This window comes from Terriglobales bacterium, assembly GCA_035651655.1.
GTDB lineage: Bacteria > Acidobacteriota > Terriglobia > Terriglobales > Acidobacteriaceae > DASRFG01.
Window position 1 is genome coordinate 173,014 of record DASRFG010000002.1, and the last position, 57,671, is coordinate 230,684.

Annotated in this window: 49 protein-coding genes (1 of these 49 running past the window's edge); 17 read left to right on the forward strand and 32 right to left on the reverse strand. The window is 56.5% G+C overall.

The features are described 5' to 3' along the window. From VFA76_01725 to VFA76_01735, 3 genes are all read left to right on the forward strand, one after another. Window positions 1–100 carry the 3' portion of an ABC transporter permease gene (locus VFA76_01725; protein ID HZR30558.1) on the forward strand. It extends 749 nt beyond the left edge of the window, so the window shows 100 of its 849 coding nt (coding positions 750–849); its start codon lies off the left edge, out of view; the stop codon is at window positions 98–100. Next, the gene (locus tag VFA76_01730; GenBank protein HZR30559.1) at window positions 97–915 is read left to right on the forward strand and encodes an ABC transporter permease; all 819 of its coding nucleotides are present in this window, start codon (window positions 97–99) and stop codon (window positions 913–915) included. The genes VFA76_01725 and VFA76_01730 overlap by 4 nt, the downstream gene beginning before the upstream one ends. Before the next feature lie 331 nt (window positions 916–1,246). Further along, a complete protein-coding gene (locus VFA76_01735) occupies window positions 1,247–1,585 on the forward strand; it encodes a hypothetical protein (protein HZR30560.1) in 339 nt (112 codons plus the stop codon). Window positions 1,586–1,646: 61 nt separating this feature from the next. On the opposite strand, the gene VFA76_01740 is transcribed toward VFA76_01735, so the two are convergent. The 4 genes from VFA76_01740 to VFA76_01755 form a co-directional block, all read right to left on the reverse strand. Further along, on the reverse strand, window positions 1,647–1,979 hold the full coding sequence (locus tag VFA76_01740; GenBank protein HZR30561.1) for a PilZ domain-containing protein: 333 nt from the start codon (window positions 1,977–1,979) through the stop codon (window positions 1,647–1,649). A 162-nt stretch (window positions 1,980–2,141) separates the two neighbouring features. Beyond that, on the reverse strand, window positions 2,142–3,680 hold the full coding sequence (locus VFA76_01745; protein HZR30562.1) for a tetratricopeptide repeat protein: 1,539 nt from the start codon (window positions 3,678–3,680) through the stop codon (window positions 2,142–2,144). A 631-nt stretch (window positions 3,681–4,311) separates the two neighbouring features. After that, complete coding sequence (locus tag VFA76_01750; GenBank protein ID HZR30563.1) at window positions 4,312–5,991, reverse strand: carboxypeptidase-like regulatory domain-containing protein; 1,680 nt, start codon at window positions 5,989–5,991, stop codon at window positions 4,312–4,314. A gap of 35 nt (window positions 5,992–6,026) precedes the next feature. Further along, window positions 6,027–7,772: a GWxTD domain-containing protein gene (locus tag VFA76_01755; GenBank protein HZR30564.1), complete on the reverse strand. Its 1,746-nt coding sequence runs from the start codon at window positions 7,770–7,772 to the stop codon at window positions 6,027–6,029. A 330-nt stretch (window positions 7,773–8,102) separates the two neighbouring features. Between VFA76_01755 and VFA76_01760 the strand changes: the two genes are divergently transcribed. Then, window positions 8,103–9,485, forward strand: a complete 1,383-nt coding sequence (locus tag VFA76_01760) for an efflux RND transporter periplasmic adaptor subunit (protein HZR30565.1) — start codon at window positions 8,103–8,105, stop codon at window positions 9,483–9,485. Between the two features lie 69 nt (window positions 9,486–9,554). Next, a complete protein-coding gene (locus VFA76_01765) occupies window positions 9,555–10,295 on the forward strand; it encodes an ABC transporter ATP-binding protein (GenBank protein HZR30566.1) in 741 nt (246 codons plus the stop codon). Window positions 10,296–10,350: 55 nt separating this feature from the next. Here the strand turns inward: VFA76_01765 and VFA76_01770 are convergent, their stop codons facing one another. The 16 genes from VFA76_01770 to VFA76_01845 form a co-directional block, all read right to left on the reverse strand. After that, the gene (locus tag VFA76_01770) at window positions 10,351–11,589 is read right to left on the reverse strand and encodes a penicillin-binding transpeptidase domain-containing protein (protein ID HZR30567.1); all 1,239 of its coding nucleotides are present in this window, start codon (window positions 11,587–11,589) and stop codon (window positions 10,351–10,353) included. A gap of 328 nt (window positions 11,590–11,917) precedes the next feature. Then, entirely contained in the window at window positions 11,918–13,180 is a 1,263-nt protein-coding gene (gene ftsZ, locus VFA76_01775) for a cell division protein FtsZ (GenBank protein ID HZR30568.1), read from the reverse strand. Window positions 13,181–13,241: 61 nt separating this feature from the next. Continuing rightward, window positions 13,242–14,459, reverse strand: a complete 1,218-nt coding sequence (ftsA, locus tag VFA76_01780) for a cell division protein FtsA (GenBank protein ID HZR30569.1) — start codon at window positions 14,457–14,459, stop codon at window positions 13,242–13,244. 24 nt (window positions 14,460–14,483) lie between these two features. Next, window positions 14,484–15,626, reverse strand: a complete 1,143-nt coding sequence (locus VFA76_01785; GenBank protein HZR30570.1) for an FtsQ-type POTRA domain-containing protein — start codon at window positions 15,624–15,626, stop codon at window positions 14,484–14,486. Between the two features lie 225 nt (window positions 15,627–15,851). After that, window positions 15,852–17,264, reverse strand: coding sequence for a UDP-N-acetylmuramate--L-alanine ligase (murC, locus tag VFA76_01790; GenBank protein ID HZR30571.1), 1,413 nt, complete (start codon window positions 17,262–17,264; stop codon window positions 15,852–15,854). A 1-nt stretch (window position 17,265) separates the two neighbouring features. Beyond that, on the reverse strand, window positions 17,266–18,345 hold the full coding sequence (gene murG, locus VFA76_01795; GenBank protein HZR30572.1) for an undecaprenyldiphospho-muramoylpentapeptide beta-N-acetylglucosaminyltransferase: 1,080 nt from the start codon (window positions 18,343–18,345) through the stop codon (window positions 17,266–17,268). A gap of 3 nt (window positions 18,346–18,348) precedes the next feature. Beyond that, a complete protein-coding gene (gene ftsW / locus VFA76_01800; protein ID HZR30573.1) occupies window positions 18,349–19,443 on the reverse strand; it encodes a putative lipid II flippase FtsW in 1,095 nt (364 codons plus the stop codon). A gap of 12 nt (window positions 19,444–19,455) precedes the next feature. Beyond that, window positions 19,456–20,832 carry a UDP-N-acetylmuramoyl-L-alanine--D-glutamate ligase gene (gene murD, locus VFA76_01805; protein HZR30574.1) on the reverse strand — a complete coding sequence of 459 codons (1,377 nt, stop codon included), beginning with the start codon at window positions 20,830–20,832 and terminating at the stop codon, window positions 19,456–19,458. 21 nt (window positions 20,833–20,853) lie between these two features. Then, window positions 20,854–21,987, reverse strand: coding sequence for a phospho-N-acetylmuramoyl-pentapeptide-transferase (gene mraY / locus VFA76_01810; GenBank protein HZR30575.1), 1,134 nt, complete (start codon window positions 21,985–21,987; stop codon window positions 20,854–20,856). Window positions 21,988–22,012: 25 nt separating this feature from the next. Beyond that, the gene (murF, locus tag VFA76_01815; protein ID HZR30576.1) at window positions 22,013–23,422 is read right to left on the reverse strand and encodes a UDP-N-acetylmuramoyl-tripeptide--D-alanyl-D-alanine ligase; all 1,410 of its coding nucleotides are present in this window, start codon (window positions 23,420–23,422) and stop codon (window positions 22,013–22,015) included. Then, window positions 23,419–24,945: a UDP-N-acetylmuramoyl-L-alanyl-D-glutamate--2,6-diaminopimelate ligase gene (locus VFA76_01820; GenBank protein ID HZR30577.1), complete on the reverse strand. Its 1,527-nt coding sequence runs from the start codon at window positions 24,943–24,945 to the stop codon at window positions 23,419–23,421. The genes murF and VFA76_01820 overlap by 4 nt, the downstream gene beginning before the upstream one ends. A gap of 33 nt (window positions 24,946–24,978) precedes the next feature. Then, window positions 24,979–27,204 carry a penicillin-binding protein gene (locus VFA76_01825; protein HZR30578.1) on the reverse strand — a complete coding sequence of 742 codons (2,226 nt, stop codon included), beginning with the start codon at window positions 27,202–27,204 and terminating at the stop codon, window positions 24,979–24,981. Between the two features lie 84 nt (window positions 27,205–27,288). Continuing rightward, on the reverse strand, window positions 27,289–27,753 hold the full coding sequence (locus tag VFA76_01830; GenBank protein HZR30579.1) for a cell division protein FtsL: 465 nt from the start codon (window positions 27,751–27,753) through the stop codon (window positions 27,289–27,291). After that, window positions 27,753–27,914, reverse strand: a complete 162-nt coding sequence (locus tag VFA76_01835) for a hypothetical protein (GenBank protein HZR30580.1) — start codon at window positions 27,912–27,914, stop codon at window positions 27,753–27,755. Before VFA76_01835 ends, VFA76_01830 begins: the two co-directional genes overlap by 1 nt. Before the next feature lie 54 nt (window positions 27,915–27,968). Further along, window positions 27,969–28,925: a 16S rRNA (cytosine(1402)-N(4))-methyltransferase RsmH gene (rsmH, locus tag VFA76_01840; GenBank protein HZR30581.1), complete on the reverse strand. Its 957-nt coding sequence runs from the start codon at window positions 28,923–28,925 to the stop codon at window positions 27,969–27,971. Then, window positions 28,925–29,365 (reverse strand): division/cell wall cluster transcriptional repressor MraZ, encoded by a 441-nt coding sequence (locus VFA76_01845; GenBank protein HZR30582.1) that lies wholly within the window; start codon window positions 29,363–29,365, stop codon window positions 28,925–28,927. The genes rsmH and VFA76_01845 overlap by 1 nt, the downstream gene beginning before the upstream one ends. Window positions 29,366–30,000: 635 nt before the next feature. On the opposite strand from VFA76_01845, the gene VFA76_01850 reads away from it, so the two are divergent. Next, the gene (locus VFA76_01850) at window positions 30,001–30,453 is read left to right on the forward strand and encodes a hypothetical protein (GenBank protein ID HZR30583.1); all 453 of its coding nucleotides are present in this window, start codon (window positions 30,001–30,003) and stop codon (window positions 30,451–30,453) included. A gap of 16 nt (window positions 30,454–30,469) precedes the next feature. Here VFA76_01850 and VFA76_01855 read toward each other — a convergent pair whose 3' ends face one another. Both VFA76_01855 and VFA76_01860 read right to left on the reverse strand, forming a co-directional pair. Further along, window positions 30,470–30,886 carry a YbjQ family protein gene (locus VFA76_01855; GenBank protein ID HZR30584.1) on the reverse strand — a complete coding sequence of 139 codons (417 nt, stop codon included), beginning with the start codon at window positions 30,884–30,886 and terminating at the stop codon, window positions 30,470–30,472. A 3-nt stretch (window positions 30,887–30,889) separates the two neighbouring features. Beyond that, window positions 30,890–31,069 (reverse strand): CPXCG motif-containing cysteine-rich protein, encoded by a 180-nt coding sequence (locus VFA76_01860; protein ID HZR30585.1) that lies wholly within the window; start codon window positions 31,067–31,069, stop codon window positions 30,890–30,892. Between the two features lie 41 nt (window positions 31,070–31,110). On the opposite strand from VFA76_01860, the gene VFA76_01865 reads away from it, so the two are divergent. From VFA76_01865 to VFA76_01885, 5 genes are all read left to right on the forward strand, one after another. After that, the gene (locus VFA76_01865) at window positions 31,111–32,403 is read left to right on the forward strand and encodes a Xaa-Pro peptidase family protein (GenBank protein HZR30586.1); all 1,293 of its coding nucleotides are present in this window, start codon (window positions 31,111–31,113) and stop codon (window positions 32,401–32,403) included. Window positions 32,404–33,336: 933 nt separating this feature from the next. After that, entirely contained in the window at window positions 33,337–34,731 is a 1,395-nt protein-coding gene (locus VFA76_01870; GenBank protein HZR30587.1) for a sigma 54-interacting transcriptional regulator, read from the forward strand. Window positions 34,732–35,020: 289 nt separating this feature from the next. Further along, the gene (locus VFA76_01875) at window positions 35,021–37,123 is read left to right on the forward strand and encodes a sigma 54-interacting transcriptional regulator (GenBank protein ID HZR30588.1); all 2,103 of its coding nucleotides are present in this window, start codon (window positions 35,021–35,023) and stop codon (window positions 37,121–37,123) included. 365 nt (window positions 37,124–37,488) lie between these two features. Then, window positions 37,489–38,388, forward strand: a complete 900-nt coding sequence (locus tag VFA76_01880) for a Crp/Fnr family transcriptional regulator (GenBank protein HZR30589.1) — start codon at window positions 37,489–37,491, stop codon at window positions 38,386–38,388. 139 nt (window positions 38,389–38,527) lie between these two features. Continuing rightward, window positions 38,528–38,806 (forward strand): hypothetical protein, encoded by a 279-nt coding sequence (locus tag VFA76_01885; protein HZR30590.1) that lies wholly within the window; start codon window positions 38,528–38,530, stop codon window positions 38,804–38,806. 22 nt (window positions 38,807–38,828) lie between these two features. On the opposite strand, the gene VFA76_01890 is transcribed toward VFA76_01885, so the two are convergent. The 4 genes from VFA76_01890 to tkt are packed head-to-tail and all read right to left on the reverse strand — an operon-like array spanning window position 38,829 to window position 46,453. Further along, entirely contained in the window at window positions 38,829–39,950 is a 1,122-nt protein-coding gene (locus tag VFA76_01890) for a glucose-6-phosphate dehydrogenase assembly protein OpcA (protein ID HZR30591.1), read from the reverse strand. 26 nt (window positions 39,951–39,976) lie between these two features. Further along, complete coding sequence (gene zwf, locus VFA76_01895; protein ID HZR30592.1) at window positions 39,977–41,509, reverse strand: glucose-6-phosphate dehydrogenase; 1,533 nt, start codon at window positions 41,507–41,509, stop codon at window positions 39,977–39,979. 37 nt (window positions 41,510–41,546) lie between these two features. Continuing rightward, window positions 41,547–44,342, reverse strand: coding sequence for a bifunctional transaldolase/phosoglucose isomerase (locus VFA76_01900; protein ID HZR30593.1), 2,796 nt, complete (start codon window positions 44,340–44,342; stop codon window positions 41,547–41,549). A gap of 38 nt (window positions 44,343–44,380) precedes the next feature. Next, window positions 44,381–46,453, reverse strand: coding sequence for a transketolase (gene tkt / locus VFA76_01905; GenBank protein ID HZR30594.1), 2,073 nt, complete (start codon window positions 46,451–46,453; stop codon window positions 44,381–44,383). A gap of 190 nt (window positions 46,454–46,643) precedes the next feature. Between tkt and VFA76_01910 the strand changes: the two genes are divergently transcribed. Together VFA76_01910 and VFA76_01915 are read left to right on the forward strand one after the other, a co-directional pair. After that, window positions 46,644–47,336 (forward strand): response regulator transcription factor, encoded by a 693-nt coding sequence (locus VFA76_01910; protein ID HZR30595.1) that lies wholly within the window; start codon window positions 46,644–46,646, stop codon window positions 47,334–47,336. A 19-nt stretch (window positions 47,337–47,355) separates the two neighbouring features. Continuing rightward, window positions 47,356–49,098 carry an ATP-binding protein gene (locus VFA76_01915; GenBank protein HZR30596.1) on the forward strand — a complete coding sequence of 581 codons (1,743 nt, stop codon included), beginning with the start codon at window positions 47,356–47,358 and terminating at the stop codon, window positions 49,096–49,098. Window positions 49,099–49,119: 21 nt separating this feature from the next. Here VFA76_01915 and VFA76_01920 read toward each other — a convergent pair whose 3' ends face one another. Then, the gene (locus VFA76_01920) at window positions 49,120–49,749 is read right to left on the reverse strand and encodes an NAD(P)H-binding protein (GenBank protein HZR30597.1); all 630 of its coding nucleotides are present in this window, start codon (window positions 49,747–49,749) and stop codon (window positions 49,120–49,122) included. Between the two features lie 330 nt (window positions 49,750–50,079). Next, entirely contained in the window at window positions 50,080–51,459 is a 1,380-nt protein-coding gene (locus VFA76_01925; protein HZR30598.1) for a DUF2339 domain-containing protein, read from the reverse strand. A 648-nt stretch (window positions 51,460–52,107) separates the two neighbouring features. Here VFA76_01925 and VFA76_01930 point away from each other — a divergent pair. Beyond that, entirely contained in the window at window positions 52,108–52,401 is a 294-nt protein-coding gene (locus VFA76_01930; protein HZR30599.1) for a hypothetical protein, read from the forward strand. Window positions 52,402–52,462: 61 nt separating this feature from the next. On the opposite strand, the gene VFA76_01935 is transcribed toward VFA76_01930, so the two are convergent. Both VFA76_01935 and VFA76_01940 read right to left on the reverse strand, forming a co-directional pair. After that, complete coding sequence (locus VFA76_01935; protein HZR30600.1) at window positions 52,463–52,885, reverse strand: hypothetical protein; 423 nt, start codon at window positions 52,883–52,885, stop codon at window positions 52,463–52,465. A 268-nt stretch (window positions 52,886–53,153) separates the two neighbouring features. Further along, the gene (locus VFA76_01940) at window positions 53,154–53,387 is read right to left on the reverse strand and encodes a hypothetical protein (protein HZR30601.1); all 234 of its coding nucleotides are present in this window, start codon (window positions 53,385–53,387) and stop codon (window positions 53,154–53,156) included. A 203-nt stretch (window positions 53,388–53,590) separates the two neighbouring features. On the opposite strand from VFA76_01940, the gene VFA76_01945 reads away from it, so the two are divergent. Further along, window positions 53,591–53,833 (forward strand): hypothetical protein, encoded by a 243-nt coding sequence (locus VFA76_01945; GenBank protein ID HZR30602.1) that lies wholly within the window; start codon window positions 53,591–53,593, stop codon window positions 53,831–53,833. A gap of 980 nt (window positions 53,834–54,813) precedes the next feature. Here VFA76_01945 and VFA76_01950 read toward each other — a convergent pair. Further along, window positions 54,814–55,074 carry a hypothetical protein gene (locus tag VFA76_01950; protein HZR30603.1) on the reverse strand — a complete coding sequence of 87 codons (261 nt, stop codon included), beginning with the start codon at window positions 55,072–55,074 and terminating at the stop codon, window positions 54,814–54,816. A gap of 59 nt (window positions 55,075–55,133) precedes the next feature. Here VFA76_01950 and VFA76_01955 point away from each other — a divergent pair, with 59 nt between their 5' ends. Next, complete coding sequence (locus VFA76_01955) at window positions 55,134–55,532, forward strand: hypothetical protein (GenBank protein HZR30604.1); 399 nt, start codon at window positions 55,134–55,136, stop codon at window positions 55,530–55,532. On the opposite strand, the gene VFA76_01960 is transcribed toward VFA76_01955, so the two are convergent. Continuing rightward, a complete protein-coding gene (locus VFA76_01960) occupies window positions 55,513–56,328 on the reverse strand; it encodes a hypothetical protein (GenBank protein HZR30605.1) in 816 nt (271 codons plus the stop codon). The two genes, VFA76_01955 and VFA76_01960, sit on opposite strands and share 20 nt — an antisense overlap. Window positions 56,329–56,773: 445 nt before the next feature. Here VFA76_01960 and VFA76_01965 point away from each other — a divergent pair, with 445 nt between their 5' ends. After that, on the forward strand, window positions 56,774–57,451 hold the full coding sequence (locus VFA76_01965; GenBank protein HZR30606.1) for a site-specific integrase: 678 nt from the start codon (window positions 56,774–56,776) through the stop codon (window positions 57,449–57,451). The last annotated feature ends 220 nt before the right edge of the window (window positions 57,452–57,671 follow it).

Here is a 57,671-nt window from a genome sequence, read left to right on the forward strand (position 1 = left end):
CTGGCCCCTGGGCGCAGCGATTTCCTTATGCATGTTGGCGCTGGTTGTTGGCTTGCTATTTATTTCTGAACACCTGGAGAAGCGCTGGGCGTACCGATGAGAAACACTGTCCCAAGATCGCGCTGGCTCTCAATCCATTCGTGGGTGGTGTTCGCTTTTCTTTACCTGCCAATTCTGGCGCTCATCGTTTACTCATTTAACGGCGCGGGCGTCGCTGGTTTTCCACCACACGACCTGACTTTCAGTTGGTACAAGATACTGCTTAAAGACGGCGCCATTTGGGAGTCGGTACTCAACAGCCTGAGGGTGGCGTTGGTTGCAATGGGGATCTCATTGCTAATTGGTATGCCCGCAGCATTGGCGCTCGATCGCGCATCGTTTCCCGGAAAAGCCGTCTTCCGCCGTCTGGTGCTGCTGCCCCTTATTCTTCCTGGCATTATCACCGGACTTTCTTTGCTGATGCTGTTCGTCATGCTGCACATGAAGCTCAGTCTGCTTACCATCACTCTCGGTCATGGCACGGCACTAATCTCGGTAGCTACTACTGAGATTTTTGCGGGACTGCAGAAATTAGATCGCGCGCAGGAGGAGGCCTCACTGGATCTGGGCGCCAATTATCTGCAAACCTTTTGGCGAGTGACACTCCCGAATCTGCGCTTGTCCATCATCGGGGCTGCGCTGCTCATCTTTACTCTTTCAATGGACGAGATCGCGGTAAGCTTCTTTTTGATCGGCAGAGACAATACCCTACCGCTGGAAATCTGGTCGCGTCTGCGGCGCGGCATCACCCCTGAGATCAATGCCATCTCCACCATCATTTTCTTTTTCTCACTTGCCACAATTGTGCTGTGGTATCGGCTGAGAACTCGCGCCCACGGGCAACCCGATATCGCCTCCGAGCTGGGCAATTTTTAACCAGTGGCGGGCAAAAATAATCCATCAGATCGGGAACGTTCACTGCTCTCCCCCACCAATGCTTTTTGTCCAAGAATTCTGAGTTCGGCAATTGCCAACTCTGCCAAAGTAACTAGGCCTCGCCAAAAAAACCTGTAATCGTCACATTTTCAGTAGTTTAGAAGGCCTACCAATTGGCCGAACCAAGGTCCGCTTCGGATGAAGCGCACCTGCCAGGTCTCAAAAAAATGTTTCAAAAACTCTGGACGGAATGCATCTTTTCTGGTGCAATACTTGCTCGTTTAACGAAGCTCAGCTCTGGCCGGGTTGTGCGCCACAGAAAGGTTCGCACGTGTGGATCACTAAACTCCGTTGGGGCGTGTTGCGATTGTTAACTCCAGTGGGGCCCCGTTATCTTCTCCCCTCATTTCTCGAGCGGCTATATCTCATCTGGGTATTTCGGCACTTCGAAGTGCTACCGCAGCAGGTATTGAGCCGCCACACCCAATCGCTGATAGACAATTTGTGTGCGCGTAATCATCGCGGCTCGAATCACTTCTTGTATGCCATCACAGATCAGCCCTTGATTGGCACGGTTGAGAGGTTGGCTACTCCGGGTGTCCGGCACGAGACCACCAGCATGGCGCGTGGCGTGGAACCGATAACGGTTTCCTTCCGGCACACGGAATAAAGAACTACAGGCGATCATTCGACCAATTGAAATGAATTTTGGGAGGGTCGCTAAGGGCCTTCTAGATTTCGGGCAGGACATCGAAGCGCTTAATTACTGCCGCGACGCCAAAATTTCCGTCTTTGGCGTTTTCTTCCACCCGCACCACTGAAGCTTGGCAACATACCCATCTCTTCTGCGCAAAGGTGATTTCCGGTGGAAGGACCAAAACCAATTCCATTTCGCTGCCCGCCTGCATTCGGGAGTTGGTGTAAACGAACACTCCCGCAGTGCTCAAGTCGCGCGTCTGGGTGGATTCCTCGATGGTCCCGTCTTCGGTTTTTACCGACACCGGGAGCTTCACCGGAAAGCGCTGTTTCGCGCGCCGCTCAGATTTAGTTTCTTTGGTCGCCATAGCTAGCTCGCGCGTTGATTGAAGGGAATTCGCGGAATTGTACCCTAAAGCTCCTGTGTGGAAATGGGTAGAAACAAATTTTCCGATGCGTGGCCCCCGGGGACAATTATGCAGCGAAAACAGGGCTCCTTCTCGCCCTTCAAGTCAGCTTGGCGGTCGCGCTTAGTGAGAGTCCGCTGCCGCCGGCGGATTTGCCGCGAGTCTCTCGCGCGCTGCCGGAACCACCACTGCCTGATCAATGGTGGGTAAGTTCATGGTGGTCAGCTTCTTGTATTGTTCGTTGGCCTCGGCCATCGCGCCGGTGCGAGCATAGGCTTCAGCCAGTAGCTTCATGCTGAAAGCGTTCTCGTGGTCCTCTTCGAGGTGCGGGATAGCGGCAAAATAGCTCTCCTGCATCATGAGCACCGCGCCCACGGCTGCGTGATAGGCATGAGATATCTGGCGACTCCCGCTGGAGCTCTCCAAGGCTTGCAACTCTTCGAGGGCCTTGTTCGCGGTCTCGTTATCTCCAGCACGGGAAGCGCGGATTGCGCGCCAGCGCAGCACGCGGGCGCGTTCTTCATCGAGATCGGACTTGAGGAGGTTGGGGTTGGAAACCAGGATTTCCTCTGCCGTCTTAAGGTGGTTTAAAGCTACCGCATCGTCCGGTTGGTAGATAGCCATCATCCGGTGAATCTGGGCCTCGTGCAAGCCTAATTGTGCTCCGTGAGCTTCAGCCGCAACGGCCAAGAAGGCTGAATCCGCTTTCCCATACTTCTTTTCCCTCACCCACGTCATCGCGGACTGCATACCTAATTCAACGCGGTCCGATGCGCTGGTTGCCTGGTCAATGCCCTTGGCGTATTCGGCCCGTGCTCGCTCGCCGTCTCCCATCAGGGCGTACGTATCCGCCACCCCGAGCTGAGCGAACAGCGGGTCAATCTTAAGCGCAGCATTGTAGTGCTGAAGAGCGCCCGCAAAATCCCCCGACATCCGAAGGATTTCGCCGTATGAATCATTGGGATTAGGCTCATGGGGCAACACAGCCACATACGTTTCCATAACATCGAAGGCCTTCTTGTATTCGCGCGTCGAGGCGTAGGCGTATCCAAGATTGTTCAATGCGGGAGGAAAGCCAGGATCTACGGCCAGGGCACGTTCCATCATCTTGCGGCATTGATCGTAGCTTTCCTGCAGGATGAGCCAATTTCCCACGATATAGATAAGGTGCTTGTCCCGCGGGTACTTCGCTACGACGTCATTCATGGCCTGGATGCCGGCCACGTAGTTGTTCTCCCGCACGCCTGCGACCCATCGGATGAACAACCGCTCGCCCGCCGTGACCTGGCGTGTCAAAGCCTTGGCCTGCTTGAGCTCCCTATTCTGCTCCGCAGGGTCCTTGCTGACCAGCGCGATTTCAATGTGCGCTAGCGCAAATTTTGGATCAAGTTTCGTGGCCTTTCGCCAGTTCTCGAGCGCTTTATCTGTTTTCAGGTTCTCGAAGTCGGCGCGCCCCGCCTCAAAAAGCTTGCGGGCTTTCATTGAACTGGTGGTGATGGGCAATGTAGTGGAGCGCTTGCGCCTCTTTTCCTGAAGTTCTCGAACCTTATCAATGGGCTTCTTCCAGTCGACTTTTTTAAGCGGCTTCTTCCAGTCGACCGCTTGGGCGGAAGCACTGACAGTAAGAGACAGGATCAGCAAAATTCTGACGGAACGGCGCATGTTCTTTTGTTCTCTGGAAATAGAGTGTTACTTCCGGGAGCGTAACATTCTGGATGGCGGTCGCCAACGTTACTTAACGGGTACGTTAGTACAAGTACTATGGGAACGGCGCGAGGCTGTTCTTGTGCAGGTAGATAGCTCCCGCCTCAACTGCCTGGTTCGGGGTGGCCGAGCGACGCATCAAATCAGCCGCTGCCCGCATCTCAATAGGCAGGTCAGCCCGGACAAGGGGTAAGCCAAAAGGGGCAAGCCAAGCGGAGATTGAGCAATGGTTCAATGTTACGCATTTGATGATCGAACCGAAGCACTCTTATCGCAACATGGAACCACTCCCGTCAAACGGGCTTCAGCCTCGTCAACCGAGGCAATACTGGAGGCTGTTCTACAGAGCGAGGCGGGAAATGCAATCGTGCTGCTTCCTTCCGGCAAACCAGGAAGGGTGATGTTAGCGAGATTTGACTCCAGGCTGCCAGGCACGGCGACACTGAACCCGGCATCTTTCACTCCCGAAAGATCAAACCCATCCACCGCTAGCGGTTTTCTTGGCCTGAGCGACGAGTTCTACGAACCCGAACCCCCAAAAAAGTGGTGGCAGAAAATTCTCGATTGATAACCTGCAGAAAACAGCTATTTAGAAGGTAAAGGCAACTCCGCCGCGCAGCGAGCGAGGAGCCTGGACGAGGTATAAGGTGTGACCGTCCTGTCCAAACACGGGCACATATCCTTCTGCGAGCAAGTTGCGGATTTCCAGCAATGCCTCCATGTGCCCTGAGTTAAAGATCGTCCCGGGAATGGGCTGACGTATGAAGATGCTCCAGTAAGGATCAGCCTGGCCCGCCGACGTATTAAACAGATCTACCGGCGTAAGCGCCTCACCGCTGGTCCATTTGTATGAAGTTATCCAGCGCGTCTTGCTAAGGGGAGCGGTGCCGCTCACCTTGGTAGTAACGGCATGGCGTCCCTCGGTATGCAGGGCGGTGGGCAGCGAATGCCACTGGCTCCCAGGAGCCGCAGACAAGACGCTGCCGTACGCGTAATCCAATGTACCGGTTATCCCCGAGGCGAGCTGCCGTTGCGCCACCAGACGCACTCCAGTGCTCCTCAGTTCTCTGCCCTTATAAGTGAAGGTCTGGGCATATACATCGGGCAGTACGTCTTCCAACTCAGCATTAGGATTGCCAATCCCGGTCAAGGCGGTGTTCAAGATACGGTCGGCAAAAACGGCTGCTTGCAAATTGGTCTCGCGGGAGCGATGAGAGATAGAAAGCTCATGGTGGTGGGCCCGCTCCAACGCAGGACTTCCGCCCGTGACTGAAACTCGCGGGCCAGATTCACTTAAGTCCGCTGGCGCAGAATCGAACCCCTTTTCCATGCGGGTATTGGGCTCGGTGGTGGCGTAGCGATATTCCAAAACCGTATTGGGTGAAAGATGCAGGTCGGCGGAGCCGAAGGGATGGGCAGCGCTTACACGTCCCATGAACTGGATGGTCTGCAGCTCGCTCCCGAAGTCCAGATCCAATACGTCTCCCAGCGTAAAGCCATCGGAAACCGATAAAGTCAAAGCCTGGAGCGCCGTATCGTGCAGCCCCGCGTCAGGCGCCGCGAGGCGGCGCATGGTGAACGACACCTGAGGCCGGGAACCAGTCGCCATTTGGTGCGAATAACTGGCCCTCCATACCGTTGTCGGTGAACCGACCCCATAGCCCACGTTGCCATTGAAGGAAAGTTTGCCGTCGCTAAAAAGCGAGTGTTCCAGTGAAAAGACGGTTCGACCCGCATTGAAGCCGTCCGCACCGGACCCCGCAACAAACGCCACACGGGCCTTCAGGTCGGCGTCGTTAACTTTTTCCGAAACCACCGTTAAGGGGCCGTTATCCAAAACCCGCAAGATGGGCCGGTTTGCCGCTGAACGCAGCGTCCATTTCCAGTCGTCTTCCTGAGTCGGCCCTGGGCGCAGCGGCAATGTCTGCATCGCTTCGAAAATCGTGTTGAGGGTCACATTGACAACGCGGTTGGCCCCTGCCCGAAGACTTATATTTTCCCGTAACGAAGGCAGGAACGAGGGGGCTTTCACCTTGACGTGGTAAACACCAGGATTCAGTTGACCTGCGGAGTAAAATCCATTGTCGTCGGTAAAAACTGTGAGGACGTTCGCAGCAGTCGCACCCAATACCTGAACGATCGCGCCCAACTGGGCGGTTCCCTGAGAGTCGCGCACGTAACCGGAAATCGTAGCAGTCCTGGCCGTAGCGCCTGCTGGCACAGCCACCGCCAGCACGATTGCCAACCATCCAAGGTTTATGCTCTTCAACTCACCACCTCGCGGGGGACGTGAGTATTATCGAACTACTCAACGGCAAAGGTCACCGAGGGGTCGACCGTCTGCTTCAAAACGGCGTCATCCACTTTAATGTTCAGCCGATACAGGCCAGGTGGAAGCGAGCTGGCCGCCATGCTCTTCTCCAACGTTAGCTGACCGCCTACATTACCCATCTGGTCTGTAGACTCAACCGTATGGATCACGGCCTTGTTCGTGGCCGCGTTCACCACATTATATTCTACTGTCGCCTTGGGTTTGTGGGTCTGCTGATCTACCCCAAGGTTGTATACCTGCATCCAGAAGTTTACTCTTTGGTTACGTTTGAAGGTTGGCGGTTTACCGTCACCGCTGCCCAAACGAGGGCGAACCTTCGTAGAACCAATCACAAAATTCCCAGTACCCACATTCTTCGCCGGGACCTTTTCCATGGCGTCCGCCAGAATCAGGGTTGAAGTAGCGAGCTTGTCTTCATTGTATTCCGGGACCATGATGCCGCGACTCCAGGTACCCACCCGGTCACCATTCACGTCTTTAGCGACAATGTCCAAGCGATAGCGTCCCGGACGCAGAGGCAACGCCTTCCAGTAAACCTGGACGGCATCCGTGGCCTTGGGCAGCAGTTCAGCTGGAATCCGCGCACTTACTGTATCTTCAAATGTCTGCGCTACTCGGCCGGTCAGCGTGCTGGCACGTCCAAAAATATTCACCACGCCGGTCGCAACCCCGTCCTTATTCTGAAATGTGATGTCCTTGTTCTTCATCTGGATGGTCACCGGCACCAGCACGGTATCCGAAGTGACTTTGATGAAATCGGTTTGCACATCAAAGGGCATCAAGTTAACGCTGATTTTGTGGGAAACGACCTCTGCCAGATCTTTGAACTTCACCACCGGCGCGCGATTCAGTTTGGCGTATTGCTCGAGCACATCAAACTGCTTGGATTGGTTACTCGAGGCGAAGGGACCCCCGTTGTTCAATCCGAAGGGATTGTTCGCAACCCGCTGCGATTTGTTCGCCAGACCCATTTGCTCATAGAAGGTCAGGCCGGCATTGGGCGTATACAAGAGCGCATCTTTCTCGTTCTTGTTCATCGTCATGTGGTAGTCGCCGCACATGCAGGGATCAACAAATTCGATGATGACTTCCTGCCCCACGCCCTCGAGATAACGATAACGCCAATCTTCAAACGGGAAAGTTGAAGTCGTTCCCCCGCCTTCTTCCATTGGCCGATCGTAGCTTCCGCCAGAGGGATGCGACTCAATTTCGTCAGGCGGACCGTACATGATGTACATGCGACCGCGGTCCGTTTTCCAGCCAGGAATGCCCGCTGCGAAATGCTCATTGGCATACGCAATGCGGCGGTAGTGCTCTTCCTTGTATTCGTTTTCCACACTGTCAGGGTTCGGGCTACGGCGAAGCCAAAAGGTTTCGATGAACTGGTCGCGCTCCTCGTCGTTGCTCAGCTTGCGGAATGCCTCGCGCTCCTCGTCCGTGATGATCCAGCGAACATCTTCGTCCAGCCACTTCTTGTAGGTCTTGCTTAGCTCCTGCCGAAGAGCTTTTTCGTTCTTTTTGCGCTGCTGGTCACTAAGAGGGCGCTTCAGCGGATCGCCCTGCTGGTCCTTTGCGGTAGGTTGGTCCTGAGAGGCACCTGGATCAGATTGCTTCCCTGAGGCAGGCTTTACCTCTTGAGCAACAGCAAAACTGCTTAACCACAAACCGGTAATGATTGACCCGGAGATAAGAACACGCCGAAAAACATCAACCGACATGTAAGGGACACTCCCGCAGAGACTTCCGCTGGTAGCCATTGTAAGTATTTGACCACTGCAAGGCAAGGCTGGGGTACGTCCTTCCATAGCTGGCCGAATGCCCTGAGAACTGGTTAACGCGGCCTTCTAACCGATGTTTCTTCGGTACCGGAGGGTCCAAAGGTTATAATTCTTCTGCTCTCGAGTTGACGACGTGGGTCCTCCCTGTCCAGAGCGGGCTGGCGGTTCGCAGGAGTACCTCCTAAAGACTGGCAAACGGAACTTTTCGCACCCTCAGGCCGTAAGTGAAGGTGTGCACCCCGTCCGGTAGGACAGACAACAAAGGGTGTAATGAAGACGTGGAAGAAAATTGCGATCGGCATCGGGGCAGCGTTGCTGCTGGCCGCCATGGTTGCGATCGCGATCCACCAAAGCCGCAAGAATGTAGCTACAGTTCAAAGTGGCAGAGTACAGGTACAGAACCTTGTCTCCATTGTCTCCGGGTCAGGGGAAGTAAAGCCAAAGACCTACGTAAATGTCAGCGCGAACGCTTTCGGGAAAATCGTGAAGCTGTACGTCAAAGAAGGCGATCGCGTAAAGAAGGGGCAACTTTTGGCCCAGTTGGAAAATGTGCAGTCTTCCGCCGACGTAGCCGCCTCGCGCGCGTCGCTCGAAGTGGCGCGTACTGACGCGCAGGCTGCTGATGCCGGATTGAAAACCGATCTCGCCGATCTGAAGCGGGCCAATGCCGACGCTGAGCGGGCCAAGTTGGACTACGACCGGGCGCAGGGACTCTACAAAGCAGCGCTGATTGCGAAATCAGAATTCGATGCCAAGAAGAACGCTTGGGAGACATCCGAAGCCGGTGTGGCCCAGGCGCACGCACGGATCGCTCAAGCCAGGGCTCAGCTTGACTCTTCTCAACGCCACATCATCCAGAATGAAGCCAATCTTCGTCGTGTAGCCGACGTTCTGCAAAAGACCACTTATGCCGCCCCTTTTGACGGAATTGTGACTAACTTGCCGGTCCGCGAGGGTGAAACTGTGGTCATCGGTATCCAGAACGCACCCGGCAGCACCCTGATGACAATCGCGGACATGTCTGTGATTACCGCCGAACTGAAAGTGGATGAAACTGACATTGTGAACGTCAAGCTCGATCAGCCGGCTGAGGTCACGATAGATGCGATTCCGAACCAGACTTTCAAAGCGGTAGTAAGCGAAATCGGCAACAACGCAGTCGTACGCTCCACGGGAGTGTCCACTTCGCAGGAGACCATCGCCGGTCAGGAAGCCAAGGATTTCAAGGTGGTGGTTAGGTTGCAGAATCCACCTGAAAATCTGCGGCCGGGCCTCTCGGCAACCGCGAAAATAACCACTGCTACCCGCAACAATGCCCTCAGCATTCCCATCCAGGCGCTGACGGTGCGACGCAAGTCTGAGTTGGAAGAAAACAACCAGGGATCGGTGAAAGCTGCTCCTCCTCCCGACACCGCGAATCCAGACGAGAAGAAAGAAATCCAGGGCGTGTTCGTGATTCGCAACCGTAAGGCAGTGTTCGTGCCAGTCGAAACTGGCATCAGTGGGACAACCGACATTGAAGTCATCAAGGGATTACAAAAAGGTGACGAGATCGTTACCGGCAGTTACAAGATCTTGCGCACCTTGCGGAATGGTGCGAGCGTAAAGGTGGACAATTCGGCTCCCAAGAAAGAAGAAGAGGGGTCCACATAACGTTTTTGCGGCGCAGCCGTCCAAAACGGCAGTGCCATGAGGCAGTCGGACGGCATTGAGGAGAGCAGCATGGCAACGCAAGTTGCGGGTACGAGCGAACGCATAGCAGTGGCGCCCCCAGCTTCCTGCATGATCTGTACTGAGGATCTGTGGAAGACCTACGACATGGGCTCGGAACAGCAGGTACATGCGCTGCGAGGCGTTAACCTTCGCATCGAGCGCAATGAGTACGTCGCCATCATGGGACCCTCGGGATCGGGCAAATCTACATTGATGAATCTGATCGGCTGCCTGGATACCCCCTCGCGAGGCAACTATTGGTTGAACGGCCACCTGGTGAGTGAGTTGGACGATGACGAGTTGGCACGCATCCGCAATAAAGAAATCGGCTTTGTTTTTCAGACTTTCAACCTGCTGGCGCGCGCTACCGCGCTACACAACGTGGAGCTTCCCCTGATCTATGCAGGCGTGCCCACCGAAGAACGCATTGCGCGTGCCAAGGCTGCCCTGGCATCCGTGGGAATGGAACCGCGCGTTATGCACAAGCCGAACGAGCTTTCCGGAGGACAACGTCAGCGCGTAGCTGTGGCGCGTGCGCTGGTGAATAATCCCTCGATTATTCTTGCTGACGAACCTACCGGAAACCTCGACTCCCAGACGGGCAGGGAGATCATGGCTTTGTTCGACCGGCTGCATCAACAGGGCAACACCATCGTACTTGTCACCCACGAGCACGACATCTCCGAGTACGCGCACCGCGTGATTAACATCAAGGACGGCGTTATCGCCGGCGACGAGAGAAAAAAGTAAGGTCCCGCAAGTAAAAAGGCCTCCCTGAGGAGGCCTTATTTATCAATTGAGAAATCTATTGGGTAACGCCGACCACTTCCGGCGTGGGCGTGTGCTCTGCTGTGGCAGGTTGTTTCACTACAAAGAAACTGTGATCGTACAGGTCGCGGTACATATGGCCTGCGATTTCGGCGGCTTTGGGACCGAAGGTGGGACGTCCCCCCTGAAGAAATACCACCACAACGATCCTGCCTACGTCGGTGTTGGCGTAAGAGGCGAACCAGCCAAAGCGGGTTCCATCTTTTGAGCAGGTGCCGGTCTTGCCCATGATCATCTCTTCGTTGAAATTCATCCGTACGGTGCGAGCAGTACCGTACCGAACCGCGTCAACCAAGCCATCGGAAATTTCGGGAATCAAAGGCGCGATGTCGAGGTGCCGTTTCACCCTCGGCTGGAAGCCGGCAACTTCGTCGGGTGATGTAGGGTGCTGCAAATAATAAAGAGTTCCGCCATTGGCAATGGCGGAGACCAGTCCGCCCAGTTGCAGCGGCGTCATGGAAATGCCTTCGCCGAACGAGCACATCTTGCCAACGCCGCCTTGTTTGGCGGAGATTTCTTCTTCGGGATACGAGCCCAGTTGCTCGCCCGGAATGTTGTAGCCGGCAAGCTCTCCCAGTCCAAACTGATGCGCGTAATAACTGACCTTCTCAAACCCCAGACGCCGCCCAATCGCCTCGAAGTAGGCGTTATTGGAACGCGCAAGTGCCTGGGTTAGGTTCAGCCGGTAACGCCGGCTCAACGGAACGGGTGTCTCTTTGGTGATCAGGTTTTCGCTGAGAGCAGCCAAAGCCACCGAAAGCTTTATCGTCGAGCAGGGTTGCGCACCGCTCGAGAGCGCCAGCTTCTGGTTCACCATTGCCAGGATGCGTCCGCTGGTCGGCTCAATTGCGACGACCGTTCCATTCATGTTGCCCAGCGCGTCCACCGCTGCAGCGCGAACCACCGGGTCTTCACCGGCTGTGACGTCGCCATCGGCAACATCATCCGTAAAAGAACTTGTGTAGAATCGCTCGTAAAAACGATGCCGGCGACGCGCATAGCGCCCACGTCCGCGCCGACCGCGCGCATACAAGCCACGGCTATGCCGCAAGCGACTCATGCGTCGTCTGGCACGCGCGCTTTCATTGATTTGTGATTTTGATTTGTTACTGCGAGTGAGCGGACGAGTATTAACCGTCGCAGCAATGGCAGCCAGCGAGAAAAAAGCCAGCGCAAGGACTAGAGCGAGCCGGACAACTACAGAGCCCTTTTTCATGAATCCCGTTACCATCCCCGAAGACCTGCCAACCAGACTAGTTGCACGACGCATGCCAATTTCTAATCATGGCAGCGCTATTTAGTCACGACATTGATATTAAGAGAGTTGCCGAATATACCGCAACATAAAAATCACGATCAGCAAAACCACGTACTCACAACTAAAGCTCTCAGATGCAGCTACTTACCTTCGAGTTACCGGAAGAACATAAACTTCGGTAACGAGCGCATGTTAACTTTCTCGATACTATCTTTCGTGTGGAAAAAGCCTGTCCTCCGTGGAAAATGCATTCCCTTGTCACTATGGGACAAAAAATTGCAATTGCTCAGTTCACCTCGCCACGTTTGCGCAGGAATGTGGGCACGTCGAGGTCTTCGGGCTCGAAATTTGGGATCATCGGCGCTCGTGGCACCTCTGCTGCCATCGCCCGAGCGGGACTCGCTGGCCTGATTTCTTCTTCGTGGTCCATATCACTCAGCATCGGAGAAGGTTCCGACACCGAAAAACTGGAAGTGACGCGTTGTCGTGAAATGGCGGACGCCGCTGAGGACAGTCCGCGTTCACGTCGTTGCGGAGCATCGGTCTTGAAACCTGTGGCGATCACCGTAATCTTGACCATGTCCTTCATCTTCTCGTCGAGGACCGCGCCGAAGATGATGTTCGCATCCTCGTGAGCCGCGCTCTGGATGATGGTTGAGGCTTCATTCACTTCGCTCAGCTTGAGCGAACTGGATCCGGTGATGTTGATCAGAATGCCGCGCGCGCCGTCAATTGCGCCGGCCTCAAGTAATGGCGAAGCGATCGCGCGTTGCGCCGCCTCTAACGCCCGCCGCTCGCCGCGAGCGCTGGCGGTACCCATGACGGCATAGCCCATTCCCGCCATGATTGCCTTCACGTCCGCGAAGTCGCGATTAATGATCCCGGGAATGGTAATGATGTCCGAAATCCCCTGCACCGCCTGGCGCAGAATGTCATCCGCCACTTTGAACGATTCGAAAAATCCGGCATTGTCAGCCACCGCAAGCAGTTTCTCATTGGGAATCACAATGGTCGTGTCCACTGAGTCAATCAGTTCGGCGAGACCGTTCGCCGCTTGTGACATCCGCCGTTTGCCTTCGAAACCGAAAGGCTTGGTGACTACCGCAACCGTCAAAGCACCCATTTCACTGGCCAGCGAGGCAATTATCGGCGCGGCTCCGGTCCCGGTACCTCCGCCAAGACCGGTGGTGACGAAGACCATATCGGCGCCTTCGAGCGCCTCGATAATTTTGTCGGAATCTTCAAGAGCCGCTTTGCGCCCAACTTCCGGGTTAGCGCCCGCGCCCAGGCCGTTAGTCAGCTTCACCCCAAGCTGAATCTTCATCGCCGCGCGCGAGAGCCGCAGCGCTTGCAGGTCGGTGTTGGCAACAATGAACTCGATGCCTTCCACCCCGGCGTCAATCATGCGATTGACGGCGTTGCCGCCGCCACCACCGACGCCGATTACCTTGATGTTGGCATCGTTGCGCGCCTCCTCGTGGAAGCTGATCCGGATTCCACTCTTGGGCGTGTCCGACGGCGAAAGCGTGTTCTCTCTTTTTGGCGTCATGGTTTGCTCTCCGTTCCTCGCATAGATTGTTCTTGCTACGTCTCGATTCCGGTCTCTTCGCTCAGGACTTCGCGAACAAGGCCCGCAGTCGCGCTACTCCCCACTTCTCTTCTTCTTTGCCACGAACCAGCCGTGCCCGATGGCCATAAAAGATCATTCCGATCACGGTAGTGAACTCGGGCTCAGCCAGCAGAGCCGGCATTTTCGCCAGTGGAGCTGGCCATGCCATGCGCACCGGCTTTCGCAGGATTGAATCTGCGATTTCGAGCATGCCCGGTAGCCGGGCCCCGCCTCCGGTGAGCACTACGCCCGCGCCGCACATCTCTAACATGCCGGAATGGCGAAGATTGTCGCGTAGCATCTCAAAAAGCTCGCGACTCCGCGGTTCAAGAATTTCCCCCAGTACGCGCTGTTGCACCATACGTGACGGCCGGTCGCCCACCGAGGGCACTTCCACTTCATGTCCTTCGGGAATGCGGGTAACCACCGCCGACCCGAAATTGCATTTCAGTCTTTCGGCCTCAATCAGCGCGGTGCGCAGCCCTACAGAGATATCGCCGGTGAAGTGGTCGCCTCCCACCGGGAGAACCGCCGTGTGCACCACGGCGCCTTCTACGAATGCGATCAATTGTGTAGATCCGGCGCCAATGTCCACCAGACATACGCCCAGTTCCCGTTCTTCGGATCGCAATGCCGCATCGGCACAGGCAAGGGGCTCGAATACCGTGTCATCTACGTGGATTCCGGCGCGGTTTATGGCAGTAACCACGTTCTGGGTGGCGCTTCCAGCGGCGGTCACCAGGTGGACGCGCACTTCCAGCTTGCTCCCGATCATGCCCAGGGGATCGCGTATTCCAGGTTGATCGTCGAGTATGAACTCCTGCGGAAGCAGATGCAGCACATCTCGGTCTGCCGGAAGGGAAATCGCGCGCGCTTTCTCCACCGCGTGACGGATCTCTTCGCGGGTGATCTCCCGGGGGCGGGTTCCCAAACTGATTCCACCCAGGCTATTCACGCCGCGCACATGAGAGCCGGCTATTCCGACTATGGCGCGCTCGATCGGCGCTCCAATACCGTTCTCGGCTTCTTCCACTGCCCGTTGAATGGAACCAACCGCCCGTTCCAAATCAACGATCATGCCCTTGCGCGAGCCCAGCGAGTCAACGATGCCGTGACTGCGATAGCGCAGACCGGCGTCGGTGATCTCCGCCACCAGAGCGCAGGTCTTGGCGCTGCCTACATCAATTGCGGTCAGCAGATGCTCGTTCAGATTGCTCATGCGCGGTGCTTCCTCATGTTCGGCCTAATGTCTCCAGTCCTGACGGGTCTTGGTTAGCCTCACCGGCTTTTTCTTGTGCCAGCGATGCGCCGGACGGGTTGAAATAATGACCCGCTTCACTGGTTTTCTGGCGTTCGTCGCCGGGGCGCGCACTTCGGCTGCGATCAAAGCCGTAGGCTTTACCCCCGCCGCGATGGCGGCACGCGCTGCTGGCTTTGAAAGCGGCTTTTGAGCCACCAGCTTGCCGTCAGGATTGACTATGATCTGGTGGTCATAGCGCAGGTCTACCGAATCTACTTTTTGAAATTGCTGGCGCCACTCCGCCACGTGGGTCACGTAAATTTTGTAGCGGTCCAGGTAATTGGAAGCCCCCAGATGCACTAATACGGCACCTGAAGGATCATTGACCGTCACCTTCGCATCGTCAGGATCAGAGAGATCAACTTCGCTCAGGTCCTGAGAGTAATTGGCGCCCCCGGCATCAAGTTGCCGGACAAGCTCGCCGTAAATCTTCATGCGCGCGGCCCGGGTGGAGATCGGCTCCGCCTCTCCCATGCCGACAATCACCGGAAACGAATACTTCTGGTGACTGCTCGCCGGCAGGTCCATGACCACGCCGCTCGCGTCCATCAGCTCGATTCGGGGACCCAGGCGTGCGAAGGCCACCGGGGTGCGCTCATGCAAGTCCACGTGCAGGCGGTTAGGAAAGAAGCGCATGACGGTCGCGCTCTCCACCCACGGAATTTCTTCAAGCTGGCGTTTCCGGTCGGCCAGCGGCACGAAGAAGATATTGCGTCCGATGTCGCCGCCCATCACTTCCATGACTTGCGCGCGAGGAACATTGTGGGTGCCGGAAATTTCGATGTCGTCGCTTGAATTTATGGCGAATCGCCAGGAGTGTGCGCCATACGAATAGGCCACTCCGGCCAGCGCCGCGATGGCGAACATCACTCCGGCAGCGACGGCCACCATCATCAGGCGAGTGGCTGTTTTCTTGGGAATTGATCCACGACGAACTGAGACGCGCTTTTGCGCGCGCAGGAATGGCGATTCTGCGTCGGACTCGAGATTGACCAGTCGAGAGTCATCCAGCGTAGCCGGAACGAACTCCTGCCCTGGCGTAAGTTCCAAGTCTTCCTGAGACAGGGAAACACTCTTGCGCGCCATTACCTGCTAGTTGTCGCCGTGAATCGCCGAGTGCCTTCACTATAACGTCAATGTCCAAATTTGAGACAAGGAATTTTTCCACAGAGTTGTCGCACGTGCGGCCAAGTTCGGGACAGCGGTTGGACGCAATTCGATCAGCGGCAAGCAACCATGGTTGCCACAGAAACTCCGGGACGACGTCCAGCTTTCGTGGCTCCGTGTGCGCGTTGGTCCGGAAAAAAGAAACTATGTGGCTTGGACTTTTGCAGTCCCGGCAAGGGCAGTGAGCTGCTCGAGGAGTTGAGGCGCAAGCTGCGAGATGTTACCAGCGCCCATGGTAAGGATGGCATCGCCTTCTTCGGCCACCGAAGCCGCGGCTGATGCGGCTTCCGCAAATGACTCGACGTAGAGCGCTGTTTTACCGGCCCTGACGATGCGCTCCGCCAACGACTGCGCGGTCACGCCGGGGATGGGCTGCTCGCTCGCAGGATAGATGTCCAGAACGAACACGGAGTCCGCATCTCCGAAAGCAGTGGCGAACTGATCCAGCAGAAGTTGAGTGCGGGTATAGCGGTGAGGTTGGAAGACCACGTGGACTCGGCGATATCCGCACTCTCGGGCGGCTGCCAGGGTGGCACGGATCTCCGTAGGGTGGTGACCATAGTCGTCAACAACGCTGATCCCGGCTATCTGTCCGCGCACCTGGAATCTGCGGTCCACCCCCCTGAAATTCTCCAGCGCAGATCGGATCTCATTAACGTTGATGTCCAATCCCACGCCAACCGCAACTGCCGCCGTGGCATTCAGTACGTTGTGTGCCCCGGGAACGTTCAGATGAAACTCCCCGAGTTCCTGTCCGCGATAGATCACCTGAAAGCGGCTGCCCGGCACGGCTGGAGAACTTCCTGATTGCTTGAGCGGCAAAATACGAAAGTCTGAATCGGGCCGGGTGCCGTAGCTCACCGCCCGTCTCTTGAGTTGAGGCAAGAGCGCCCGCAGTTGGGAGTCGTCGTTACACAGCACCACCATCCCGTAAAACGGCACTCGATCCATGAACTCCAGAAAGGTGCGTTTCACGTCCCGCATGTCGCGATAGCAGTCCATGTGCTCGCGGTCAATATTCGTAACCACTGCAAGAATGGGCGATAAAGAGAGGAAGGAACGGTCACTCTCATCGGCTTCGGCCACGAGGTACTGCGATTTTCCCAGGCGCGCGTTGGAGCCCATGGCATCAACCCTGCCGCCAACCACAACCGTGGGATCAAGGCCGCCCGCCGCCAGGACTGCCGCAACCATCGAAGTGGTCGTGGTCTTTCCGTGCATCCCGGCAATGGCAATTCCATACTTCAGCCTCATCAGTTCCGCCAGCATTTCCGCCCGTCGGATGACGGGAATGTGCAGGCGCTGTGCCTCTACGACTTCAGAGTTGTCGGGACGTACGGCGGAACTGGTCACCACCACATCAGCGCCAGCGACATTGCCGACGGAATGCCCCTCAAAGATGGTGGCTCCCAGGCCGGCAAGGCGCTGAGTAACGGGCGATATTCTCAGATCGGAGCCGGAAACTTTGTAGCCGAGGGTCAGCAGCACCTCGGCGATACCGCTCATGCCGATTCCACCAATGCCTACGAAGTGAACGCGTTGGATTTTGGCAAACATTTCACCTATTCGCTACACCTGCCAGCCTTGCCGCGAGGTTCGCAATCTCCGCCGCGGCATCGGGATGAGCTAAACCACGCGCGGCCTCTGCCATTCGACGCAGTCTGGGGCGATCCAGCAATAGCGCCCTGATCTCGTCAAGTAAACGCTCACCCGTCAACTCATTTTCGGTAATCAGCGCCGCCGCACCGGCGCTTGCCAAAGCCTCCGCATTCCGCCTTTGGTGGTCATCGGCGGCACGTGGAAAGGGAACGAAAACGGCAGTCCGGCCCGCCGCAGTCACCTCCGCTACCGTGCTCGCCCCCGAGCGGCAGACCAACAGATCGGCGCGGGCAAATGCCCCTGGCATATCTTCTATAAAAGGATGTACCTCAGCCGAAATGCCGGAACGAAGATACGCTGCTTGCGCCTGATTATAGTCACGCTCCCCGGTCTGATGAATGATGTAAATCTCCGGCAGCCGCGCTTTGAAACTACTTAGCGATTCCACCATCACCCGGTTCAAAGCCGCTGCCCCCTGGCTGCCTCCAAAGACCAGCAAAGTAGGCCTGCCGTGGGGTACGGCCGCGACCGGGGGAATGGGGAAGAATTCTCGCCGCACCGGAACCCCGGTCACTACTGCGCGACGAAAAAAACGGGAGGTCTCTTCAAAGTGCACCGCCGCCATGGTCACTATCGGGGCCACAACCTTATTAGCAAAGCCGGGAACGAAGTTAGGCTCGAACGCTAGTGTGGGCACATCCCGCAGAGCGGCTGCCAGCATGGCTGGACCGGACGCATAACCACCCACGCCAATGACCACATCCGGTCGAAAGTGACTCAGCATATGGCCCGAATCAAGAATCGCCCGCGGCAAATTGAATAAGGTCTTTAGCCGAGTGGCCAGGCTGACGCTCTTCAGGCCTCCCACTTCGATCAGCTCCAGTTGAAATCCTGCAGCCGGTACCAGACGGGTCTCGATGCCCCGCCCCGTGCCGATGAACAGCACTTCGGCGTCAAATCGCTCCTGAAGTTCACGGGCTATGGCCAGGGCCGGTATGACGTGCCCACCCGTCCCGCCGCCCGCCAGGATCGCGCGCATGGGCTAATCCGTTTGCTGCGTGATGTTGAGCAAGACTCCGACGCAGGCCAAGGTGACGAAAAGCGAAGTTCCCCCATAGGAGATGAAGGGCAGCGGTATGCCTTTGGTGGGTAACAGCCCTAGCACCACGCTGATGTTGAAAAGGGCCTGCAACACCACCATGCTGGTTATGCCAGTGGCGAGAAAGCGACCGAAACTGTCGTCCGTGAGTACAGCAGCACGAATCCCCCGGTATAGGAACGCCGCAAACAAACTGACCACGATGACCGCACCCACCAACCCGACCTCCTCCGCCGTGACCGCAAAAATGAAATCAGTGTGCGGCTCAGGAAGGTAGAAGAGCTTTTCTTTGCCTTCCATCAATCCCATACCGGTGACGCCGCCCGTGCCCACTGCAATCATGGATTGAATAATATGAAAACCGCGGCCCTGCGGATCGGCGTAAGGATTTAAGAAGGCTAGGATTCGCTCGTAGCGCCAGCTCACCCGGAAAATCAGCATATACAGCGGCAGCACCGAGGCGGCCAGCCCGTATCCGAAGTAGCGCAACCGCATTCCCGCTACATAAAGGATGGTGGCAGTGATGCCGGCGCACGCGATGGCTGTTCCCAGATCTGGCTCCTTCACGATCAAGCCAAGGAAGGCCAGGGTGGGGACGATGGCTGGAATGAGGGTGTTGCGCACATCGTCCATGAGCTTGGTCCGGGTCTCAAGGAAATAGGCGAGAAACAGGATGAGTGTCGGCTTCGCAAGCTCCGAAGGCTGCAGCGAAAACCATCCCCCAAAACGAATCCAGCGGTGGGTGTTGTGCGAACGGTCCAGGAAGAAGACTGAAATCAGCAGCAGCGTTGTGATACCCAGCGCCGAAAACACCACCGCCGGTTGCTTATAGCGGCGATAGTCAATCTTCATGGCGGCAAACATTGCGATCAGCCCCGCCACTGCCCAAGCGATCTGCTTGATCAAAAAAGTGTACGGCGAGCCGTAACGGTCTTTCGCCAGCACGGCGGAGGCACTGAAGACCATCACCAGGCCGATAAATACCAGCAGCAAGGTGACGGTGAATAAAGGTCTATCTACGCTGACTCTCTTGGCCATGCTTCTCCCGGATCAGGCTGCTCCTTCTCCGCCTGCCTGCTCAGCTAATGTCTGCACCGCGTGCTTGAATACCCGTCCCCGGTGCTCGTAATTCTCAAACTGGTCGAAGCTGGCACAGGCCGGCGCTAAAAGCACAATGTCCCCCGTTGAGGCTGTGCTCGCCGCACGCCGCACCGCGGACTCCAGTGTGCCCGCGCGCAGCACTTCTGCGGCCTGCGAGATTTGACCCTCGATTTTTTCAGCCGCTGCTCCAATGGTGTAGACCCGCTTCACCCGTTTGCGCAATAACTCATTCAGCACCGTGTAGTCGCTACCTTTATCCTTGCCCCCCAAAATCAGGTGGATATTGGCCGGGAACGCCTCCAGCGCCTTGATGGTGGCATCCACATTTGTGGCTTTGGAATCGTTGTAGTACTCGACGCCGCGCACCGTGGCCACATATTCCAGGCGGTGCTCGACGGCCTTGAACTCCTGCACTGCGCGACGGATGCTCTGCGGCTGCGAGTGCGCCAGCATGCCCACGCAGACCGCCGCCAGCACGTTCTCCAGATTGTGCGTCCCCTTCAGCGTGATCTCGCTGAGCGGCATGATTTCGCGGGTGGAGGCCTCGTTCCTGTAAGCAATCTTGCCGGCTTTGACGAACGCACCCCGTTCTACTTCCCTTTTCCGGCTGAACCAGATTTTCTGCCCAGGGGTGCGCTCCGCAAGCCCCGCCGAAGTCGGATCATCAGCATTGAGCACCGTGAAGTCGCCGGGCGTCTGGTTCTCAAAAATCCGCGCTTTGGCATCCACGTAAGCTTGGAAATTGCTGTGACGGTCGAGATGATCGGGAGTGATGTTGAGCACCACGCAGATCTTTGGGTGAAAGCTATCAATCGTCTCCAACTGAAAGCTGGAGACCTCCAGAACTACCCAACTGTCCGACGTGGATTCCTCCACCATGGAGATAGCGGGAGTTCCGATGTTGCCGCCCACCAGAGCCTTGATGCCACCCGTCGAAATCACCTCGCCGGTGAGTGCTGTGGTGGTAGTTTTGCCGTTTGAACCGGTGATGGCGACGATCTTGCCTTTCAGGAATCGCGCCGCCAGCTCGATTTCCCCAATCACCGGAATTCCCAGCTGCCGTGCCTGCGCCAATTGCGGTACGTTCACCGGCACCCCTGGGCTAACCACGATCAAATCTTGAGTACGAAATGTACGCTCGCCGTGGCCGCCAGTCTCGACGGTAATACCCTGGTCGAGCAACCGGGGAATCTCACTGCGTAGCTGGTCCTCACTTTTGGAATCGGAGACAGTCACCCGCGCTCCACGGGCGTGCAGAAAGAGCGCCGAGGCTACGCCTGACTTCCCCAGCCCGACTACCAGTACGCGTTTGCCTTTAAGGTCCACGATTGGCGACGTTTCCGCGTTCTAACGCAACTTCAAGGTGGTTAAAGCAAACAGTGCAAATACCAGCGAGGCAATCCAGAAGCGCACAATTATTTTTGACTCCGACCAACCCAGCAGTTCGAAGTGGTGGTGCAGGGGCGCCATTTTGAAGATTCGCTTTTTACGCAGCTTGTACGAAGCCACCTGCAAGATCACCGAGATCGCCTCGATCACAAATATTCCGCCGATAAAGGGCAGAAGGAGTTCCTGCTTGATGGTGACGGCCACCGTACCTATCGCGCCACCGAGCGCGAGGGAGCCCACGTCTCCCATGAAGATCTCAGCGGGGTGCGCGTTATACCAAAGGAAACCGATGGCGGAGCCGACCATCGCTCCGCAAAAGATAGTCAACTCGCCGACCTGGGGCATGCGCTGCAATTCGAGATAGCTGGAGAAGGTCGCGTGCCCGCTCACATAGGTAAGCACCGCCAGCGCGCTGGCAGCAATGATGGTGCAGCCGATAGCCAGGCCGTCCAGACCGTCGGTGAGATTCACCGCGTTGCTGGCGCCCACAATCACAACCACTACAAAACCAATGAACGGCAGAAAAGCCAGCGGCCAGATGTGAGGTGAACCCAGCAGCCGGTGGATCACCAGGTCCGGCCGAAAGGTCTTATCGAACGGCATGATCAGATGCGTCGAGTAGAGTCCCTGGGTCTGAAAGGCGATCAGCGCTACTGCGATCAGAATGCTGGTGCTGATCTGCAAAAGCAGCTTGGTGCGCCCGGTGAGGCCAAGATTGCGATGGTGAATCGTTTTCAGATAATCGTCGGCGAATCCAATGCTGGCGAACGCGATCGTGGAAATCACCGCCAGCCATATGAACTTGTTGCTGAGGTCAGCCCAGAGCAAGGTCGGCACCACGATGGCGATCGCGATCAGCACTCCGCCCATGGTGGGCGTTCCCGCTTTTTTCTGGTGAGCTTGTGGGCCCTCTTCGCGGATGTACTGGCCAATCTGGAATTCACGCAGCCGTTTGATCACAAATGGCCCGATCACTAACGCCGTGAACAGCGCGGTCAGGCTGGCAAAGGCCGTGCGGAAGGTAAGGAATCGGAATATGCGGAAGGGCGAAAAGTAATGAAACAGCTTTAAATACAAAAGCCAATAAAGCAATCTGCCTCCCCGTTCCGACTTTGTTCTAGTGCCTGACCGCGACTGCCTGGCCCGGTTTCTGCTGCAACTGTGTTTGCCAGCGCTCTAGCGCTCGCTCCAGCCGCACCCCGCGTGATGCCTTCAGGAGCACGGCATCGCCGATTTTCACTTCACGTGAGAGCCAGTCTCCCGCCTGTTCCGGCGTGGCAAAAAACTCCGCGGCGACTCCGGCTTCTTTTGCACCCTCGACAATCTCGCGTGCCGTGCCGCGCACTCCGATAACTACATCGATCTTTCGCTGTGCCATCTGTGCGCCGCACGCGCGATGCAATTCGGCGGCAGCCGGGCCGAGTTCGAGCATTTCCCCAGCGATGACAATACGGCGTTTGGCCTTCATGGCCGCCAGCGCTTCCACCATTGCATCCAGAGCTTTTGGATTTGAATTGTAGCAATCGTTGATTACGGTTGCGCCAGCTAGTTTGATGATCTCGCCGCGCTTGTCCGCGGGAGTCAGAGTGGCGAGGGAACCTGCCGCATCGGTTAACGTAATCCCGTTCTCCATCGCCACGGCAACTGCGGCCAGCGCGTTGTAGACATTATGGCGCCCGATCAATGGAAGAGTGGCGCTCTGCCGGCTTCCTCCAACCACAATCTCGAAGTTGGATCCCCCCGCGCCAAGCTCTTCGATCTTCTCCGCTCGCACTTTGGCGGATGCACCCAGGCCAAAGGTCATTACTTTGCCTCTAAATCCCTCCCCAAAGTGTGAGACGTACGCATCGTCCGCGTTCAAGACTGCTGTGCCATTCGCGGGCAAAGCCTCGATGAGCTCTCTCTTAGCCGCAGCTATCTCCGCCAACGACTTGAAGAACTCCAGGTGCACAGGCGCTACTGCTGTCACAACACCGATGCCGGGCTCTGCAATCGCTGCCAAGGCGCGTATTTCGCCAGCGTGCGACATTCCCATCTCGATCACCGCAATATCGTGCTCTGGTTCGAGCCTCAGCAACATCAGCGGGAGTCCGAACTGATTGTTTAAATTCCCCTCCGATTTCAGGACCTTGAATCGCAAGCCCAACAAATGCGCAATCGCCTCTTTGGTGGTAGTTTTTCCTACGGAGCCAGTCACGCCGACAACTTTCTTGCCCCACATCCTGCGCACTTCGCGTGCCAGTGTCTGCAAGGAATCCAGGGTGTCTTGAACCGGAATCAATTTTGCGTTTTTGCCGGGATACCTAGCCGCCTGATCGGCACGGACCACCGCCGCCGTCGCTCCTTTATCAAGCGCCTGCTCTACAAAATCGTGCCCGTCCAGGTGTTCCCCTTTTACGGCGAAGAACAGCTCCCCGGGACGGACGGTACGCGAATCAATCGAATATCCCGTCGCCAACGCGCCACGATTAATCGCGGCTGTATTCGAAGAGAGTAGCTGAGCGATGCGGCCCAGAGGGAGCTTCAAGATTTGCTCCCCACGGGATCAACAGATGGCGCGGAATCCGCGCCATACCCGAGCGACGCCAGCACTTCGCGCGCGACCTGCACGTCGTCGAAAGGTAGCGTCCCGCTTTTGGTGACCTGCACCTTTTCGTGACCTTTGCCGGCCAGAAGCACGATGTCGCCCGGTTGGGCCTCTTGAATGGCGAGCGCGATGGCCTTACGGCGGTCTGGCTGGGTCGCGTAGCGAGTTCTGGTGCGCTGCAGTCCGGTCAGCGCGTCATTGATGATGGCCAGCGGGTCCTCACTGCGAGGGTTATCCGAAGTAAGCACCACGAAATCGCTGCCCTTTCCCGCAGCTTCGCCCATCAGCGGGCGCTTGGCACGATCGCGGTCGCCGCCGCAGCCGAACAGCGTAATCACCCTGCCTTTTCTGGTGTGAGCGAGAAGTTCACGCGCCAGTGCCGTCAAGTTGCGCAAAGCGTCATCAGTATGTGCGTAGTCCACTACAACGGTGAAAGCCTGACCGGCGTCCACTCGCTCAAAACGGCCGGGCACCCGGGTCAGCGACGCAATGCCCTGCGCAATGGCATCACGTTTGCACCCTCGCGCATATCCCGCCGCAGATGCAGCAAGCACGTTGTAAACGTTGACTCTTCCGATCAGTGGAGAAAAGAGTCCCATGTCGCCCTCGGGCGTGACTAGCCTAAAACGGGTGCCCCGCTGAGTGATGTCCAGATCTCGTGCCTTAAAGTCTCCATGACCGATACCGTAAGTCAGCACTTGAGAGCCATGCTGTTTGGAAAACTTCACGAGTTTCGCGCCGTACTCGTCATCCATGTTCAACACGGCCACACGCGGCGGCTCTGTACCGCTTCCCTCAAACAGCTTGCGCTTGGCCGCGAAATAGGCCTCGAAGGTGAGGTGGTAATCGAGATGATCGCGCGTGAGGTTCGTGAAAACGGCCGCGTCGAAGGGAATACCGAATACGCGCTCCTGAGCCAGAGCGTGTGAGGAGACCTCCATCACGGCCTCGGTGGCGCCCGCCTGCAGGGCTTCCGAGAACAGCCGGTTCAGTTCCAGCGATTCTGGCGTGGTATGGGGAGCAGGCAGAACTTTTCCGGCCACATGATATTCAATGGTCCCCACCAACATGCTGCGCCTGCCGGCGGCGCGAAAGATGGATTCGACCAGGAACGTGGTCGTGCTCTTGCCATTGGTGCCGGTTACGCCGGTCACCGCCAATTTTTCTGCCGGCCGATTGTAAAAATTCGCGCTGATGCGCGCCAGCGCGCGTCGGCCATGGGAAACTCGCGCCCAGGCGACTCCTGGTGGCGGCGAGAAATTCTGTGCATCGCTGACCACGGCAACCGCTCCCGCGGCCACAGCGGCATCAATGAAGCGATTCCCGTCGTTGGTTTCCCCGCGAATGGCAACGAACAAACATCCCGGACTCAGACGGCGGGAGTCGTATTCCACAGCCGTGACCTCCGCATCGCCGGATAGCGACACGACCTCCGCGCCACTCAGAACATCTTGGAAGGTCATTGATTACCGCAATTATAAAGGGATACCCAATGCCTATCGTTCGAAGCGTACCGCCACGTGCGATCCGGCGGCCACGTGACTTCCCGCTGCCGGAGACTGCTCGCGCGCGATGCCGCTCCCCATGGCGTCAACTTCTACTCCACTGCTTTGCGCTGTCTCGATCACCGCTCGCAGCGGTTTGCCAATAAAAGATGGCACAACGATGCCGCCCTGCTCCACGTCCAACACGACCGTGCCCCGTGTGGGCAGGGAATCCGCGCGCTGCGAGGCGGCGAACGCGGCAGAGGGCGTCATTGCGGCCGCCGCGGTGGCGATCGGTATGCTTTCGCGCGCGGCCACCGGGGTGGGTTCTAATAACCCGGCCTCCGGCTTGGGTTCCGGTGGGGTGTCCGCCGACTTTGAACGTTGTGTCGCGGCCCGGGCATCAACGCGGGCTTGCGCGCCAACTTCAGCAGGTGGGGAAGGCAATTCCAGGGGAGCGCCCAGACGATCAGGAGAACTCTCGGCAACATCCTCGTCCTTTACAGCCCGGTTGGCCAGCAGCAACTGTCGTTGTTTGGGGAGGTCCACGTCGTGCGGCACATTCAAGTAGGCCAGCGTCTGTTGCGCGATGCGCTGAAAGACAGGGCCGGCAACTTCTCCTCCATGGTGGGGTCCAACCGGCGAATCCAGAATCACCAGGACTGTGATCGCCGGATTATTGACCGGTGCAAATCCTCCGAATGAAGCAATGTACTTACTGCGCGAGTATGTTCCAGTAGCGGGATCAACCTTCTGCGCCGTTCCGCTCTTGCCCGCCGCGCTATAGCCCTCCAAAGTGGCTTTGCGTCCAGTGCCGAACAGCACCACCCCTTCCATCATGGACTTCATCTGTGCCGCGGTAAGCGGCGCCACCACTCGCCTTTCCATGGCGGGATGGAAAGCGATCGTCTGCGGCGTACTGCCCGGCTCAGTGGTCGCGGCTACAATCCGCGGCGCCACCCAGACTCCATCATTGCCTATGCTGGAGATCATGGCTGCCAGCTGTAGTGGCGAAACTCCGATCTCCTGTCCCATGGAAATTGCCCCGATCGAAACCTTCGTCCAGCGGCTCACCGGCTTGGTAAGGCCGCGGGTCTCGCCCGGCAGTTCAATCCCGGTTTGCTGGCCGAATCCAAAACCACGAATGTAGTTGTAGAGGCGGTCGTCTCCTAATCGCAGAGCAATCTTGATAGCGCCGACATCGCTCGAGTGCGCCAGCACCTCTGAAACTTTCAGGGCGCCAAAGCGCTTCCAGTCGTGGATTCGACGGCCACCCACAACAATGGAGCCCATCTGGCAATCAACTACTTCATTCGGATTCGTCAGCTTCTGGTCCAGGGCGGCAGAAAGGGTCACTACTTTGAATGTCGAACCCGGTTCGTAGACATCGCTAACGGCATGGTTCTTCAGCGCCTCCGGCCTGATACCCTTGGACCAATTGGGATTGAATGTCGGGCGGTTCACCAGCGCCAGAATTTCCCCGGTGCGCGGGTTCTCAACCACCACCGTGCCGGAAGCAGCGTGAGTCTGCTGCATGGCCGCATACAGCTCGCGCTCAGCAATGTACTGAATTGCCTCGTCCACCGTGAGGACGACATTTTCGCCAGGCTCAGGCTGGCGCTCCGCCCGTCCGAACCATCGCCGGTGGGCATCCACCGAAATCAGCATCTGTCCCGGGCGGCCCTGCAGCCGTTCCTGGTAAGCACGCTCTATCCCGCTCAAACCCTCGTCATCCATGCCGACGTATCCCAGCACCTGGGCAGCAAGCTCACGTTTGGGGTAGAAACGCTTAGATTCTTTTTGGAAATAGATGCCGCGCAAATTCAGCGCGCGGAGACGGTCACTGGTCTGGGCGTCAACCTTGCGGGCCACCCAGCAGAACGTTCGAGCGGCGCGGAACCTGGCGCGCAGTTCAATGGGATCAGCTTTAAGTACTCGGGCCAGCAGGTGGGCGGTGTTGTCAGGATCGGGAATTTCGCTCGGCACCGCAAAGACGGAGTCCACGGATATGGACATCGCCAGCTCATTGCCATGACGGTCATAGATGATGCCGCGCGCCGGGGCCACATCAATGGTGCGCTGCTGCTGGCGTTGCGCGTGCTGGACAAACTGACCGTAGCGGAAGACTTGCAGGTCAACCAACCGCACGCAAACAATGGCCGCCCATGCCAGGAAGATCGCGCCCAGAATGTAGAGTCGCTTCTGGGTCGCGTCCTTAAGAGAGTTGCTCGCAGCCACGATTGCGCCTCTGTAGCGCCGCCGTCCGGCGGCCGCGACGACCGGCAAGTGCCGGCGGATTATTCATGAATGTTGCGCGCTGAGTTATCGCGCCGGCACTACTGAGAACTGCGAAATGCGGGCCATTTCCGGTGCGCTCGAATCCGGCAACGCCGTGTCCATCATTAATACCTGTCCGGCCTGGGGCGACTGCAGCCCCATGCGCTTCGCCAATGTGTCAATCCGGCCAGGATCGCGCAACGATGCATCCTCAAGTCGCAGCGCGCGGTTCATTTCAACCAAGCCATCGCGCTGCACCTTTAGGGCTTCGATCTTGTAGCCGTATTCGATCGCACTGAAGTGCTGCCAGGCGAAAGTCATCACCAGCAGGAACAGGCAGCAGATTGAACCGAGCATCATCCTTAGCTCTCGGCTGCGCTGCGGGTCGGCCACTTTGACCACTCTCGAGTTATCAATGGGCTTGGTGAAATACACCTCAGGCGTTCCCATCCAGCACGACTTGCGCCGCGCCGGAACTGCTCGTCCCACAGCCAGGGCCGGAGCTGCCATTAGGCCACCCCTGCCAGGCTTGACTCAGGCGTGTAGTCGTTAGCGATGGCGTAGTACGCCGTCTCTGCGGCTTCATCGCCAGGCGTGACTTCAAAATGTGAATGCTCTTCCACTTTTGCGACCGTTGCCATCAGCTGGTCAATCATCGTTCCCGTAAACATCTGCTCACCTCCGACCTACCTACAACCCTTAGTTTCGTGGACAGAGTGTCCGCGTTACACTTTTTCCGCCGCCCGCAACTTTGCACTGCGCGAGCGCGGGTTTGAAGCGATCTCTTCTGCCTTCGGCCTGACCGGTTTCTTTGTCATCGGCCGATAGATGCCTGCGCTACTTCCTTCACGGAACGCGTCTTTCACAATGCGGTCCTCCAGCGAGTGAAAGCTGATAATCACCAGCCGTCCTCCCGGCCTGAGCACCCGGGACGCCGCGCCTTCGGCTAGCAACGCCCGCAGGTCGTCTAATTCGCGGTTTACGAAGATTCGGATTGCCTGGAAAGTGCGCGTCGCGGGATGAATGCCCTTTACGTATTTCATTGGCCGGGCCGCGGCCGAAACCACCTCTGCAAGTTGTGCAGTTGTGCGAATCGGTCGCGACCGGACAATGGCTCTGGCGATTCTCCGCGACCTCCTTTCCTCACCGAATTCGTAAATCAGATCGGCGAGAGTTTTCTCGTCGACGCGATTTACCACTTGTTCGGCGGTCAGCTCTGACTGCGGGTCCATTCGCATGTCGAGCGCTCCTTCCGCCTGAAAACTGAATCCGCGCGCCGCATCTTGCAGTTGCAAGCTGCTCAATCCCAGATCCGCCAGCAGCCCGTCTGCCGAAGCAGGATCGAGCCGCTCTCCAACCTGGGCGAACGAACCCTGCAACAGCATGATCCGCGGCCAGTCCTCTTTCCTTTCTGGGAATGGCTGCAGTCGCTGACGCGCTATCTCCAGCGCTTGCGGATCTTTATCGAGCCCAATCAAATGACCCTGTGCGCCCAGGCGTCTTGCGATTTCGTAACTGTGCCCGCCTGCGCCCACCGTAGCGTCGATATAGGTCCCACCACGCCGGATGGCTAAAAAGTCGATCGCTTCTTTTAAAAGAACCGAAACATGGCCAGGCTTTTCTGGCTTGGCCGTGCCGCCCCGCTGAGGGGCTTCTTCCTGCTCCCCAAAACCTTTGCCCACTAGATGCCCAGTTCGTCGAGGGTCTTCTCATCCTCAGGAGTGAATGGGTTCTCCTTCATCTCCTTGACGAACGCGTCGTTGTTGCGCACATCCAGATAGGTCAGATTGCCCAGCACCGCCACTTCTCCGCGAATCTGCGCTGAGTCCCGTAACACCGTGGGGACCAGCAAGCGCCCCTGAGCATCCATCTCCACTACCTGGCCGTAATAGTTGGTGCGCTCCAAGAACTTCTTTTTTGTGGGATTGAAGGTCGAGAGCCCTGCCAGCTTCTGCTCGATCCGCTCCCACTCCTCGAAGGGATATATCTGGGCACTCTTGCCGTCGAGGCTGGTTATGTAAAATTGCGTTCCGTACTTCTCGTCGATCACCCGCTTGAATTCCGCGGGGACTTTGAGCCGTCCCTTTTCGTCGACGCGAGTTGGGTGATTGCCGCGAAACATGTGTTCTGCCCCGCTTTGGGGCTATCTTTCGGGCGGCTGCAAGTGCGGCCGCAGAGGTCAAAAGCGTCATGAATTCCTGGAGGTTTGGTCGGCTGGGGCTGTTTGGGGTGTCAGCTCTAAATCCCACTGGCGCTCCTGAATTCGTTTACATCGCCCACGACTCACCACCTGAAGACCACTTTCAACCACTTTTGTCCACATCCTACTCCTAAGTTTCTCTCTGTCAACAGGAATTTTTAGGTACCTCTGGCCCTTTTTCCGCCTACATGCTGCTACACGAGTAATTGCGATTTTTCCCAAGGCGACCCCAATGAGGTGGGGTTTACTAGCGTGGTTCAGCTGGGGGCGCTCTCTGGGGGTGGTGATTTTCGAGTTAAACAGGGGATGAGAGCTGCAGTATCCACCTAAGATTCTGGAATCAATAGACTTGCCTGATGGACCCGCTTTTCTAGAGCCCTTGCGGTTGCATTCCGGCGTGTCCAACTGACGATTTTGAGGCTGTTTTGCATGGATTGTGAGCCAAACGGAGGTCGTTGAGGGGTTGTATGCGTCAATTACGAACGTAGCACCTGAAGATTTTGGTGGTACACTCCGGCGCGGGTCAGTATCGCAACCTAATAACGAGGAGGCAGTCCATGGGAATCAACAAGTCACGCGTCCTGTTGGGCGGCTTTTTAGGCGGAATCGTCTGGTTAGGGTGGAGTTTTTTTATTAACAGCAGAATTTCGCCTCTACTTACGGTAGCTCAACAGAAGGGGCTTTTCCTGGCAAAACCTCGTTATTCTTATTTCCCCATTGCCTGGATCATTACTCTGTTTGTGCTGGCGATCTTGGTTTCGTATCTTTATGCAGCCGTGCGGAACACCCTGGGGCCGGGCCCCTGGACAGCATTTAAGGTTGGCGCCCTGTTCGGATTTGCGGCCGGTTTCCCTGACAATTTTGGGATGGCCTCTTGGTCGCCCGCTGATCGCGTAATTCCTCTGGGCTTTATGCTGGAGATGTGGGCGGGAGCAATCCTGGCTACCGTAGTTGCTGGCTGGATCTACAAGCAGGCGGGCAGCGAAAAAGCGGCGCGCGCAGCGGCGTAGGTATTGGTTGGGACAATTACGCTTTTTCTACCACCACCGCGGTGCCGTACGCCAGCACTTCGGTGACACCCTGCATGATCTCAGTCGCGTCATAGCGGGCGCCGACCACCGCGTTGGCGCCGAGTTCGGACGCGTGCTGCAGCATTAGATCGAAAGATTCCTCCCGGGTCTTCTCGCAGAGCTTCGTCAAAAGTGTGATGTTGCCTCCAACCAGAGTCTGCAGCGCGGCGCCGATGGTTCCTACGACGGAGCGCGAGCGCACGGTGATTCCCCGCACCACACCCAAGCTGCGAACAATGCGATAGCCGTCCAGTTCAAAGCAGGTCGTAACCAGCCGATGATCAATCACACTGGATCGCGGCGCTCCGGGCATGCTGCTCATGATTTGCTCCTCAATATAGATCAGACTATCGCGCTCAACTTTCGTCGGCAATGCTCATTCAAGTTCTGCCCGGATGACGTAGTCCTGAGCGCCCGCGTCATACTCAATGTGCAGCACATTGGGCTTGCAGCAAATCTGGCAATCTTCCACGTAGCTCTGCTGGCGGCCGGCAGAGTCATCCACCGTGGTCTCGTTCCACTCTCCGCAGCCAGCGCATTGAAAACCCGCCTGCATTATCAACGAATATAATGCGACTTCCCTGTTAAGGAGAGCCGATGGTTTCTCGACGTCAATTCCTTCATGGCAGCGCGCTGGCTGCGGCAGCGATTCCCGGTATTCCGCTCATCGCAATTGACGCTCCGAAAGAAACAAGCTGCAAACCGTTGCCCGCGTCGATAGCGGCGTTGACCTCGTGGAAGGACAAAGCCCGCCCCATCACATCCGACGAACGGCGCGTCCGCCTGGACAAAGCACGGCGGCTGATGGTCGAAAACAAGTTGGACGCGATCATGCTCACCACTGGAACATCTCTGAATTACTTTACGGGAATCAAGTGGTGGGGCAGCGAACGCCTGTTCGCAACATTAATCCCCGCCAAGGGCGAGCCATTTTTCGTCTGCCCAGCTTTCGAACAGGACCGCGCACAGGAGCAGATTTCAAACGGTCCGCTGGCGAAGGCGGAGATTCTCCTGTGGCCCGAGGACGAATCGCCTTACCAGCGCATTGCCCAGGGATTGAGGGACGGGGGTATTGTCACCGGCACGCTTGGCGTCGAAGAAACCACCCCGTTCGTCTTCAGTCAGGGGGTGTCTTTTACCGCCCCGCAGTTGACGCTTGCGAGCGCAACACCGGTGACGGCCGGCTGCCGCATGATCAAAGACGCGCACGAAGTTGAGTTAATGCGCTTGGCTGCCAAGGTCACACTTGCTGCCTACGAGGCAACATACAGAGCGCTGCGCGAAGGCATGTCCCAGAACGACGTCGCCGATCTGGTTGCGGCGGCGCACCGGCAACTCGGCTTCGAAGGTGAGGCTGACGTTCAAGTCGGACAATATTCCGCCCTCCCGCACGGGTCGCGCACACCACAGATCATCCGCAACGGAACCATCCTGCTGATGGATGGGGGCTGCAAGGTCGAAGGCTACACCTCAGATATCACCAGGACATACGTACTTGGGAAAGCCACCGACAAGATGAAACGCGTGTTCGACGTGGTACATCGTGCACAAAGCGCGGCGCTGGCGACTGCCCGGCCAGGAACTTCCTGTGAAGTTGTGGATGCGGTTGCGCGCAACGTTATCAGTGATGCCGGCTTTCGTCCCGTTTATAAGTATTTCACGCACCGCGTGGGTCACGGCATGGGCATGGATGGACACGAGTGGCCATATCTCGTGCACGGCAACACGCTTCCCTTGGCACCCAACATGGTCTTTAGTGATGAACCTGGCATTTACATCCGCGGCGAATTCGGAGTAAGGCTGGAAGACGATATGCACATCACGGAAAACGGCGCTGAGCTGTTCACTGCGCAGAGTCCATCTCTCGAACAGCCCTTCGGCGCCATATAAAGAAATGAATATCTGCTTTTGGTCAGAGATACAGCCCAAAAATGTGCAAACAATTGCACAGCCCTTGCCGATCAGCGACTTTACAGGAACCAAATTTGCAGGACCGGGAATGTGCCATTGCGGTTCAAATCGGAATCGTCAATTCCGTTTTTTGGAAAAAAAACCATGAGGTGCTGGACTCGGGTAATTCGTTCATCTAAACTCCGCGTTAAGCCCGTATCTTCCTGCGGGCTTCTCGAGGCACTATGTTGCAATGCAGCTACAAACCGGGGCGGGCAGGAATGCCCAATGACGAGGGTATTGTCTGTGGTTCCCCGGTCCTGACCGCACGCGTTTGCAATGAATGCGGGGGCGCCTTCTGCTCTGAGCACATTGGCAACTGCGACTTCTGCGGCGAACTATTTTGTGCGCATTGTGCGTTTCATCACGGCAAGGCTTGTACTTATAACGAGGCGGAGGCGTCCTAGCTTTGCGGTTGGGACTTCCTTATTTTTTTTATTTTGATGGCTGCTACTTTGTTCAGATTTAAGAATTAAAGTGGAATTATTTGAGGCGTCGCAAACCGCAGTAAATAGTGGGTTTGCCCACAGCCCCCACTGCACCCTTGCCACCCGAGCGCTTCTCTCTCTAACAGGTACGGCCCGACCCAACCCATCCTGGAGGGCCAGTTGTTCCGGAACAACGACAGGCAAAATCAATCCGAGTAACCTCTCCAGCTACATTAGAATGAAGTTGTTAAGTGTTTCCGGGAAAGCTCGGCCCAGCCTGCTGGAATCTAGTTCTCGCCGCGTTTTCGATCCACGCCGCCATCCTTCACTACTTTCTAGTCTCGGTGTCTGGAACAGACTTGGTTCTCCCCGGGACCTCGCGATCCTGCAGCGCTTGGCCGCGCAATTGACGCGCGCTGGGTCCCAGGTAGACCAAGGTCCAAACTTGTTACCAGCCGCCAGTTGGGCATGGAATGTCTCCACTGGCGAACTATTCTGGTCAAGAGACATCTTCGGCATGTTGGGCTTCGAGCCCAACGATGCTAGTCTCCGCTATTCAGCTTTCCTTGAAAGAGTGCACCCGGAAGATCGCACCCGCGTCGACCAATTCTGGGTCCGTGTGGCGCGCCAGAAGGAGGACTATGAGCTGGACTACCGTTTCGTTTCTCCTGCTGGAGACATCAAGTACCTTCATACGGAGGGACATCCGGTCCTGAACGAGGCCGGTGAAGTCGTCTTTTTTGTGGGTACGGCGGTAGATGTTACCCAGGGACGGCTGGTCCAAACCGCACTGAACAAGGCATGGGAGGAAGTGAAGGCCGCAGAGGACGAACTCTACACAGAAAATCTGCCACTGCAGACAGTTCAGCCCTCAATGGGGGACGAAATCGTGGGGGCCTCCGCGGCTTGGCAGAATGTGCTCGCCAGGGTAGATAAAGTTGCTCCCACCGAACTCGCGGTCTTAATTACTGGCGAGACCGGCACCGGGAAGGAATTGATCGCTCGTGCCATTCATGCTCGCTCACAACGCTCTGGTCGCGCTTTCGTCAGCGTAAATTGCGCCGCCCTGTCTTCATCTTCAGTGGGCCCCGAGTTGTTTGGAATCGACACTGGAACTGGAGCTCTCTCGTCCGAAGAGTTGCAGCCTCTTGGCCGTTTTAATCTCGCAACGAGCTGCACCATATTTCTGGACAAAATCGCGGAACTCCCTCCCAATTGCCAAACTGCTCTTCTGAAATTGCTCGAAGAACGCAAGGTTGAACGAGAAGCTGAGAACAGGTCCATTCCTCTCGACGTCCGATGGATTGCGGCTACCGATCTCGATTTGCATACGGAAGTAGCCGAAGGCAGATTTCGCAAGGATCTGTTCTACCGGCTTAACGTTTTTCCCATCGAACTGCCCCCGCTACGGGAACGCAAAGAAGACATCCCTTTGCTGGTGAAACACTTCGTCGATCGCTATGCCAAGAATGCAGACAAACGCTTTCTAGCCATTGATGAGGCTACGCTTGAGTTATTCGCCTCTTACCCTTGGCCGGGTAATGTGCGGGAGTTGCAAAATGTCATCGAGGGATCAGTGATCATTTGTGAAGGTGAGACCTTTACCGTAGAGCCGAACTGGCTCGCCAGGGAATCCTCTCAACTGCGCCCAGCAGTCGGCTCGATTACTCAAAGACTTCTGCAATACGAGAAGCAAATCATCGAAGCGGCGCTGGCTGAGAGCAAGGGGCGCGTTGCCGGACGACTCGGCGCCGCTGCCAGGCTCGGCATGCCGCAATCCACCCTCGACTCCAGGATCAAAGCCCTCAAAATTGATAAGAACCGGTTCAGGTCACGATAGTTGCCATTGCCGTTTGCCCCCGTTGCAACCCTCAAATCGTCATGAAGCGACTATTCTCTCCTAATTCTTTTTCCGATAATGTGGAAATTTACGAAAAGCAGTGCTCTCGCCCCGTTCTCCTCGTGACATCTTGTTCCATTTTTGAAATAAACAAAAATAATGTTCGTCATGAGGCTCCAACAGGTGATATGTAGGCTGCAATGGACAAATCAGCTATATATATCAATTGATATCAACTGAATGGCAACACAATGTATTTAATCGCAAATCGCGGGAAAAAGGCTCAACGATGTCAGAAGTACAGGTCGCCCAACCTGACCTTGAGCAGCAGCGCTACCAAGCTCTGCTGTGCGTGACGGATTCCGTATCTCTCAACGACGATCCCAATGCATTGCTGCATGAGATTGCTAAGCCCCTCATGGGCACGGTCAGCTTCGATTTTCTCCACTTCGTTCTTCATGACCCTCTTACCAACAGCATGTGCCTGAAGGCCTCGGAAACACTGGGAGCACCCCAACTGCCACTTCCCGAGAGTTTGCCGCTCGATGAAACCCCTAGCGGCTGGGTGTGGGAGCACCGTCAACCCTTGCTGCTCCATGAGATAAAAAGCGAGACTCGATACCCCCAAGTCATGGAGGTTTTGCGCGCCAGCGGGATACAGTCAGGATGCATTCTGCCCCTGGCCACGCGTCGGCAGAGTCTAGGCGCACTGGGATTCTTGAGTCGCAAGGAAAAGGCGTATCAGGATAGCGACATTCAATTCTTGCAACGCGTGGCGGGGCAGGTCTCTCTGGCAGTGGACAATGTGACCCACAGAAAGAACGCCCTGGCCTACCAACAGCAATTAGCCGCTGACCGCGATCAATTGCAGTTGCTCCTGGAAGTCAATAACCTGCTGGTCTCAAATCTTGAGGTCAGCGAATTGTTCCCGGCTGTAGCCGCTTGTTTGCGCCGCGTCATCCGGCACAATTATGTCAGCCTCTCTTTGCTGGAAGCTGGCCCACGGCGTCCCGGCTTAGAAAAAGAGCCACAATTACTTCGCGTGCGAGGCATAGTCTTTCCAGACAGTAAAGGGTTAATCCATAACGATCTGATCGTCCCCCTTGAGAACTCACCTAATGAGTGGGTGCTGGCACATCGCGAGCCCCTGCTTCTGGATCCCTTCGATACGAAAAAGTTCTCGGGCGGTGTGACAACCCAGATGTGGGCTGAGGGTGTGCGCTGCGCTTACTGGCTGCCTTTGATCGGACGCAATGGCCCGCTGGGCACCTTGAGCGTTGGCAGCTTGCAGGCCCACGCATTCACGGTGCGCGACTTTGATTGGTTGAAGCGAGTCGCGAGCCAAATCGCCATCGCGGTGGAAAATGCGCTCGCTTTCCGGGAAATTGCAGAGCTCAAAGATAGGTTCGCCCACGAAAAGCTTTATCTGGAAGAGGAGATTCGTTCCGAGTACAACTTCACCGAAATTGTCGGCCATAGTCCAGTGCTGCAGCGCATCTTGCGTCAGGTTAAGACAGTTGCGGATACTAATGCCACGGTGCTGGTGCTCGGTGAAACCGGGACCGGCAAGGAACTGATCGCACGCGCCATTCACGATCTAAGCCGCCGGCGCGATCAGACCTTTGTTAAGTTGAACTGCGCTGCGATTCCTACCGGCCTGCTCGAAAGTGAGCTTTTCGGGCACGAAAGGGGCGCCTTTACCGGTGCTATTTCGCAAAAGATTGGGCGTCTCGAACTGGCGCACAAAGGAACATTATTTCTGGATGAAGTGGGCGACATCCCACTCGAACTGCAGCCCAAACTGCTGCGTGCCCTGCAAGAGCGCGAGTTCGAGCGCCTGGGGAGTACCAAAACCAGGCGCATCGATTCCAGGCTGATCGCAGCTACTAACCGTGACCTGGCGCACATGGTTGCTGAAGGCAGCTTCCGGAGTGACCTCTACTATCGCCTGAGCGTGTTTCCTCTGCGCATACCACCTTTGCGCGAACGGCGGGAAGATATTCCCCTTTTGGTCCGCTATTTTACCCAGAAATATTGCCGAATTCTGAATCGCAAGGTGGAGATCATTCCCACTGAGACGATGGCGGCCCTGGTGCGCTGGGAGTGGCCGGGGAACATCCGTGAACTGGAAAACTTGATTGAACGAGCGGTCATCCTTTCACCTGCTTCCGTGCTTAATGTCCCCCTCCCCGAGCTGTTTGTCAGCAGCAACGGGCACAACCCGAAACTCGACCGGCTGGAGAGTGCAGAACGCGAGCAGATATTGCGCGTACTTCGCGAAACTGCCGGAGTGATCGGCGGTCCTGCGGGAGCGGCCGCCCGGCTTGGGGTGAAGCGCACCACCCTTAACTTCAAGATGAAGAAGCTCGGCATCAGCCGCGCCGATCTGTGACACGCGGTTGTCATGGTGACTGCGGGCGGTCACCAAAGAAGTGCCCATGCCAAAACCACTAAATCCTATTAGCGCTCGAAAGTACTGCACGTATGGGTGTGCTTTGATCACGAGAACGTGTGACCCGATTGGTAAGCAACGTGCCATCTTCACAGCATGTCAGGGAAGTTCCACGTGTCGCATTGCGACCCATCAGGGAGAAATCGAATCTGTGGGGAGGAGAACGGTCTTTCGGTGACAGTAGCGTGGGAAAGCCGTTGATGCGCCAGAACACCAAGCGAGGCGCGCATGACCGCCACCAAGGGTTGTGCGCGTCCCGCAACGGGAAAATTGACCAAAGTTTCCAGCTGAGAGGAGCATGATTAATGTTACCCACCGAGAGCACGTACAACTGGGAGATGGCGGACTCCTGCCTCAACTGCACACTGCGCGCCGATCACTTTTTTTGTGGTTTATCCGCTGTGGGATTGCAATCACTGGCTGCCATCTCTTATCCCAGCATATATCCCGAGCGCGCGGTGCTCTTTGTCCAGGGGCAATCGCCGCGCGGCGTCTATGTGCTCTGCCATGGACGGGCAAAACTTTCTATGGTCTCCAGTGAGGGACGCAGCCTGATCATGCGCGTGGCTGAGGCGGGAGATATGCTTGGTCTGAGCGCCTGTATTCTCGGGCAATCTTATCCCGTTACGGTAGAGACTCTTACGCCGTGCCAGATGAACTTTGTTCGGCGTGACGATTTTATCCGTTTCGTACGGGAGAATAGTGAGGCCACGTTCCGGGTGGCGCAGTTCCTGAGTACGGAATATCAGTCGGCCTGCAAGGAGATCGGCTCCCTGGGCTTGGCCAGTTCAGCGGCGCAGAAGCTCGCCCGTTTATTGCTGCGCTGGAATACGCACCGTAACGCCAGCGCCAATTCGCAGTACATAAGACTTAATTTGACCCATGAAGAGATGGCGCAGATGATCGGCGCCAGCCGGGAGACGGTTACACGTATGCTGGCGAGATTTCGCCGGCGCGATTACATCGAGGTCCATGGACCCACCTTGATCATCCGTAACCGCGCAGCTTTGGAATCTCTGGCGGGGCAGAACAGCTCCGCCCAACAGCAGGACCTTGTTCCGATGTCTGCGCTTAATCAGCCAGCACCATCACGGAAGCCGAGCAACGGGTGCGCAGTCCTGCCACCGCCTGCTCTCGCTCGTATAGCCCTCGGCCGCACATTCAAACGTAGCAGTTCGGCTGGGACCTTGGGGGCAGATCGCTAGACCGCTGCCCGAAGTCGAGGTAGTTTATGAGTCACGATGGAAACGACACCTGTGACATCTGCGGTATTGAACGAGACAAATCCGACCGCTGGTTCTTATTGTTAGAGGACCGCTGGCAGGACACGCTGAAGATCCTCAGATGGGGATCGCAGCTTGCACCGGAGTTTGGAACACAACGTCTGTGCTGTTCGGCCCATCTTCAGCAGGTGGTGTGCAGTGGATGTTGGCTGGCAGCCTGGCGCATGTTCCAGCTGGCATGCCCCTCAAGGATTTATCAGCCCCCAAGAGCGATACACTACTGCAGAATATTGCCTGTGAGCCAGAGATGACATTGGCCCTCCTGGATGTGATTAATGCTCTGCTGGAAAATTTCAAAAATGACAGCGTAGAAACCGATTCGATAATTTGTGACGCCTGAACTCTCCATTGCCTACCGCAGGCTAAGCGCCGCCCACCATTTCACAAGCCACATCCAGAACTTCTTCGTACAGAGCGTCTCGGCCGATAATTTCCAGCTCTTTGCGGACCATCACGTCCGGCGACTGGTCCCGTTCCCGCACGATCCTGCGTACCGGAGGATTGCCCTTAATTTCCGCCCGCGTCTCCATGCCGCCCCTCTGCATGCTTACCACTCTGAAGCTAGCCGACGGACTCCCTTCGGAGATCAGCTCAAGGCGTGATAGTCCGGGTCTTGCCTGCGGGGCTGACTGAAGCTCAATGGAGAGCGAACCGCCCACTCGTTGTAACTGCCAACTTAGTTTCCCGCCTTGTGCTGGGAGACCTTTCGGCTCACTCCTGGCGGGCCTGGCACATTGCAACCGGCTGGCGAACCAGGCCGCAAACAAGATCGCTTCCGCGGGGATTCCTTTTCCGCTACTCCCAGGCGCAGCGTGCTCCACCACTACCCGATTCAAGCGTTGTAAATAAACTGCGCCCTGCGCACCATCAAAGAATTGCGCGGTCAGCTCGCGCCAAACGGTGAGTCGCGACCATGCGAGATCGCTCACTGCCTGTCGCGGGCAAATATGTTTCACCACTTGCTGAAGCCGGGCAAGATCCCCTGCGTGAGCAAGTTCTGTGGAATCCACAATGATCCGCCGCGCCTTTGAAGAGAACTTCTGGAACAATTTGGCATCCAGACTGTCAAGGTCCCGCCACCATAGAAAAACCGGCAAGTCCGGCACGAGCAGACCCTCTACCATGCTGGGCAACCGATCGTAAGCCGATGGTTTGGCCTCGATGACAATCAGTTCTCTGCCAAATATGCGGCTGCCGGCTCGCGAACTCAGACACGACGCGCAAACCCGCACCTGCACTTCCTGATTACTCGTGGTTGCCGGGGGCGTGATCACAATGGTACGGCCGGGAGAGTGCGCGGTTACCAACTCCAGCAGCTCGGCGGTACTTTGCGCGTGCTCAACATCCGAACACGCGATCAGGTTGAGAGTGCGGGCTCGCACTACGGGTTCGGCCTGTGATTGCTGGGACTCGCCCTTCCAGAGTCGTCGCAGTTCGCGCTCAATGTTGCCGACCTCAGCCGGAATGTAGTGCAGAGTGCTCATGATTACGTTCTATAGGCTTCTGCAATTCACGATAACCGCCAATTACACCCTCCTTGCAACAAGCTTTCGGCTTCCGGAGGACCCCAACTCCCCGCCGGATAATTGGGGAATTTAGCCGGCGGCTGTCTCTGCCAGGCACGCAGGATGGGAGTCACCAATGCCCACGCAGCCTCAACCCCTTCGCGGTCTGCAAACAGCGTGGGGTCACCCAGCATGCAATCCAGCAGCAGGCGTTCGTACGCGTCAGCCGTAGCCACTCCGAATGAGCTTGCGTAGCGAAAATCCATGGTGACCGGCCGAATATGGATCGCCGGACCCGGCACCTTGGCCGAAAATTTTAGCGAAATACCTTCGTCCGGCTGAATGCGAACGATCAACTGATTGGGAGTGATCTGGTCCAAAGGCGTGTGCTCGAACAGCATCAGCGGGGCTGACTTGAAGTGAATCGCTACTTCGGTGACCCGCTTGGGCATTCGCTTGCCGGCTCGGAGATAAAAAGGCACGCCCGCCCAGCGCCAGTTTTCCACGAAAAGTTTCAGGGCAACAAAAGTTTCGGTCGAGGAGTTGGGATTGACCCCGGGTTCTTCGCGATAACCCGGTACCTTCACGCCCTCCACCCATCCCGGGCCATATTGTCCGCGGACCACACAACCATCAACGTTGGGTCCCACCGGGACAATCGAGCGTAAAAGCTTGGCTTTTTCTGCCCGTATCGAATCAGCGGCAATGCTGGTTGGCGGCTCCATTCCGGTCAACGCCATTACCTGAAGGAGATGGTTCTGCACCATGTCCCGCAATTCGCCTGCTTCTTCAAAATATGCAGCCCGATTCTCCACTCCCACGGTCTCCGCCGCCGTGATCTGGATGTTATCAACGTATCGGCGGTTCCAGATCGGCTCAAAGATGCCATTGGCAAAACGAAACACCATGAGGTTCTGGACGGTCTCTTTACCAAGGTAATGATCAATTCGGTAGATCTGATCTTCGTCAAAAACCCGCGCGATCCTCTCGTTCAACTGCCTGGCGGAGTCCAGATCGTGTCCGAAAGGTTTTTCAATAATGATGCGAGTCCACCCTTGTGGAGTACGCGCCAGCTTGGCGGCATCGAGTTGCCTTACGATCTCCAGGATGGAACTGGGGGGGACGGCAAGATAGAAGAGCCGATTGCTGCCGGTGCCGCGCTCATGATCCACACGTTCCAACTCCTTCGCCAGCTCGCGGTAGTGGTCGGGTTGATCAGTCTGGGCAGTCAGATACGATAGGCCTTCCGCAAAGCTCTCCCATGCCGACTCATCATGCGACGCTTCTTCATCGAATTCCTGAATGGCTTTCTTCATCGCGGCACGAAACTGCTCGCTAGACATTTGGGTTCGGGAAACTCCGACGATCGAAAATCCAGCGGGCAGCAGGTGCTCCCGATAAAGGTTATAAAGAGCGGGCATCAGCTTGCGGCGCATGAGGTCTCCGGTGGCGCCGAAGATCACCATCGCGCACGGCTCGGGAGTTCGCTCCAGGCGTATCCCCGCGCGCAAAGGATTTTCGAGGGTCGCTACGGCCACGTTTACTCCTTAGTTCTTGCCTTTTCCGAAATTATTCTCATGCGACGGCAAGCGATCCCGCAGCCACTTCCTTCATTGAAGATGCCGTGACTACAAGGTTCTCCAGCCCGCTCTTTACCTTGTCTTCGAGTTGGATTCGGAGCACGCGACGCCCCCGCTGCTTTAACGCCTGGAAGTCCCCCAGCGCTTGCGCCCTAATCAGTTGGCCGAAGGTGTAGTTGGTTTCAGGAACTGCCAGATCGTCCGAAGGCTCATCGACTAATTGCAGGAACAAGCCAGTGTTCGGACCACCTTTATGAAGCTGTCCCGTCGAGTGGAGGAATCGCGGACCGTATCCGGCAGTGGTAGCCAGCCTCGACTTGCTGCGAATTATTGTCCGCAGCTGCGTTAATGCCGCGTCGGTCTCGGCACTCGGCCGCAGGTATGCCTGCAACGAAACGTAGTCATTGGGCCGTGCACTAGCCAGCCATCCCAGCAACGCGCGGGAAAGCTCTTGTGCGTCCGATGCCGCAGTCGGTGCTGCCTCAGCTGAATCGGCGCTGCTGGTCTTCTTCGCGCTGAGTGCTTCCATCGCCTTCTTAGCCAGTTCTTTGGCCAACTGCACGTCGGGTTGATCAAAGGGATTGATGCCCAGAACTGAGCCTGCAGCCGCCACCGCGATCTCCCACCGGAAGAACTCCTGGCCAAGCTCGTATTTATCTTGCAAAAGAATGCGGACGATTGGATGCCCCGCGGTTTCGAGCGCGGCGGCGCGCCTTTCCAAGTCCTGGTCCTCACCCGGAACGTGCAAGAGCACGAAAAAGCGGTCTTCGCCATAAACAGATGGATCGGCCAAGGGCTCATCGGCAACTGGCACGATGCCTTTGCCGTGTTTCCCCGTGCTTTCCGCTATCAGCTGCTCCACCCACACGGGAAACGCAGCCAGCGACCGCGACGCAAGGAAAGTGACTTTGTCGCGTTTGGCCAGCGCCAGCTCACCCAGGGCAGCACCCAAAGTTAAACCCGGACATTGCCTGGGGGACAAGCAGGAAACGCTGGCTTCGGACATCTTCCGGGCTTCATCCAGCAGGCGCTTCACATTCACTCCAATCAGCGCTGCTGGCACCAGACCGAATAAAGAGAGCGCCGCGTATCGTCCGCCCACCTCCGGCGAGCCCGGAAAAACGCGACGGAACCCGCGCTCCCTGGCAAGTTTTTCTAGCGGCGTACCCGGATCAGTAATGGCGACAAAATTCTTACCGGCTGCCCGGTCCTTCGCGCTCACCTGTTTCCAGAAGTAATAAAAAAAGGAGAGCATCTCGGTCGTGGTCCCCGACTTGCTGGACACCAGAAAAAGGGTGTGCTGCAGATCAATGCGCTTCTCTACTGCCCGGACCGCTTCCGGATGGGTGCTGTCGAGCACGACCAGTTCCGGATATCCGGTAGCGTTGCCAAAGGTGCGCTGGTAGACCTCGGGGGCCAGACTCGAGCCGCCCATGCCGAGCAATACAATGTATCTGTAGCCCGCGGACTTGATTTCTTGCGAAAACGACTCCAGGTCCTTCACGTGCTGCTGCATGGAGTCCGGCAACGTGAGCCAGCCCATACGGTCAGTGAGTTCGGGAACCGGCGTTGCCGACCAAAGTTTGTAGTCCTTATCCCAGAGTCGCCGATTGAAATTATCTTTCTCCCAAGCAGTGAGTCGCTGCTCCACTGCCGACTGCGCTGCGCCCAGGTTCATCGGCTGACGGTCAAGATTTGATGCCCGCAATTTTTTTCGTTTCTCGTCAAGGGTGTGCAGCAACTCCGTCATTGATTTGTCGAAAGCGGCGATGCCCTCAACTGATAATTCCTCGGCGATGGCGTCTAAGTTGACGCCCACTCTCTCCAGCTGCGCCAGTTGCGCTTCGGCCTCTTCGATGCCGGCGTCGAGGGTAGGCGCCGCACGTCCATGATCGCGGAATGCCTCCAGCGTTGCCGGCGGCAAGGTATTGACCGTATGCGGTCCAATGAGTTCGTCGACGTACATCAAATCTGGGTAGGCAGGATTCTTTGTGCTGGTGCTGGCCCACAACGGCCGTTGCACTCGGGCGCCGCGCCGTTTGAATTCGTCGAAACCAGCGCTTAAGAAGATTTCCTTAAACCGCCGATACACGCGTTTGCAATTTGCAATGCCAATCTTTCCCAAGAGCGCTTTGGCTTCAGGCGTTCCGATCTTTTCCAACGCTGCGTCGACCTTGGTATCCACGCGGCTCACAAAAAACGACGCTACCGAAGCCACCTGCTGCGGTTTCGCAGTGCGCTTCAGCCCACGCAAATATGCCGCCGCCACGGCTTCGTAGTGGCGCAGCGAAAACATCAGAGTGATATTCACGTTAATCCCGCCTGCGATCAGTTCTTCGACTGCCGGCATGCCTTCCGGAGTGGCAGGGACCTTGATCATTACATTCGGACGATTCACCGCTTTCCAAAGTCGCCGGGCTTCTTTGATTGTCGCATCAGTCTGGTGCGCCAAGGACGCCGGAACTTCCATGCTGACGTACCCATCTTCTCCGCCGGTCTGGTCGTAAATGGGCCGCAAGACATCCGCAGCCATCTGAATGTCTTCAATTTCGATGCGGTCGAAAAGCATTTCCGGCGTGGCGTTCGGATTTTCAGACAATGCGGCGCGCAAGCTTTCGTCGTAATCGGAACCGCCGCCGATCGCCTTGTCGAAGATAGTTGGGTTGCTGGTCATGCCGGTCAACCCATCATCCACCAGGCGTTTCAAATCACCGCTCGTGATCAGATTGCGGCGGATGTAGTCGAGCCAAATGGACTGCCCGTACTTGTGCAACTCTTTTATTGAAGCCATGAATGCGCCCCTTACCAGATTAGTGAATCAGCCGGAGCCTATTTTTTCAACAACGCCTGGGCACGGCTCACGACGTTGTTCACGTTGAATCCGAGTTTCTCCAGCACTACCTCGCCTGGCGCCGATGCACCGAAGCGATCCAATCCGATCACATCTCCATGGTCGCCGACGTATTTGCACCAACCTAATTTCGCCCCAGCTTCAATTGCTAATTTGGGGATGTCGGCCGGCAGCACCTGGGTGCGGTACTCGCCAGGCTGCTCATCGAATAATTCCCAGGAGGGCATGGAGACCACTCGTGCTTTAACCTGTTGATTAGCGAGTTGTTCCCGTGCGGCTAAGGCCAGATGCACCTCTGAGCCGGTGGCGATCAAAATTATTTGTGCTTTGCCACCTTCGGCATCCGCCAGCACGTAAGCTCCGCGCCGGACACTATCGCGCGTGGGATACCGACTCGGATCCAGCACCGGCAGCTTCTGCCGGGTAAATGCCATGCAAACCGGTCCACGCCGCTGCATGGCCACCCACCAAGCGCCCACCGTCTCATTGGCGTCGGCTGGACGCAATACTGTCATGTGCGGAATCGCCCGCATAGTAAGCAATTGTTCTACCGGCTGGTGAGTAGGTCCATCCTCTCCAAGGCCTATGCTGTCATGGGTGTACACAAATAAGGAGTGCACATTCATCAGACCAGCAATGCGCAGCGCAGGTTTCATGTAATCGGAAAAAATGAGAAATGTGGCTCCATACGGGATAATCCCCCCGTGCAGCGCCATTCCATTCACCATCGCGCCCATGGCGTGCTCGCGAACTCCGAAATGGACATTTCGCTCTTCATAATGTCCGGGGGCAACATCTCCGTAGTCAACCAGCTTGGTCTTGGTCGAGGGATTCAGGTCGGCGGAACCGCCAAAAACCGCGCTCACTTTTTTGGCAATCGCGTTTAAGGCTTTGGCAGAGGCATCACGCGTGGCCACACCTTTTGGATCCGCGGGAAAACTGGGCAGGTCAGTGTCCCAGCCCGAAGGTAATTCATTTTTTATTCCCAGTTCCAGCTCCGCCGCTTCCGATGAGAAGCGCCGCCGGTACTCCTGCAATTTCGTGTTCCACTCAGACTGCAACCTCGCACCGCGTTCTTCGGCTCGGCGGAAGTGCTCTCGTGCCTCGTCCGGAACGTAGAACTCAGGCTGCAAAGGCCAACCCAGCTTTTCTTTGGTCTTTTTTACGTTCTCCGGGCCCAGAGCTTCGCCGTGGACGGTCGCGGTGTCCTGCACCGGGCTGCCATAACCGATATGAGTGCGGACCGAAATCAGCGACGGACGCTGCTTCTGCGATTTGGCCAATCTGATGGCGGCGTCAATGGCCTCGAGATCGTTGCCGTCATCCACTGTCAGTACGTGCCAGCCGTAGGCGCGGAAGCGTTCGCAGACATCTTCTGTGAATGCAACCGGGGTTGGACCTTCCAGAGAGATCTTATTGTTGTCGTAAAGATAGATCAGCTTTCCCAGGCCCAACGTTCCCGCCAGGGACGCCGCTTCCGACGCAATGCCTTCCATGAGGTCACCGTCGGAACAGATGGCATAGGTGTAGTGGTCAATTACCGGAAGTCCTTCGCGATTGTAGCGCGCGGCCAAATGGGCTTCGGCAAGCGCCATGCCCACCCCCATGCCGAAACCTTGCCCCAGTGGCCCGGTAGTGGCCTCAATACCACGGTCGAGATCGTATTCCGGATGACCCGCGGTTGCGCTGCCCCACTGCCGAAATCGCTGGAGCTCGCTCATGGGCATGTCGTACCCGTACACGTGAAGTAGCGCGTACAGCAACGCCGAGCCGTGTCCCGCCGAGAGCACAAAGCGGTCGCGATTGAACCAGCGCGGGTTGCGCGGATTGTGACGGAGAAAACGGTCCCACAGTACATAGGCCATGGGAGCCGCACCCAGCGGTAACCCGGGATGCCCCGAGTGTGCCTTCTCCACCATGTCCACGGCCAGGAAGCGAATGGTGTTTACAGCTAATCGATCCAGTTCGTCTCCGAGCGGCTGGCCTTGCGGTATTGCTGCGCCCTTTTCAGTTCTTCGCTCCTCGACGGTGTTCACGCTCTGGGGTGTCATCTTCCTCCACCTGAACGACGGATAGATCGGTTCACATCAGCCACGGCCAGGCTCGACTTTGCATTGTAGTTTATGGGGGCTGGCGATTAACAGCTATTGGATGACAGCCCGCAGTGCGAAGAAGCTCAGTTTATTGACCCCTATTTCGGAGAATTCCCGTGTTCTTGCCCAGAGCCTCTACAATAAGGTTGTGAAGCCCACGATCTTTGTGGTTGAGGACGACGCCGACATCGGACGCCTGGTGCGCCATAATTTAGAAGCGGCTGGATTCGCGGTGCGCTGGTTTCCAAGCGCCGCCACCGTTCTAGCGGAGGCCGAAAAGCAACGGCCCGCGCTGTTGCTATTGGACATCATGGTGCCCGGGGGGGACGGCCTCGACCTCTGCCGCCGTATTCGGCAATCCGCCGCTCTCGCGCCTACTCCGGTAATCTTCCTGACGGCTAAAACCGGCGAGTCGGACCGCGTTCTCGGTCTCGAGTTGGGAGCGGACGACTATATTACTAAGCCGTTCAGCCCACGGGAGTTGGTCGCGCGCGTCAAAGCCGTACTTCGCCGCTTCGAGCATCCTTTGCAACCCGCAATGCTGCGGCTCAATGACATTGAAATTGACACCAGCGCCATGCTCCTGACGGTACGCGGCAAGGGGGTCCCGGCAACCGCTACAGAGTTCAGGCTCCTGGAGTACCTGGCCACCCATTCGGGCCGCGTGTTCACACGTGACCAGCTGCTCGATGCGGTATGGCGCGACACGCACTACGTCACCCCGCGCTCGGTTGACGTTTATGTACGTCGCATACGCGAGAAGATCGAGCGCGATCCGGAAAACCCTCGTTTTCTGAAAACCGTACGTGGAGCCGGCTACCGCTTCGAGGTGCCCAAGTGAAGAACTACTCGGGGGCGATGTGAAGCGCCGCATCTTCTTCAAATTGCTCGGCGCCTTCCTCCTGGTGATTGCGGCGGCCACTTTGACCCTCGACTTCACTGTCCGCAAAGCATGGGAGAGTTCCCTTCAGCAACAACTTCAGATTACGCTAACCCAGAAGACCAAGCTGTTCGCGGACGCAGTCGAACGCGAGCGTACCCGCCGTTCCCTTCAGCAGATCGCTGACGAAGTCTCGCAAGCGGCTGATGCCCGCGCCACGATCATCGATGCCAGTGGGCGCGTGCTCGCCGACACGAGTGCCGATCCATCCAAAATGGAGAACCACGCTGCGCGTCCCGAGTTCGTTGCGGCGCTGCACGGCCAAATCGGCAACTCGCAGCGGGTGAGCCGCACCCTAGGCATTCCTTTTTTGTATGTAGCCGTACCCGTTCGCGGAGGCGCGGTGCGACTGGCGTACCCCTGGGAATCAGTTCGCCCCAGAATTCGCCATATACATCTGACTTTGCTGCTGGCCTCAGTGCTGGGTGTGCTGATCGCGACCGTGCTGGCGGCGCTGATTGCCGCCGGGCTGGCACGCCGGTTACACAGGATTGTCGCTTTTGCAGAAAAGTTGGCGGCGGGTGACCTGACCGCACGCATTGACGAAGCTGGGTCGGATGAGATTGCCCATGTGGCGGATGCTCTCGATCGCACGGCAGCGCGCCTGCAAGAAAGCTTCGCCGCTCTGGAAACTGGGCGAAAGCAGCTCGAGACACTGCTCAACAGCATGCAGGACGCGGTGCTGGCCGTCGGGCCCGATGGACGTGTCGCATGGGCGAACGGTGTTATGGAGCGTCTTGTGGGGCGCGTCCGAATAGGCTCGCTGATGGTGGAGACGGTGCGGGACCCCGATTTTCTTCGGGCTGTGGATGAAGTCCTGCGCACTCGTGAGGTCCGCCGCTCACGGGCTATTGCCGTGGTCCCCGGACGAATCTTTGATGTAGCGGCCGCCCCTATGTCCGGGGGTGGCGCCGTGGCGGTGCTCCACGACTTGAGTGAAGTAGAGCGCGTGGAGAAGACACGACGCGACTTCATCGCCAATGTCTCCCACGAACTACGGACTCCGCTCACCTCGATCCAGGGTTACACGGAGACCCTGCTTGATTCCGGGACAAACGGCAGCACTCGCGAATTTCTTGAAATCATCCGCAAAAACGCTTCCCGCATGGCTCGTTTAACGGAGGACCTGCTGACCTTGGCACGGGTTGAATCTGGAGAGACCGAATTCGCACTGCAGCCGCAACCCGCGGCCGAACTTCTGCGCGAGGCTGCAGAAAGTTTTCAAGAGGCGGCAAAATCCGCCGGAGTACAGATCGAGATTCAGCAATCCACGCAGACCATGGTGATGGCCGATGTGGATGCCATCCAGCAGGTGCTCGGTAACTTGATTGATAACGCCGTGAAATACGCCGGCTCGGGTGGGCAAATCGAGTTGGGGGCCCAGGATGGAAACGGGGCAGTTAAGTTCTATGTGCGCGACTTCGGCCGCGGAATCTCTTCCGAACATCTGCCACGTCTTTTTGAACGTTTCTATCGGGTGGACAAGGCCCGCTCGCGCGAGTCTGGGGGGACCGGTCTCGGCCTGGCTATCGCCAAACACATTGTGATGGCACACGGCGGCAGCATCCGCGTGGAAAGCACCCTGAACCATGGCTCGACATTTATCTTTACGCTGCCAGTAGCTACTGTCAGCGCCGAAATTCAGCTTCGCACCTCATCCTGAATTTATGTGGAGCAGCGGCGGCTATTGGCCGTAGGTGATGACCGGCGCCTGTCGCAGATAAAAATCGTTGGTCAATTGCTGGCTAAGAAATTCAACCAGGTCAGCACGCGAGATCTTGCTGGCCTTGAAATTCTTCAGGTCGGTGATCATCAGGTACTGGCCGGTAGCCTTTCCGCCCGTAATTTTGGCAGGGCGAACAATCACCCAGTCCAAATCCGTGCCGCTTACCAATTCTTCCTGGCGGTCCCGGTCCTCATATACTTTCCTCAGAAACAGCGGCTGCACAATGCGATCGCGCCAGAATCCGCAGTGACCCCGGCTGTCGCCCGCGCCGCAGACGGAAACACAAATCAGGCGTCGCACCCGATGTTTCTGCATTGCCCGCACCACGTTGGCCGTGCTTTCCCACAAGAAGGTCGTCGTCTTCCGCCTCGGTTTCAACCAGCAGATCACGGCATCCTGCCCAGTCATCGCCGGGGTGAGCAAGGCCGCATTGCGGACATCGCCTTCAACTTTGCGAAAGCGTTTTGTGCGTCGTCCAAACCAGCCCACTTTGCGCTCTAACACCGTGACCTGGTGACCCGCGGCAAGGGCTTCCTCCCGCAGAAGACGCCGCTCCCGTCGCGCAGATGCAATGATTAGAACCTTCATGTCCCTGGGATAATGTTATGCCCGGGTCCGGCGGAACCATAGGTCACGGCAGTAGCACGCGCACTGTGCTTTCGTGCTACGCCTTGATGGGAAAAAGGAGTAGGCGGATGTGAGCGGCGGCGGAGGAGCAGGCGACGGGAGAGATGGAATCGCCGTGAACGGCAAGGCACCCCGCAGATTGTTCGCTCAGCGCCTAAACCGAAAATTCGTGAGACTGGATTATGGCTGCCGTTTAACGCTGAGCTCGCTGTCGACAACGAGGACTGCATTGTTGGTATCCGGATTCGGGTTGGCCAAGGCGGCGTTCACCAGCAAGGGGCCGGCAGATCTTTACCGCAGTCGGGAAGTTGGGTCTTTTCCGATTTTGGAAACTAAGGAGAAGCCGTGTCGCTGGTACGCAAATGATATGACGAGTAAGAGAGCTCCCAATCCGATAAAGCTGATGGTCCGGTATCCTAGGCCAAGTCTCCAAATGTCATACACGAATGCTTTTACGATTGCTACGCACATGAGCAGCAGTGCGCCCCAGCGAAGCCAGGACAAATCTTGCCAAAAGCCGATTGCCATTACGAATGCTGCAGTCAAGAACCAGCCCAAAGAGAGCCACTGAACCTCTACAAGAAGAGCGACGGCGATGGCCACGAAACTGATACCCAAACCACCGTAGACAGGCATTAAGCTGGTTGCGCCGAAACTTGCACTGTGCTGCGCCTTCCACGCAAACCTAAAATACAGGGCGGACAGGCCGAGCGCTGCTAAGGCTAGCGCGCCACGACTCAGGTGATGCAGCAATAGGTACAACCCGATAAAGTAAAGCGCGGGATTCGCCACCCCTAACACCGGCCGAATCCATAGTGCACCGCGAGAAGCCGCAGGGCGAATCCACGTAGTCCCGACACAGAACAGGACGAAGAACACTGTAGCTGCAGTTATAGTCAAAACTAATTCAGCCTGCCTGTAACGCTCGAAATACCAAACCATGTACAGCAGCACGGTTCCCAGGAAACTAACCGCAAGCAGCTTCGACCAGCCCCGCAGCAGCGTGACCGTTACTGTGGCGCAGTCCAGAATAGCGAGGTATAAGAATAGATGTCCCTCGCGGGACGGGATTGAGATCAGTAAAGGCGTCGTGAAAGCGCCGATGAGAGCCAATGTGGCCAGTATCTCTGCGTATTCCCGAAACGCCAGAACACCAGTCAAAACCGTGAGCGCTACCAATCCCAAAAAGGTTTTAGGACCGGAGAGCACTTGGTAGAGTTGGAATCCCGCCCATAAAGACAGGTAGATCACACCGATGCCAATCGCCTTGATAGACAGTGAGAGCACGCGGTAACCGCGTGCCCGGAACCACTCACTGATCAGGATGACGCCGATACCTGCGCAGACTCCAAGCCAAACTCGCGCGCCTGCCGAGATCCACTCACTCACAAATGCGTAACGCAGCAAATAGGAAACGCCGACTAGGATGGCTACCACGCCGACTCTGTTCAGCCACTGTGATCCGATGTGCGATTCTAGCGAACCGCCCCGCGATACCGACGAGTTCGGGCCTGGAACGTGAGCCGGTTCACGTAGGGGTGTCTCCGTTGTGTGGGCGAGTTCGTTTTCAAATTGCCGCTCCAGTCGCTGCATCCGTACGGTCAAGTCGCGCACTGCACGGACGAGTTCTTCGAACCTTGCACCATTGTCTCTCTGGGGCTTGTCTGCCAAGCACGCCTCGTCCCACTGCTATTCACGTGAATGTGATGCAAACACATTATGCTCCAGTTTCGATGAAGGCCGCATTACTCGCGAGAACTCCGGATGATACCGACGATGAGTCCGACCGCGAGCACGGCCTGATTACATTTGGGCGGCGACTGTGCCCCAAACTGTGCCCCATACCTCGCGCCATTGTGCTCCACCAGGTGACACGATGTGGCGTGAGCCATTTTTCGATGCGGGGGAATTGCAAGAAGTAGCAGGTGATGACAGGAGAGGGTTGGTAGCGCTACCGGGAATCGAACCCGGGTTTGAAGATTGAGAATCTCCACACGCTTGCTGTGTTCTCAATACGTTACAGAGTACTTTGTCACCCCTGTCACCCCTACTGTCACCCCAAACAGTAGTCTTGCACTAATCTCACAGTAGTCACGCTCTGCATAGCAATTGGTAGCAAAGCATTCTTTGCTCGGCCAGAAATGAAGGGGTGCAGGACTCGCCGGGGTGCCGCGTGTCCAAGGCCAAGTGCCTAGCACCCGAGCAAGGGGTACAATTCTGCCCTATGCCGGGAAGGAGCCACGCAAAGATGTTCCACTATGTTTCTGCCCCTATGTTGCTTGTGTTCCTCGGTTCAGCACTGTGCATTGCTGGAGCGATTTGGGGCCAAAGACGGTTGATGGCTCCTACTACGCCATGGCAGCAGCTTCTGATACGGGCAAAGTAGCCAAACAGGATTTGGAACAAATTCGCTCTGCACTAAAGACGCAGTCCCACGTTTCAGGTGCTGACACTGATCTATTGAAGCTGATGCTCTACAACCGCGACATTCTTGATGATCTGAACCAGACAAGCACTCGATTGAACACTGTCCTAATCGTTCTAACCGGAGTACTGATCGTTATAGGACTCGTTCAGGTTGGCCTTGCTGCGCTGCTTATTGTTAGGCATTAGCCCATAAGAAAGGAGCCAGCAGGTTGCCCTACCAGCCCCAAGCTCGACAGGGACTCAACCCTCAGTCAGAATAAATTGGACAGTGTTCAAGCAGCCCTGGCCCGTTCCAGTACCACCACAAGCGCATGCCGTAATAGATGAGCCGACTGGTGAGCGCCTGCCGTGGCATATAGCGGATTAGCAACTCCCCTTCGACTGTTAATGCGGTCTCCACGGGGATGCCAAGGCGCACGCCGGTAAAGAAGAACTGTCTTTCTACGTCCCTGATAGATTCCCACTTCGTCGGCTTGAACACCAGACTATACCCGTGGCGAGTATGTTCCTGGTCGCTCTCCGTCTGTAGCACAGCGAAGAATATCCGCTGAACAGTAGCCCTGGAGAGAGTCTGGGTGAAGTTGATGAGCCTTACTCGATTGTAGAGCCGGTCTATTTCATACGGCTCTGGGTGCGACAGGTCATTATTTGATACTGTTTGTGTAGCCATATTGGAAAGCACTCCTTTCTAATTTGGTTAGGGCAGTGTCAGTACTCGCGGTATTGGCGCTGCCCGTTTTGTTTCAGCCCGAATACTAGAATCCAGAGTAGCTGGATTTCAACAGAAATATTTTTGTAACTATCTGAGCCGTAATGGTTTATAATCGCTATACTTTCCCGCCATTTCACGCGCCCTGACCCCAATCTAGTGACACTGGTGACATTGCTGACACTCGGGGGTAAGCATAGCTCGATATAGCGGCGAATCATCACACCGTTTAGCCGCGAGACATGCTGCTGATCTTGTATCCCTTACTAGCATCCACTTGCACACTCAGTTCGCCATCATCAGCTAGATAGAGCAATTCACTGCCAGCGTGATTGGCAATAATCGCTCGGACTTCACCGGCGTTGTACTCTCCATCCGTTAGTTGGAACAATGCTGATACATCTTCTTGATCTGGCTTTCCGTAAAGCAATCTGTCTGCCTCATAAACCGTCAGTATCTTCATAAACCCTCACATCCATTGTATTGCGCGATGTTGCGAATCGAGTATGCAGACAGAAATTATTTGTCAAGCAGTATGTGCTCGCATGACAGGTGTCCTCTCGAACTGCGCTACACTATATCGGTCAACTAGCACAAAGCTGACAGCGCCCGCTTGCTTTGCCTGATGAGCGTTCAGGTGAGGGCGCGGGTTCTAGAAGTTGAACAATGACCAAGAAACCTCCACAATTCACTCCAATAGAACAAACGGCAGCTGGTAGTTGGTTCTACCTGGTATTCGGAGTGTTGGTCATTGCTGGTGGTGTGATAACTCTTAGCCTGGGCAAGCTTCATTATCAGAACTATCGAGGGGATAACGTCTTCGCGCCATTTGGAATTGTCATTGGTATCCTGGCTATCGTGATCTATATTCGTAATCGCAAACCCCGCTCGCCCCGGAAATCAAACTGACCACTGTCAGTCACAGTCTTCTACGCCGCTGATTTATTTTAAGGGGGCGAATCTTCCAAGCTCTATAATCCCCCTGCTGTCTAACGGGAGATAGCACCCCGCGTCAATGCTCAAGCTCTGAACTCACCTTTGTAGATGGCGCGGGTTCTCAGTGACCGACTGGGCTCCCCCCGAACCGGTCTTGCACAGCGCTTAAGAAGAATCTCATCAATCTTCTGCTTCGCTTGTTCGGTATTGAACTTGCCAGCTCGGGACAACTCGTTCAAACGTGCGAATGTTCCAGGGTCATCCTTAAGTAACCGCCTTAGTAGTCCCATAGCATTCGTTGACGCGGTTGGAGTTTGCGCGTTCTCCCGCTGATCAAGTCTTACGCTTCGGCCTACGATCTTTTGCGGTCGTTGCCTTCTCTTGATCTCCTTTGCGGCTTGATCTGCCGCGTACAACTTCTGAGCGATCCGCAAGCGTTTGTGGTAGTCATGAATAAGGTAAGGAACTACAACGAGTGCTAATGGCGGGAAGGCGCAAGAAAGCAATAACATGAAAAGTGTTCCAATATTGCTCGACTGAGGCTTCTGTGCCTTCAAGTACTTGTCATATTTACGCAACCTGTTAGTCAGCGCCCATCTGAACTGTCTTCGCGCTCCGAAGAATGCTCCATTGCTCCAACCCATTTGCTTCTTCCTGTTTCCTGGAATCGCCGCGCAACAAGAGTAATATCAACTGAAGCAAAAGAAAAGCCGCTATTAGCACAGGTCTCAACAAACCTGTGACAACAGCGGCCAGTGCTAACCCCGCCAGCGCTAAGCGTTACTCGGGCAGTGCCTCAGTCGTACAATGCCATCCATAATGGCTGAAGGCAACTCGACAATCCGGTGGAAGCGCCGCGCTGTTGCGACGCTAATTATTCTCATCGTAATCACTGTTTTCCTTTGGATGTTGTGGATGATTGGCGAAGCTGCCTATAATCAGAGCGTGCCGCGCTAGGCATTATCAGTTGCGCCCATATACCCATCCTGCTTGAGTGCGGCGTGCCGTGCGCGTGCATCAGCATCGCCAGCAGCCGTCTCGCGTGCATCTTCCTTCCGAGCCTTGGCAACGTCAGCAGAGGCATCGAAGTGGTATTCCTCGCTGCCGACTGTGTTGCGGTACTGAGGCTTACCGGCTGGTGTTTCCGGCTCAGGCTCAGGTGAAACTTCATCCGGCGTGAACTCATATTGCCCATAATTGATTGCTACTTGCATTTGTGGGACTCCTTTAGAATTGTGGTGCTACTCTGCCGATCCCGATGCGCCCTAATCACATGAGACATGGACACCGCCTAAAGTTCATCGGCTGGCTTATTGCATTTGGAACGGTCGCTTTACTTATCTACGGTGTGATCGCTGGCAACACAGATTCGTGGCCAGTCGCCAAGGATTGCACAATCGTAGACAGTCGCGTAGTACGTTATTACGTTGCATACGGGCGAGAGAATGGTCTGCCGTTGTACCGAGGGGAATACGACGTCCGATACACCGTAAACGGACGTGAGTACGACATCTGGACGTTCTCCGGGTACATGGACAAAGATCAATGGTTCGTTAAAGACCTCGTTAGGGTGTCCGAGCAGGAGCGATGCGACTTTCATATTCGCTACAATCCCAAGAATCCGCAAGACGCGTTAGTAACGCGACAGACTTCTAGCGCGCACTCCCGCTGAGAATCGCAGCAGCATTGCTATCAGATTGAGACTCAGTTGCAGGAGCAGCCTGAACCCCGCGTTTCAGTGTTGATTTCAGTACGCCGCCAACACCACTCTCAGCTCCTTTGTTGGCATCGAACGCACTCTTCGCGGCTCTGTTCGCTGCATCGAGCTGCCAGCTACCACCACCAAACAGATTGCTTGCAAGCTGTCGAATACCGACAACGGGATGCACAGAGATAACGTGCTTGGCAACATCCCAGAATTTCGTCGTGATGACCTGGCCGCGCAGCCGTGCATCCCTGAGAGTCAGCTTGTTCAAGTTCTCCTCAGCAGCATCATGAATATCGCGGATTGAGCCTTGCAGCCTCTTGAGGGACTTCATGTCAGCGCCAGTCTGCTCCCGAAGTGTGTTGTACTCCAGATCACGGATGGCGTCGGCTTCTGCGACCTGATGAGCAACGGTTGGGTCTTTCAGCGCAGCCGCTCGATTAAGATTGTTCTTGGTATAAAAGCTCTCCAGTTCGCCGTTAATGCCACGCCGGAAATCATCGAGTTCACCAAGGGTCATTTGCTTGTCGCGGTAGAAAGAAGCGTTCTCTCTGATCTTCTCCGCGATATCGGGGTACTTCTGTTCAACGTATCGCGTGATCTTGGACTCGATGGCATCAGCAACAGGAGTTGTGTCCAGCTTCACATCTCGCACAGGGTCAAGCGTTGACTGGAAAGTGTTCTCTAGTTTTTCTCCGGCTTGTTCGGTCAGCAGCTTGACTCCAGCCAGATCACGCGGCGATGTCATGCCGGAATCAATCATCTTCTGCAATTCTGGGACGGCGCTCTGTGCGTGCTGGAGGAAGTCGCCAGCAGTCTTGGTGGGTGGATTCGTGGCTGCAACTACGCGGTCAACTGCGCTGGCACTCTTCGGCAGAACGGCACTGGTAACTTTACCTGCAAGCTCAGGAGCAACGATTGAGCCAATGAGTCCGGTTGCTTCGCCTAGTCCTTGGCCGGTTTTGCCAGCTCCAATGTCTTCACCGGCTTTGGCAGCAGCAGGGCCGATGCCAGGCAATATGGCTGCCAGTCCGTGTCCCATCGCCTCTGAAGCACTCCGCACAACCTCAGCACCGGCGGCCTCAGCCGATTCCAAGCTGCCCGATCTCTGAGGAGAGATCGTCGCCAAATACGTAAGCTGGCGGCAGTCACAATCACCGCATCCTTCAATTACTCGCATCAATGGCGAATTGCGGACACTTCGCCGCATGCTTACTCTGGCTTTTGAGTGGGGACTGATAACCAGACCCGTCCTGATTCACGAGCTGCCCGGAGAGCTACGCCGCGAACGTACCCTCAGTTTTGCAGAGGAGGCACGATATCTGAATGTCGCATCATCCACGTTGCGAGATGTGACGATTCTGGGAGTTGACTGCGGCTTGCGGCCTAACTCTGAACTGTTCCCGCTGAAATGGGAGAATGTTCATCTTAAGCCAGCGCCCGATGCCGGAAACGGTTTCATCCACATCATTGATGGCAAGACCAAGAGTGCCGTCCGCAATATCCCGCTGACAGATCGCGCACGTGAAGTGCTACAGCGGCGACAACAGTCTAATGGCAGCTCGCCCTATGTCTTTCCAGGCGGCGGTCAGACAGGCCATCTCATCACTGTCCAGCACGCACATGAACGCGCCTCCAAGAAAGCCGGTCTGGAGCCATTTGAGTTCTACTGCTGGCGTCATACATTCGGCACCCGCGCTGCTCAGGCTGGTGTTGATCGCTTTGCCCTGGCGCGATTGATGGGACATTCCAGCCCGAGCGTTGCTGAGCGCTACTACATCCACGTATCCGAGCAGCACGTAGCTGCTGGCTTTGAGAAGTTCCAGGCATACCAGAAGAGAAATCAAATACAGGCATTCCCACAGTGCACCACAGCGCTACAGTAGGCTCCAGGAAGGGCTGACAAGGCTTACAACCTAATCAGCCCTATTCTTTTGCGTCCAGCGTCCCACGAAGGCGCACGCGGCGTTTCCGCTCATCTGGCTGAAAATGCGCTTCTCTTTTCATTCGCTTTAGCACTGTCACCCCAATTGTCACCCCATCTGACTGCTACTGAGGAATACGCACTGCGACCGGCAAATCGAGGCTGAGAGCTATGTGTTTGAA

What these genes read in the sequence shown, in the direction of transcription:
- VFA76_01745 (HZR30562.1), bottom strand. Translation starts at nt 3,680, where the DNA reads ATGCGCCGTTCCGTCAGAATTTTGCTGATCCTGTCTCTTACTGTCAGT.
- VFA76_01850 (HZR30583.1), top strand. Translation starts at nt 30,001, where the DNA reads ATGGGAATCAACAAGTCACGCGTCCTGTTGGGCGGCTTTTTAGGCGGA.
- VFA76_01955 (HZR30604.1), top strand. Translation starts at nt 55,134, where the DNA reads ATGAGACATGGACACCGCCTAAAGTTCATCGGCTGGCTTATTGCATTT.
- ftsZ (HZR30568.1), bottom strand. Translation starts at nt 13,180, where the DNA reads ATGACGCCAAAAAGAGAGAACACGCTTTCGCCGTCGGACACGCCCAAG.
- VFA76_01760 (HZR30565.1), top strand. Translation starts at nt 8,103, where the DNA reads ATGAAGACGTGGAAGAAAATTGCGATCGGCATCGGGGCAGCGTTGCTG.
- tkt (HZR30594.1), bottom strand. Translation starts at nt 46,453, where the DNA reads ATGACACCCCAGAGCGTGAACACCGTCGAGGAGCGAAGAACTGAAAAG.
- VFA76_01890 (HZR30591.1), bottom strand. Translation starts at nt 39,950, where the DNA reads ATGAGCACTCTGCACTACATTCCGGCTGAGGTCGGCAACATTGAGCGC.
- VFA76_01785 (HZR30570.1), bottom strand. Translation starts at nt 15,626, where the DNA reads ATGGCGCGCAAGAGTGTTTCCCTGTCTCAGGAAGACTTGGAACTTACG.
- VFA76_01880 (HZR30589.1), top strand. Translation starts at nt 37,489, where the DNA reads ATGTTACCCACCGAGAGCACGTACAACTGGGAGATGGCGGACTCCTGC.
- VFA76_01940 (HZR30601.1), bottom strand. Translation starts at nt 53,387, where the DNA reads ATGAAGATACTGACGGTTTATGAGGCAGACAGATTGCTTTACGGAAAG.
- VFA76_01845 (HZR30582.1), bottom strand. Translation starts at nt 29,365, where the DNA reads ATGTTTCGCGGCAATCACCCAACTCGCGTCGACGAAAAGGGACGGCTC.
- VFA76_01770 (HZR30567.1), bottom strand. Translation starts at nt 11,589, where the DNA reads ATGAAAAAGGGCTCTGTAGTTGTCCGGCTCGCTCTAGTCCTTGCGCTG.
- VFA76_01965 (HZR30606.1), top strand. Translation starts at nt 56,774, where the DNA reads ATGCTTACTCTGGCTTTTGAGTGGGGACTGATAACCAGACCCGTCCTG.
- VFA76_01730 (HZR30559.1), top strand. Translation starts at nt 97, where the DNA reads ATGAGAAACACTGTCCCAAGATCGCGCTGGCTCTCAATCCATTCGTGG.
- VFA76_01740 (HZR30561.1), bottom strand. Translation starts at nt 1,979, where the DNA reads ATGGCGACCAAAGAAACTAAATCTGAGCGGCGCGCGAAACAGCGCTTT.
- murG (HZR30572.1), bottom strand. Translation starts at nt 18,345, where the DNA reads ATGCGCGCGATCCTGGCGGGCGGCGGGACGGGTGGGCACGTCATACCG.
- VFA76_01945 (HZR30602.1), top strand. Translation starts at nt 53,591, where the DNA reads ATGACCAAGAAACCTCCACAATTCACTCCAATAGAACAAACGGCAGCT.
- VFA76_01835 (HZR30580.1), bottom strand. Translation starts at nt 27,914, where the DNA reads ATGTTTACGGGAACGATGATTGACCAGCTGATGGCAACGGTCGCAAAA.
- VFA76_01935 (HZR30600.1), bottom strand. Translation starts at nt 52,885, where the DNA reads ATGGCTACACAAACAGTATCAAATAATGACCTGTCGCACCCAGAGCCG.
- VFA76_01830 (HZR30579.1), bottom strand. Translation starts at nt 27,753, where the DNA reads ATGGCAGCTCCGGCCCTGGCTGTGGGACGAGCAGTTCCGGCGCGGCGC.
- VFA76_01765 (HZR30566.1), top strand. Translation starts at nt 9,555, where the DNA reads ATGGCAACGCAAGTTGCGGGTACGAGCGAACGCATAGCAGTGGCGCCC.
- VFA76_01755 (HZR30564.1), bottom strand. Translation starts at nt 7,772, where the DNA reads ATGTCGGTTGATGTTTTTCGGCGTGTTCTTATCTCCGGGTCAATCATT.
- VFA76_01950 (HZR30603.1), bottom strand. Translation starts at nt 55,074, where the DNA reads ATGCAAGTAGCAATCAATTATGGGCAATATGAGTTCACGCCGGATGAA.
- murC (HZR30571.1), bottom strand. Translation starts at nt 17,264, where the DNA reads ATGTTTGCCAAAATCCAACGCGTTCACTTCGTAGGCATTGGTGGAATC.
- VFA76_01860 (HZR30585.1), bottom strand. Translation starts at nt 31,069, where the DNA reads ATGCAGGCGGGTTTTCAATGCGCTGGCTGCGGAGAGTGGAACGAGACC.
- VFA76_01820 (HZR30577.1), bottom strand. Translation starts at nt 24,945, where the DNA reads ATGACCTTCCAAGATGTTCTGAGTGGCGCGGAGGTCGTGTCGCTATCC.
- VFA76_01885 (HZR30590.1), top strand. Translation starts at nt 38,528, where the DNA reads ATGGGGATCGCAGCTTGCACCGGAGTTTGGAACACAACGTCTGTGCTG.
- VFA76_01865 (HZR30586.1), top strand. Translation starts at nt 31,111, where the DNA reads ATGGTTTCTCGACGTCAATTCCTTCATGGCAGCGCGCTGGCTGCGGCA.
- ftsW (HZR30573.1), bottom strand. Translation starts at nt 19,443, where the DNA reads ATGGCCAAGAGAGTCAGCGTAGATAGACCTTTATTCACCGTCACCTTG.
- VFA76_01875 (HZR30588.1), top strand. Translation starts at nt 35,021, where the DNA reads ATGTCAGAAGTACAGGTCGCCCAACCTGACCTTGAGCAGCAGCGCTAC.
- ftsA (HZR30569.1), bottom strand. Translation starts at nt 14,459, where the DNA reads ATGAGCAATCTGAACGAGCATCTGCTGACCGCAATTGATGTAGGCAGC.
- VFA76_01920 (HZR30597.1), bottom strand. Translation starts at nt 49,749, where the DNA reads ATGAAGGTTCTAATCATTGCATCTGCGCGACGGGAGCGGCGTCTTCTG.
- VFA76_01900 (HZR30593.1), bottom strand. Translation starts at nt 44,342, where the DNA reads ATGGCTTCAATAAAAGAGTTGCACAAGTACGGGCAGTCCATTTGGCTC.
- VFA76_01960 (HZR30605.1), bottom strand. Translation starts at nt 56,328, where the DNA reads ATGATTGATTCCGGCATGACATCGCCGCGTGATCTGGCTGGAGTCAAG.